General features: G+C 56.4%; 49 protein-coding genes and 1 pseudogene. 21 read left to right on the forward strand and 29 right to left on the reverse strand.

The window, feature by feature from the left end; translation table 11 throughout:
- Positions 1–55: 55 nt before the first annotated feature.
- Complete coding sequence (locus ACR0K5_RS05450) at positions 56–343, reverse strand: co-chaperone GroES (RefSeq protein ID WP_117872530.1); 288 nt, start codon at positions 341–343, stop codon at positions 56–58.
- Between the two features lie 154 nt (positions 344–497).
- Positions 498–1,172 carry a DUF2161 domain-containing phosphodiesterase gene (locus tag ACR0K5_RS05455; protein WP_480628686.1) on the reverse strand — a complete coding sequence of 225 codons (675 nt, stop codon included), beginning with the start codon at positions 1,170–1,172 and terminating at the stop codon, positions 498–500.
- 110 nt (positions 1,173–1,282) lie between these two features.
- Between ACR0K5_RS05455 and ACR0K5_RS05460 the strand changes: the two genes are divergently transcribed.
- The 4 genes from ACR0K5_RS05460 to ACR0K5_RS05475 all read left to right on the forward strand — a co-directional run bounded on the left by ACR0K5_RS05460 (position 1,283) and on the right by ACR0K5_RS05475 (position 5,026).
- A complete protein-coding gene (locus tag ACR0K5_RS05460; protein ID WP_480628687.1) occupies positions 1,283–2,263 on the forward strand; it encodes a TraB/GumN family protein in 981 nt (326 codons plus the stop codon).
- A gap of 109 nt (positions 2,264–2,372) precedes the next feature.
- The gene (locus ACR0K5_RS05465; RefSeq protein ID WP_480628688.1) at positions 2,373–3,293 is read left to right on the forward strand and encodes a manganese-dependent inorganic pyrophosphatase; all 921 of its coding nucleotides are present in this window, start codon (positions 2,373–2,375) and stop codon (positions 3,291–3,293) included.
- A 312-nt stretch (positions 3,294–3,605) separates the two neighbouring features.
- Positions 3,606–4,481 carry a TIGR01459 family HAD-type hydrolase gene (locus ACR0K5_RS05470; protein ID WP_480628689.1) on the forward strand — a complete coding sequence of 292 codons (876 nt, stop codon included), beginning with the start codon at positions 3,606–3,608 and terminating at the stop codon, positions 4,479–4,481.
- Positions 4,482–4,582: 101 nt separating this feature from the next.
- Entirely contained in the window at positions 4,583–5,026 is a 444-nt protein-coding gene (locus tag ACR0K5_RS05475; protein WP_170452686.1) for a MaoC family dehydratase, read from the forward strand.
- Between the two features lie 75 nt (positions 5,027–5,101).
- Here ACR0K5_RS05475 and ACR0K5_RS05480 read toward each other — a convergent pair whose 3' ends face one another.
- Both ACR0K5_RS05480 and ACR0K5_RS05485 read right to left on the reverse strand, forming a co-directional pair.
- Positions 5,102–6,091 (reverse strand): methylenetetrahydrofolate reductase, encoded by a 990-nt coding sequence (locus ACR0K5_RS05480; RefSeq protein WP_480628690.1) that lies wholly within the window; start codon positions 6,089–6,091, stop codon positions 5,102–5,104.
- Positions 6,088–6,669, reverse strand: coding sequence for a methylenetetrahydrofolate reductase C-terminal domain-containing protein (locus ACR0K5_RS05485; protein ID WP_480628691.1), 582 nt, complete (start codon positions 6,667–6,669; stop codon positions 6,088–6,090). The genes ACR0K5_RS05480 and ACR0K5_RS05485 overlap by 4 nt, the downstream gene beginning before the upstream one ends.
- Positions 6,670–6,930: 261 nt before the next feature.
- Here ACR0K5_RS05485 and ACR0K5_RS05490 point away from each other — a divergent pair, with 261 nt between their 5' ends.
- The 3 genes from ACR0K5_RS05490 to ACR0K5_RS05500 are packed head-to-tail and all read left to right on the forward strand — an operon-like array spanning position 6,931 to position 9,367.
- Complete coding sequence (locus tag ACR0K5_RS05490; RefSeq protein WP_480628762.1) at positions 6,931–7,863, forward strand: bifunctional riboflavin kinase/FAD synthetase; 933 nt, start codon at positions 6,931–6,933, stop codon at positions 7,861–7,863.
- Positions 7,860–8,333, forward strand: a complete 474-nt coding sequence (locus ACR0K5_RS05495; protein ID WP_480628692.1) for a YcgN family cysteine cluster protein — start codon at positions 7,860–7,862, stop codon at positions 8,331–8,333. The genes ACR0K5_RS05490 and ACR0K5_RS05495 overlap by 4 nt, the downstream gene beginning before the upstream one ends.
- Positions 8,333–9,367 (forward strand): threonine aldolase family protein, encoded by a 1,035-nt coding sequence (locus tag ACR0K5_RS05500; RefSeq protein ID WP_480628693.1) that lies wholly within the window; start codon positions 8,333–8,335, stop codon positions 9,365–9,367. Before ACR0K5_RS05495 ends, ACR0K5_RS05500 begins: the two co-directional genes overlap by 1 nt.
- Here the strand turns inward: ACR0K5_RS05500 and ACR0K5_RS05505 are convergent.
- Positions 9,354–10,172 carry an alpha/beta fold hydrolase gene (locus ACR0K5_RS05505; protein WP_480628694.1) on the reverse strand — a complete coding sequence of 273 codons (819 nt, stop codon included), beginning with the start codon at positions 10,170–10,172 and terminating at the stop codon, positions 9,354–9,356. The two genes, ACR0K5_RS05500 and ACR0K5_RS05505, sit on opposite strands and share 14 nt — an antisense overlap.
- 14 nt (positions 10,173–10,186) lie before the next feature.
- The gene (locus tag ACR0K5_RS05510) at positions 10,187–10,789 is read right to left on the reverse strand and encodes a DsbA family protein (RefSeq protein ID WP_480628695.1); all 603 of its coding nucleotides are present in this window, start codon (positions 10,787–10,789) and stop codon (positions 10,187–10,189) included.
- A 107-nt stretch (positions 10,790–10,896) separates the two neighbouring features.
- On the opposite strand from ACR0K5_RS05510, the gene ACR0K5_RS05515 reads away from it, so the two are divergent.
- Together ACR0K5_RS05515 and rpiB are read left to right on the forward strand one after the other, a co-directional pair.
- Positions 10,897–11,916 carry a ribose-phosphate pyrophosphokinase gene (locus tag ACR0K5_RS05515; RefSeq protein WP_480628696.1) on the forward strand — a complete coding sequence of 340 codons (1,020 nt, stop codon included), beginning with the start codon at positions 10,897–10,899 and terminating at the stop codon, positions 11,914–11,916.
- Between the two features lie 119 nt (positions 11,917–12,035).
- Positions 12,036–12,476, forward strand: a complete 441-nt coding sequence (rpiB, locus tag ACR0K5_RS05520) for a ribose 5-phosphate isomerase B (RefSeq protein ID WP_480628697.1) — start codon at positions 12,036–12,038, stop codon at positions 12,474–12,476.
- 41 nt (positions 12,477–12,517) lie between these two features.
- Here rpiB and ACR0K5_RS05525 read toward each other — a convergent pair whose 3' ends face one another.
- The 8 genes from ACR0K5_RS05525 to ACR0K5_RS05560 all read right to left on the reverse strand — a co-directional run bounded on the left by ACR0K5_RS05525 (position 12,518) and on the right by ACR0K5_RS05560 (position 19,280).
- A complete protein-coding gene (locus ACR0K5_RS05525) occupies positions 12,518–12,940 on the reverse strand; it encodes a hypothetical protein (RefSeq protein ID WP_480628698.1) in 423 nt (140 codons plus the stop codon).
- The gene (locus ACR0K5_RS05530; RefSeq protein WP_480628699.1) at positions 12,921–13,271 is read right to left on the reverse strand and encodes an H-type lectin domain-containing protein; all 351 of its coding nucleotides are present in this window, start codon (positions 13,269–13,271) and stop codon (positions 12,921–12,923) included. The genes ACR0K5_RS05525 and ACR0K5_RS05530 overlap by 20 nt, the downstream gene beginning before the upstream one ends.
- 115 nt (positions 13,272–13,386) lie before the next feature.
- Positions 13,387–13,797 (reverse strand): F0F1 ATP synthase subunit epsilon, encoded by a 411-nt coding sequence (locus tag ACR0K5_RS05535; protein WP_480628700.1) that lies wholly within the window; start codon positions 13,795–13,797, stop codon positions 13,387–13,389.
- Between the two features lie 12 nt (positions 13,798–13,809).
- On the reverse strand, positions 13,810–15,234 hold the full coding sequence (gene atpD / locus ACR0K5_RS05540; protein WP_480628701.1) for a F0F1 ATP synthase subunit beta: 1,425 nt from the start codon (positions 15,232–15,234) through the stop codon (positions 13,810–13,812).
- Positions 15,235–15,252: 18 nt separating this feature from the next.
- Positions 15,253–16,128, reverse strand: coding sequence for a F0F1 ATP synthase subunit gamma (locus tag ACR0K5_RS05545; protein ID WP_480628702.1), 876 nt, complete (start codon positions 16,126–16,128; stop codon positions 15,253–15,255).
- A gap of 15 nt (positions 16,129–16,143) precedes the next feature.
- On the reverse strand, positions 16,144–17,682 hold the full coding sequence (atpA, locus tag ACR0K5_RS05550; protein ID WP_480628703.1) for a F0F1 ATP synthase subunit alpha: 1,539 nt from the start codon (positions 17,680–17,682) through the stop codon (positions 16,144–16,146).
- Entirely contained in the window at positions 17,683–18,243 is a 561-nt protein-coding gene (locus ACR0K5_RS05555) for a F0F1 ATP synthase subunit delta (RefSeq protein ID WP_480628704.1), read from the reverse strand.
- A gap of 302 nt (positions 18,244–18,545) precedes the next feature.
- Positions 18,546–19,280: a class I SAM-dependent methyltransferase gene (locus ACR0K5_RS05560; protein WP_480628763.1), complete on the reverse strand. Its 735-nt coding sequence runs from the start codon at positions 19,278–19,280 to the stop codon at positions 18,546–18,548.
- A gap of 61 nt (positions 19,281–19,341) precedes the next feature.
- On the opposite strand from ACR0K5_RS05560, the gene gloB reads away from it, so the two are divergent.
- Together gloB and clpA are read left to right on the forward strand one after the other, a co-directional pair.
- Positions 19,342–20,109: a hydroxyacylglutathione hydrolase gene (gene gloB / locus ACR0K5_RS05565; RefSeq protein WP_480628705.1), complete on the forward strand. Its 768-nt coding sequence runs from the start codon at positions 19,342–19,344 to the stop codon at positions 20,107–20,109.
- A 174-nt stretch (positions 20,110–20,283) separates the two neighbouring features.
- On the forward strand, positions 20,284–22,608 hold the full coding sequence (gene clpA, locus ACR0K5_RS05570; protein WP_480628706.1) for an ATP-dependent Clp protease ATP-binding subunit ClpA: 2,325 nt from the start codon (positions 20,284–20,286) through the stop codon (positions 22,606–22,608).
- A 366-nt stretch (positions 22,609–22,974) separates the two neighbouring features.
- Here the strand turns inward: clpA and ACR0K5_RS05575 are convergent, their stop codons facing one another.
- The 3 genes from ACR0K5_RS05575 to ACR0K5_RS05585 all read right to left on the reverse strand — a co-directional run bounded on the left by ACR0K5_RS05575 (position 22,975) and on the right by ACR0K5_RS05585 (position 26,499).
- Positions 22,975–24,717, reverse strand: coding sequence for a peptidoglycan -binding protein (locus tag ACR0K5_RS05575; RefSeq protein WP_480628707.1), 1,743 nt, complete (start codon positions 24,715–24,717; stop codon positions 22,975–22,977).
- Positions 24,718–24,720: 3 nt separating this feature from the next.
- Positions 24,721–25,899, reverse strand: a complete 1,179-nt coding sequence (locus tag ACR0K5_RS05580; protein WP_480628708.1) for a biopolymer transporter ExbB — start codon at positions 25,897–25,899, stop codon at positions 24,721–24,723.
- A 69-nt stretch (positions 25,900–25,968) separates the two neighbouring features.
- Positions 25,969–26,499: a gamma-glutamylcyclotransferase gene (locus ACR0K5_RS05585; protein WP_480628709.1), complete on the reverse strand. Its 531-nt coding sequence runs from the start codon at positions 26,497–26,499 to the stop codon at positions 25,969–25,971.
- A 67-nt stretch (positions 26,500–26,566) separates the two neighbouring features.
- Here ACR0K5_RS05585 and ACR0K5_RS05590 point away from each other — a divergent pair, with 67 nt between their 5' ends.
- Complete coding sequence (locus ACR0K5_RS05590) at positions 26,567–27,565, forward strand: DUF2125 domain-containing protein (RefSeq protein WP_480628710.1); 999 nt, start codon at positions 26,567–26,569, stop codon at positions 27,563–27,565.
- On the opposite strand, the gene ACR0K5_RS05595 is transcribed toward ACR0K5_RS05590, so the two are convergent.
- From ACR0K5_RS05595 to ACR0K5_RS05610, 4 genes are all read right to left on the reverse strand, one after another.
- Complete coding sequence (locus ACR0K5_RS05595) at positions 27,562–28,395, reverse strand: extensin-like domain-containing protein (protein WP_480628711.1); 834 nt, start codon at positions 28,393–28,395, stop codon at positions 27,562–27,564. The genes ACR0K5_RS05590 and ACR0K5_RS05595 overlap by 4 nt on opposite strands.
- A complete protein-coding gene (locus ACR0K5_RS05600; protein ID WP_480628712.1) occupies positions 28,392–29,312 on the reverse strand; it encodes a prephenate/arogenate dehydrogenase family protein in 921 nt (306 codons plus the stop codon). The genes ACR0K5_RS05595 and ACR0K5_RS05600 overlap by 4 nt, the downstream gene beginning before the upstream one ends.
- Positions 29,309–30,394 (reverse strand): histidinol-phosphate transaminase, encoded by a 1,086-nt coding sequence (gene hisC, locus ACR0K5_RS05605; RefSeq protein ID WP_480628713.1) that lies wholly within the window; start codon positions 30,392–30,394, stop codon positions 29,309–29,311. Before hisC ends, ACR0K5_RS05600 begins: the two co-directional genes overlap by 4 nt.
- A 64-nt stretch (positions 30,395–30,458) precedes the next feature.
- Positions 30,459–31,874, reverse strand: a complete 1,416-nt coding sequence (locus tag ACR0K5_RS05610; protein WP_480628714.1) for an aminotransferase class V-fold PLP-dependent enzyme — start codon at positions 31,872–31,874, stop codon at positions 30,459–30,461.
- A 102-nt stretch (positions 31,875–31,976) separates the two neighbouring features.
- On the opposite strand from ACR0K5_RS05610, the gene ACR0K5_RS05615 reads away from it, so the two are divergent.
- The gene (locus tag ACR0K5_RS05615; protein ID WP_480628715.1) at positions 31,977–32,438 is read left to right on the forward strand and encodes an Lrp/AsnC family transcriptional regulator; all 462 of its coding nucleotides are present in this window, start codon (positions 31,977–31,979) and stop codon (positions 32,436–32,438) included.
- A gap of 130 nt (positions 32,439–32,568) precedes the next feature.
- Here ACR0K5_RS05615 and rpsD read toward each other — a convergent pair whose 3' ends face one another.
- Together rpsD and ACR0K5_RS05625 are read right to left on the reverse strand one after the other, a co-directional pair.
- The gene (gene rpsD, locus ACR0K5_RS05620; protein WP_480628716.1) at positions 32,569–33,189 is read right to left on the reverse strand and encodes a 30S ribosomal protein S4; all 621 of its coding nucleotides are present in this window, start codon (positions 33,187–33,189) and stop codon (positions 32,569–32,571) included.
- Between the two features lie 245 nt (positions 33,190–33,434).
- Complete coding sequence (locus tag ACR0K5_RS05625) at positions 33,435–33,878, reverse strand: hypothetical protein (protein WP_480628764.1); 444 nt, start codon at positions 33,876–33,878, stop codon at positions 33,435–33,437.
- Positions 33,879–34,262: 384 nt separating this feature from the next.
- Between ACR0K5_RS05625 and ACR0K5_RS05630 the strand changes: the two genes are divergently transcribed.
- The gene (locus tag ACR0K5_RS05630) at positions 34,263–38,864 is read left to right on the forward strand and encodes an immune inhibitor A domain-containing protein (protein ID WP_480628717.1); all 4,602 of its coding nucleotides are present in this window, start codon (positions 34,263–34,265) and stop codon (positions 38,862–38,864) included.
- Positions 38,865–39,070: 206 nt separating this feature from the next.
- Here ACR0K5_RS05630 and ACR0K5_RS05635 read toward each other — a convergent pair whose 3' ends face one another.
- From ACR0K5_RS05635 to ACR0K5_RS05650, 4 genes are all read right to left on the reverse strand, one after another.
- Complete coding sequence (locus tag ACR0K5_RS05635) at positions 39,071–39,949, reverse strand: DMT family transporter (protein ID WP_480628718.1); 879 nt, start codon at positions 39,947–39,949, stop codon at positions 39,071–39,073.
- The gene (locus ACR0K5_RS05640) at positions 39,946–40,665 is read right to left on the reverse strand and encodes a TfuA-related McrA-glycine thioamidation protein (protein WP_480628719.1); all 720 of its coding nucleotides are present in this window, start codon (positions 40,663–40,665) and stop codon (positions 39,946–39,948) included. The genes ACR0K5_RS05635 and ACR0K5_RS05640 overlap by 4 nt, the downstream gene beginning before the upstream one ends.
- A complete protein-coding gene (locus ACR0K5_RS05645; protein WP_480628720.1) occupies positions 40,662–41,855 on the reverse strand; it encodes a YcaO-like family protein in 1,194 nt (397 codons plus the stop codon). The genes ACR0K5_RS05640 and ACR0K5_RS05645 overlap by 4 nt, the downstream gene beginning before the upstream one ends.
- 119 nt (positions 41,856–41,974) lie before the next feature.
- Positions 41,975–42,478, reverse strand: a complete 504-nt coding sequence (locus ACR0K5_RS05650) for a hypothetical protein (RefSeq protein WP_480628721.1) — start codon at positions 42,476–42,478, stop codon at positions 41,975–41,977.
- A 715-nt stretch (positions 42,479–43,193) separates the two neighbouring features.
- Here ACR0K5_RS05650 and ACR0K5_RS05655 point away from each other — a divergent pair.
- From ACR0K5_RS05655 to ACR0K5_RS05665, 3 genes are all read left to right on the forward strand, one after another.
- Positions 43,194–44,426 (forward strand): hypothetical protein, encoded by a 1,233-nt coding sequence (locus ACR0K5_RS05655; RefSeq protein WP_480628722.1) that lies wholly within the window; start codon positions 43,194–43,196, stop codon positions 44,424–44,426.
- Between the two features lie 6 nt (positions 44,427–44,432).
- Positions 44,433–44,732 carry a hypothetical protein gene (locus ACR0K5_RS05660; RefSeq protein ID WP_480628723.1) on the forward strand — a complete coding sequence of 100 codons (300 nt, stop codon included), beginning with the start codon at positions 44,433–44,435 and terminating at the stop codon, positions 44,730–44,732.
- Positions 44,733–44,936: 204 nt separating this feature from the next.
- Entirely contained in the window at positions 44,937–45,986 is a 1,050-nt protein-coding gene (locus tag ACR0K5_RS05665; protein WP_480628724.1) for a tetratricopeptide repeat protein, read from the forward strand.
- A gap of 69 nt (positions 45,987–46,055) precedes the next feature.
- Here ACR0K5_RS05665 and ACR0K5_RS05670 read toward each other — a convergent pair.
- Positions 46,056–46,332: pseudogene (locus tag ACR0K5_RS05670) on the reverse strand (IS5/IS1182 family transposase); the annotation flags it as partial.
- A 269-nt stretch (positions 46,333–46,601) separates the two neighbouring features.
- On the reverse strand, positions 46,602–47,555 hold the full coding sequence (locus ACR0K5_RS05675; protein WP_480628725.1) for a winged helix-turn-helix domain-containing protein: 954 nt from the start codon (positions 47,553–47,555) through the stop codon (positions 46,602–46,604).
- Positions 47,556–47,895: 340 nt separating this feature from the next.
- On the opposite strand from ACR0K5_RS05675, the gene ACR0K5_RS05680 reads away from it, so the two are divergent.
- The 4 genes from ACR0K5_RS05680 (at position 47,896) to ACR0K5_RS05695 (ending at position 57,173) form a co-directional block, all read left to right on the forward strand.
- A complete protein-coding gene (locus ACR0K5_RS05680) occupies positions 47,896–54,558 on the forward strand; it encodes a hypothetical protein (protein WP_480628726.1) in 6,663 nt (2,220 codons plus the stop codon).
- 125 nt (positions 54,559–54,683) lie between these two features.
- Positions 54,684–54,962 carry an AzlD domain-containing protein gene (locus ACR0K5_RS05685; RefSeq protein ID WP_480628727.1) on the forward strand — a complete coding sequence of 93 codons (279 nt, stop codon included), beginning with the start codon at positions 54,684–54,686 and terminating at the stop codon, positions 54,960–54,962.
- A gap of 329 nt (positions 54,963–55,291) precedes the next feature.
- Positions 55,292–56,413 carry a linear amide C-N hydrolase gene (locus tag ACR0K5_RS05690; protein ID WP_480628728.1) on the forward strand — a complete coding sequence of 374 codons (1,122 nt, stop codon included), beginning with the start codon at positions 55,292–55,294 and terminating at the stop codon, positions 56,411–56,413.
- Positions 56,414–56,612: 199 nt separating this feature from the next.
- Entirely contained in the window at positions 56,613–57,173 is a 561-nt protein-coding gene (locus ACR0K5_RS05695; RefSeq protein ID WP_480628729.1) for an adenylate/guanylate cyclase domain-containing protein, read from the forward strand.
- Positions 57,174–57,671 lie beyond the last annotated feature (498 nt).

The raw sequence follows: 57,671 nt of genomic DNA on the forward strand, positions 1-57,671 counted from the left end.
GTCGTTTCTCCTTGAGAAATAAGTTGGGAATGAAGATCAGAGGAAGCGGGATCGCTTACTCGATGATCCCCATGATGTCGCTTTCTTTCATCATCAGCAGCTCTTCGCCGTCGACCTGAACCTCGGTGCCCGACCATTTGCCGAACAGGATCTTGTCGCCAGCTTTAACAGCCATTGCGATCAGCTCGCCGCTGTCCTTGCGCGCGCCTTCGCCGGTCGAGACGACTTCGCCTTCGCTGGGCTTTTCTTTTGCGCTGTCAGGAATGATCAGGCCGCCTGCGGTTTTCTCTTCGCTTTCGGTACGGCGAACCAGCACACGGTCATGAAGCGGTTTCAATGCCATCTTTGTAGCTCCTTGGGCTCAAAGTTTATCTATCCTCCCCTCGCCTTCCGACGAGGCGTTAGCACTCGGGGTGTGTGAGTGATAACGACGCATAGCTAGGGAGTCTAAAACTCCGAGTCAACAAGTTGTGAGGGATTTTTTTTCGACGTTTGGATCAGTCAGCCTGTTCCCAGCTGTAGGCCCAATGTTCCAGGCCTTCCGCCCCTTGAGATGTAAGCCCGTAGACGCCTTTTTCAACCTTCTCAAACCACCCATAGTGATTTTCCCGCATAAGCCGGGTGGCAACCGGGACACCAACCGATTTGGCGACCTCCGCCCCCTTGGCCGGGCCGTTCTCGGCCAAAAAGGCCGCACATTTCAGTGCATCCTGCCGATAGGCCGTCACGATACCATGGCGCGTTGCGCCCCCTGCGTTGGGGTCTCCCTCCAGCCGGTCGAATTCGCGCAGCAACCGTACGGCCCTGGCCTTGTTCTTACGGGGTGCATAAGGGCCAGGATCGCAATGCACCTCAACCGTGCCATCAGCGCGCACGGTGATCAGACCCAGACCGAGCCTTCGACACAGCGCCAGATTGTCCTTGAGCGCGCGCCGTGCCGTTCGGCCCGTGGGTTTGCCGACCGCAATATAGACCTGATCCGTGAGTTTCAGCCTTGTGATCGCCTGATGGAAAAGGGCGAGAGTGAACCTGAGTTTCAGTTCGACAATCACGGGCGCATTCCCATCGCGCACCGCAACGACATCGGCCGCACCGACCTCGCCCTTGACGATATACCCCTGACGCTCCAGCAGCGCCTTGATCGGGGGATAGAGATCCTGTTCGCGGTTCATACGCCTATGCTACGCGGATTGTTGGGGAATACCAGACGAGCCGCTTGAACATCGGCATGTGGCATGGCTATGTCTGAGTTCAACTCTTTGACACCTCTCAGGCTGGTTCCATGCGTTTGCTGACATTTCTTGCGTTCCTTCTGTTTCCGATCTCGGCTCAGGCCGCGTGCGAAGGGGTGGACCTGCGACCACAACTGTCGGCCGAGTCCCGGGCCGAGTTGCAGAGCGCTGTGGCGGAAATCCCTTATCCAGAGGGCAATCACTGGATTGCGCGACAGGGCGACACGGTTCTGCATATCGTTGGTACGATGCACTCTTTCGATCCGCGTATGGACGATATTATAGATCGCCTGTGGCCTGAACTGAGCAAGGCGGATGCATTCTATTTCGAAGTTACCCAGGACGATATGAACGCGTTCGAAAAGAACATGGCCAACGACCTGAGTGCGGTAATGATCACCTCGGGGCCTACATTGATCGACTTGATGGCGGAAGAGGACTGGGACGCGCTGTCCGCCGCATTGGCCCAGCGTGGCATCCCCGGCTGGATGGCTGCGAAAATGCGCCCATGGTTCCTGACCATGATGCTGAGCATCCCGCCCTGCATGATGGAAGACCCGAACGCGACCTATGGAATGGACGCCCGCCTGAACGATCTGGCCGTCGAAAAAGGTATCCCGCTGTACTCGCTGGAACGGGTCGAAGACCTGATGGCGATGTTCGACAGCCACCCGCTGGAAGAACAGGTCGAGTCGCTGGTGCGCTTGTCCGGCGCAATGCAAAGCAATGACGACCAGCTGGCCACGATGGCCAATGCCTATCTGGAAGAGAAACACGCCGAGATCATGCAGTTTGCCCGCCTACAGGGACTTGAGCAATCGGGCCTGCTCCCTGAGGTTTTTGATGCAGAATGGCAAGGGTTCGAACAACAGTTGCTGGTGCAACGGAATGCCAACTGGATGGCGCAGATTCTGGGAATCAGGGATCAGACGGCTGTCATTGCGGTCGGCGCAGGACATTTGAGTGATGACCACGGCCTGCTGAACCAGTTGGAGCAAGCCGGATACACGTTGACACGCGCCGCGTTCTGAGCCGCCCCCCCGTTTTCAGACCAAGCGTCGCAGACAGGCTGCTGCGGCGTGACAAGAGCGTTTACCCGCCTTATAAGGCGCGCAAATTTTCAATCCTCAGGACGCTGACATGACCACGCTCGTATTTGGCCACAAATCCCCCGACACCGATTCCACAGGCTCTCCGATCCTGTGGTCCTGGTACCTGAACGAAGTCAAAGGTGAGCAGGCCGAGCCCGTTCTGCTGGGCGAGCCCAACACCGAAGCGGCTTTCATGCTGGAAAACTGGGACCTGCCCAAGCCGCGCATCATTGAAGACCTGGCCGCTGGCACCCCGGTGGTTATCGTTGATTCCAACAACCCAGCCGAACTGCCGGCCAACGTCAACGACGCTGATATCCGCGCCATCATCGACCACCACAAGCTGGTGGGTGGTCTGGAAACCAAAGGCCCTATCGATATCACCGTGCGCCCGCTGGCCTGCACAGCAACCATCATGGTCGACCTGATGGGCGAGGATGCCGCCAAAATGCCCGACGCCATCAAAGGCGCGGCCCTGACCTGCATTCTGTCGGACACGCTGGAGTTCCGCTCGCCCACCACGACGGCACATGACCGTGCGGTGGCGGAAAAGCTGGCCGCTGAGCTGGAGCTGGATATTTCGGAATACGCGGCCGACATGTTCGCGGCGAAATCGGATGTCTCGTCCTTCTCGGACGCTGAGTTGATCCGCATGGACAGCAAGGAATATGAGGTCGACGGCACCAAATTCCGCGTCTCGGTTCTGGAAACCACCGCTCCCGGCGTAGTGTTGGACCGCAAGGCAAGCCTGACGGGTTCGATGGTCGATGTCGCCAAGGAAGACGGCGTCGATCAGGTTCTGCTGTTCGTGGTCGATATTCTGAACGAAGAAGCCACGCTGCTGGTCCCGAACGATCTGGTCAAAGGCGTTGCAGAAAAGAGCTTTGGCGCGTCAGTTAATGGTGACGCCGTCGTGTTGCCTGGTATCATGAGCCGGAAAAAGCAGATCATTCCGAACCTCAAGGTCTGAAGAACGTAAGCGAGGCTCGCCGATGCAAATCGACCGGGCCTCGCCGCACGTTTTTAGTTAGTCGTCGTTCACGGCTGCGCCTGAGGTTGAATTTAACAAGGTTGCCGTCGCATACCAAAATGGACAACGGAGACTAACTCTTGATCCATAGACTAACGCCATTCGGTTTTGTGGCGCTTGAACAGGATCCGGGATTTTCGTGAGACACAGATAAAACCATCCTATGAAAAACAGGTTGGCCGCCTATCGATCAGTGGCCAATCTTTCGCCAATCGGTCATAAGGCTCGTGCAGTTTCAGCTTGAGGCCACCTATGACCCAGATCGTTCCTTCCCTTGCCAGTATCTCTGACCGCTACAAAGCGCTGTTTGTCGATCTGTGGGGTTGTGTTCACAACGGGATCACGGCTTACCCCGAAGCCGTCGCCGCCTTACAGGCCTATCGCGCGAACGGAGGACTGGTCGTGCTGGTCACGAACTCTCCCAAACCTCGCGCAGGCGTGGCAGAGCAATTGGGGCAGTTCAACGTGCCCGCAGACGCCTATGACACCATTGCAACCAGCGGGGATTCCGCGCGGTCGGCGATGTTTCGTGGGGCCGTGGGGCAAAAGGTGTATTTCATGGGCGAATGGCAGCGTGATGCCGGCTTTTTTGAACCGTTGAAGCTACTGCACCATCCGATCCACATTGAGCGCGTTCCGCTGAAAGAGGCCGAAGGTATCGTCTGCTGTGGTCCCTTCGACCCGATGGCAGACCCTGATGTGAACCGGCCCGATTTCCTCTATGCCAAGCAGATGGGTATGAAACTGCTCTGTGCGAACCCCGATATTGTTGTTGATCGCGGGGAGGTGCGCGAATGGTGCGCTGGCGCTTTGGCCAAGCTTTATACCGAAATGGGCGGTGAGAGCCTGTACTTCGGCAAACCACATCCGCCGATCTACGATCTGGCCCGCCGCAGGCTGCAGGAACTGGGTCACGATATCCCCGATGCCGACATTCTGGTGATTGGCGACGGCCCCCATACGGACATTTTGGGAGGCATGGGCGAGGGCATTGATTCTCTGTTTATCTCGGGCGGACTGGCGGCAGCCGAGACAAAAACGTCGCATCATCCGCACGAAGAATCCCTAACCACCTATATTGAAAGGGAAAAGATTAATCCAACATATACTATCGGTCGTTTGAGGTAGTCAGAAAAGACTTGATTTTCTGCAGTTGCGAAGTAATAAAGTTGCCAACCTTGGCCTAATGATGGTTTTTTCTTTCACGGCCGATTTCGAGTGAGGGCAACATGTTGGATAATCTTCCACGCGGAACGATCTGTATCGAAGACATCGAAATGGGCATGTCCCGCCACCTGCGCAAAGTGGTGACGGATGAAGACATCGAAATGTTCGCGCAGGTTTCAACCGACCGGAATCCGGTGCATTTGGATGACGATTATGCCCGCGATACGATCTTCGAGGGCCGCATCGCCCATGGGATGCTGACGGCGGGCCTGATCTCGGCCGTGATTGGCGAGCAACTGCCGGGCCATGGCACGGTTTACATGGGCCAGTCGCTGAAATTCCTGGCCCCGGTGCGCCCCGGAGACATGGTCTATGCCGAGGTCAAAGTCATCGACATCGACTTTGCCAAACGCCGCGTCAAGCTGGACTGTCATTGTTCGGTCGATGGCAAAAAGGTTCTGATCGGCGAAGCCATGGTGCTGGCCCCGTCACGCAAGTTCGACTGATTGGCAAACACATCCACGCAAAAGGCGCCCGACCGGCGCCTTTTTTGTTTAGACTTTGGTATATTCCAATTGCCGTCAGGAAGGTCGGGCGCGTTTGCGACCTTTCAGGGCACCAGATTCAAGAATGATCTCGGACACCACGTGTTCCCGCCGGTAGGCCATCACGTGCACCCCTGAGACACCGGCGATTTCGCGGATCTGCTGGATCAGTTCGATACAGATCTTTTTGCCCTCTTCGGCAGGTTTTTCGGCTTTCTCCATCCGCTCAATCACCTGATCGGGGATGTGAATTCCGGGAACATTGCTGCGCATCCAACGCGCAGCGCGCGCGGATGCGATAGGACCAACGCCGGCAATAAGGAACACTTTCTTATCCAAACCGGCATCCCGCACTCGATTCATGAATTTCTCAAACAGCGGAATGTCGTAGATATAATTGGTCTGAATATACTCCGCCCCGGCCTCAACCTTCTTTGCCAGACGATCCGGGCGCCAGTCGTAAGGAGGGATACAGGGGTTTTCTGCCGCCCCCAAAAACAGCTGAGGCGGGCGCGTGATCTTACGGCCAGAAAGGAACTTCCCCTGATCGCGCATCGTTCGGATTGTACGCAGCAAGGTCAGGGAATCGAAGTCGAACACCGGTTTTGCCCCCGGCTGATCCCCTACACCGACGCCATCGCCAGTCAGGCACAACACATTGCTTACGCCCAGCGCTGCGGCCCCCAGAACATCGCCCTGAATGGCGATCCGGTTCCGATCTCGGCAAGATATCTGATAAACGGGCGAATATCCCGCGCGGGTCAACAGGGCACAAATTCCGATCGAGGACATATGGCAATTCGCACCAGACGCATCGGTTGCGTTGATCGCATCCGCCACTTCACCCAGCGGCTGCGCAGCTTGGAAAACATCCTCGGGGTCGGCGCTGTCTGGCGGATTCAATTCAGCGGTCACCGCAAAACGGCCCGAGCGCAGCACTCTCTCCAAGCGACTGTGCGACACATACCCTTCGGGAACGGGAACATAGCCGATCGGCTCGACCTCGCTGCGATGGGCATCGTTCATTTCTTCAGCTCCCGATTCACCGCGTTGGGTGGTTCAACGGCAAGCGGTGCCGCCGAGGGTTCATTCTCGCGCGCCTCGGGGAAGGCTTCTGCCAATGTTGCGCGTGCAGCGTCGCGGGCCTCGCGTTCCAGTGCGGCAATTTCGCGGCTGACCCGCAACCATGACGAGGATCCTTTCAAGGTGTGTTCCACGGGCGGAAGAACTTCTTTGATCTTGTCCCCTCCGTGCCGCATACGGCTGGCCCCATCCCAAGCCAAAGCCCAGACGCATTTCATATCGGGCTTCACTTCGCAGAACTCGCCGGGGCGCACACCGCCACACGGGCCGTTGCGTAGCTGTTTCGGGCAGTTCATCGGGCAGGACATGCCGGTCGATGACAACACGCACTGCCCACACATCTTGCAGTCGAACAACAGGGTTTTGACGCCTTTTTCGACCAGCGCAATGGGGCGTTCGACACGGTTGTAGCCGATCTTTGCAAAGACAGGGTCCATCGCGACCATACCGCGTTCGACACATTTGTAGATCCACTCGAACGTGCGGGCATGGCGAATCGCAAACAATCGCAATCGATACATGGTCTGCCTCCTGTGCTGGGTTCGTTTGAACCTGGCCGGGCCAATATCCGGCTCGCAGATTGTTCTGAGAGCCGGATGTCCAGTCTACACTCAGGATTTTTTTTGAATCAAGCAGTTGGGTGAACGTTCCGCGACCCGCTGAGGCGGGTCTTGAGGGTTTCCGGGGTTTAATTGTTGTTACTAAGCTGTTTCGCGGCAACGCGTTCCTTCATTGCAAACTGCGGCTTGAACAAATGGGCACGCGACGCTACGCAATCGCTTATGCACATCATCCGGGATTTCCAGTTTGTCGAGCCAGAAGATCGCGGCGCCAGCGTGGCGATCGGGAATTTTGATGGCGTTCATGTGGGGCATCAGTCGGTGATTGAACTGGCCCGTAACGCGGCCCCGGACGCGCCACTGGGTGTAATGACTTTTGAACCGCATCCGCGTGAGTATTTTGCACCGGACTCGCCCCCGTTTCGCCTGATGCGGGGCAATGCACGGGCACACCGGCTGGAAAAGCTGGGCGTAAAGAAACTGTATGAGCTGCCGTTCAACGCGGCGCTGGCGGGGCTTTCCCCGGAAGAGTTCGCACGCAATGTGATCTGTGGCGGGCTGGGTCTGTCGCATGTCGTCGTGGGGGCCGATTTCTGCTTTGGCAAAGGCCGCAGTGGCACCGCCGACGATCTGCTGGGATTTGGGAAAGAGATGGGATTTGGCGTGACGATAGCTCCTTTGATGGAACGGTCCGAGAATGTGGTCTCTTCCACCGCCATCAGAACCGCGTTGAGCGAAGGCCGCCCGCGGGACGCTGCCGCGATGCTGGGCCATTGGCACCGGATCGAAGGTGAAGTGGTCGGCGGTGAGCAGCGCGGGCGGGAACTGGGTTTTCCAACCGCGAACATGTCCATCGAGGGGCTACACCCACCCAAATTCGGGGTCTACGCCGTTCTGGTCGACGTGCTGGATGGCCCGCATCGGGGCAGCTATCACGGTGCGGCGTCGGTCGGGGTGCGCCCGATGTTTCAGGGCGAGGTACCAAATATCGAAACCTTCCTGTTTGACTTTTCCGGCGATCTTTACGGTGCAACCCTTTCGGTGGGCCTGATCGACTTCCTGCGCCCGGAACTGACATTTGACGGGCTGGATAGCCTGATCGCGCAAATGGATGCCGATTGCGAAAAGGCCCGGAACATTCTGGCCGCCCTATGAGCGCTGATCCGATTGAACGCACAGGCCTGCACGCCCGGTTCTGGGAACGCAAACCGCTGCGCAAGATGAACCAGCGCGAGTGGGAAGCGCTGTGCGACGGCTGCGGCAAGTGCTGCCTGAACAAGCTGGAAGACGAAGACTCGGGCGAGGTTGCCCTGACCTGCGTCGCCTGCCGTCTGCTGGATGATGAAAGCTGCCGTTGCACTCAATACGACATCCGGCACCAGTTCGTACCAGAATGTATTGTCATGACGCCCGAAAATATCGACGAGCACGCCTATTGGCTGCCGCAAACCTGCGCGTATCGTCTGTTGTGGGAAGGCAAACCTCTTTACGACTGGCACCCGTTGATATCTGGTACGCCGGACAGCGTACATGCGGCAGGTGTGTCGGTTCAGGGGCGCACGGTGTCAGAGTTCGATACCCCCCTGGAAGAATGGGAAGATCACATTATCGAGGAGCCAACCTGATGTATTTCGCGTCTGACAATTCGGGTCCTGTTCACCCTCAGGTCATGGCCAAACTGGCCGAGGCCAATCAGGGCTATCAGATGGCTTATGGCGCGGACACGATGATGAACGAAGTGCGTGATCGCATTCGCAGCATCTTCGAGGCACCGGGTGCTGCTGTCTATCTCGTGGCAACGGGAACGGCGGCAAATTCACTGGCTCTGGCAACGTTGTCCAACCCTTGGGAAACTATCTTCTGCTCTCCGGTCGCTCATATCCATGAAGACGAGTGCAACGCGCCCGAGTTTTACACTGGCGCCAAGCTGACTCTGGTTCCCGGCGGAGACAAGATGACGCCGGATGCGCTGCGCGGGACTATTTTGGGCGAAGAAACCCGCGGAGTTCACGGGCCACAGCGCGGGCCAGTATCGATCACTCAAGTCACCGAGCGCGGATCGGTTTATTCTCTGGAGGAATTGCAGGCGCTGTGTGGCGTCGCAAAGGAATACGCCTTGCCCGTCCATCTGGATGGTGCGCGATTCACCAACGCCCTCGTCGCCCTGGATTGTTCCCCGGCTGACATGACGTGGAAAGCGGGCGTAGACGCGGTCAGCTTTGGCGGCACCAAGAACGGGCTGATGGGCGTCGAAGCGGTGGTGTTCTTTGACGAAAGCAAGGCCTGGGAGTTCGAACTGCGGCGCAAACGCGGGGCGCATCTGTTTTCCAAGCATCGATACCTGTCCGCTCAGATGGCAGCCTATCTTGAGGATGATCTGTGGCTGACGATGGCCCGACAAGCCAACGACAACTGCGCCCGGCTGGCTGCCGGGCTGCGCACCAAGGGGGCTACGTTCCTGCATGAACCGCAGGCCAATATGATCTTCGCCTCATTCCCGCGCGCCACGCATAAGCAATTGCACGAGATCGGTGCGGTGTACCACCTCTGGGGCGCCGAGCTTGAGGGGGAGGATGACGACGAAAGCCTCGCCTGCAGGCTGGTCTGCGACTGGTCCATCGGCGCGGCTGAGATCGATCAGTTTCTCAATCTGCTGTGACAGATGCCGAGGCGTTGTTGCGCCAGAATTCCTGAAGCAATGCGCTTGTCTCCTGCGGGTGCGAAATGGGCAGCATATGCCCCGCACCATTCACAACCTCATGGCGCGCGTTTGGGAGGCGTCGCGACAGGCTTTTACAGATCGCGGGCATTACCGGGTGTGTTTCCGACCCGCTCAACAACAGAATCGGCATTGATGCACGCTTGAGCTTGGCAGGGGCAAGCAGTCCTTTCTGATCGTCGTAAATCGCCGGGTGCAAAGCAGGAACAACATGTATCCCGCGCACCATGTTGGTCCGCGTACGTTCGGGCAATTCCGACCAGCGGGGGCTGATCTGCGTGCTCCACATCCGGTTGAACAGTCGCGCAGCCAAGGTTTTGTCGCCAGCCGCAAACGCATCATTGACCGGCTGTGAATCGCGTTCGTGCTGCTCGAACTGATCGGGTGCCTCCTGACACGCGACAGCAAAGAACACAGGTTCGACCAGCACCACACTGCGTACATGGCCCGGATACTCGGCTGCCAGCCTGAGCGCGATCATCGCCCCAAAGGAATGGCCGATCACATCCATGGGCACAGTCAATTCTGCCAAGGCCGCTTGGGTCACTGCGTCGAAGAAATCGCTCTGCTCGTCCCAGAGCGGGCTGCGCCCGTGAGACAGCATATCCGGCGCGATGAATGACGCATGACCATCCAAGACCTTGGCCAGACCCGACCAAGCACCGGAATGCGTAATGGTGCAATGGAGGGCAAGCAGCTCGCGTTCACCCTCTCCCAGCCGCCTGACGAAGACGGATTGCTCCATGGCAGCCACAGAAGTCACCCTTTCGTTTCCGACAGATGTCGGTCCAGATCATCCAGCCTGTCCTGTCCCCAGAACCGCTGGCCGTCCAACGTGATGTAGAACGGCGCGCCGAACACGCCGCGATCGACGGCCTCTTCCAGATTGGCGGCATAGGTTTCAGCCCCGACCAGCAAGCCACTATTGGCCAGATCCGGGTCAAATCCCGCCTTTGCCAGACAGTCGCGGATCACATCATCCTGCGCGACGTCTTTCTCTTCGGCCCAGCAGGCGCGCAGGATCGATTGGCACAGTTTGCCCACGTCACCCGAACCATCCTTGATCGCGGCGATGACCGCATAAGAAGAAGGCGCCATGTTGGTTGGCCAATGGGCTGGCTGGAGGTTGAACTCCATTCCCAAATTCTTGGATTGGCGCAGCAATTCCTGAGCGCGATATTCAATGCGAGAGATATGCCGGTCTTTTGGCGGCGTACCTCCGGTGCGCCCGAACAGGGCCATGATATCCAGCGGTTTGTAGTTGATGGTCGCGCCATGTTTCGCCGCGATCTCTTCCAACCGGTTTCCGGCCAGATAGGTATAGGGCGAAATTGTCGCAAAATAGTAGTCAATCTGGGTCATGTTCACTTTCTCCGCTGCGTTACCTTTGCGGGACGGTAAGGCCATGCTAAGCGGTGTCAACATCACGAATCTGTCACATTGCCATTGCTGCCCGGGGACCTCAGCCGATGCCGACACTTCACGAACCCAAGCTTATCGCTGGGAACGCCAACCTTCCTCTTGCCAAAACAATCGCACGCCGCATGAGCCTGTATCGCGGCGTTGACCAGGGATTGGTCGATGCGCGCGTCGAACGCTTCAATGACGGTGAGATCTTCGTCGAAGTTTTCGAGAATGTACGCGGCGAAGATATGTTCATTATCCAGCCGACCTCGAACCCGGCCAATGACAACTTGATGGAGCTGTTGATCATCGCCGACGCGCTGCGCCGCTCGTCAGCGCAGCGGATCACCGCCGTGATCCCCTATTTCGGTTACGCCCGTCAGGACCGCCGCACCAAGGCACGCACACCGATCAGCGCCAAGCTGGTGGCCAACATGCTGACTGGTGCCGGGATCGAACGCGTCCTGACCATGGACCTGCACGCCGCTCAGATTCAGGGGTTCTTTGATATTCCGGTGGACAACCTCTATGCGTCACCGATCTTTGCGCTGGATGTGAAGCATCAATTCAAAGACAATCTGGACGAGCTCATGGTGGTTTCGCCCGACGTCGGCGGCGTGGCCCGCGCCCGTGAACTGGCCAAGCGCATCAATGCCCCCTTGTCGATCGTGGACAAGCGCCGTGAAAAAGCGGGCGAAGTGGCCGAGATGACCGTAATTGGCAACGTCAAAGACAAGATCTGCCTGATCGTGGACGACATGTGCGACACGGCAGGAACGCTGTGCAAGGCGGCGCAGGTGCTGCTGGATAACGGAGCGAAAGAGGTCCATTCCTACATTACCCACGGGGTGATGAGCGGCCCCGCAGTTGAGCGGGTGACCAATTCGGTCATGAAGTCTCTGGTATTGACGGATACGATCCAGCCGACCAAAGAGATTCTGAATGCCCAGAACATCCGCACTGTGCCAACCGCGCCGATCTTCACCCAGGCAATCCTGAACATCTGGAACGGCACCAGCGTGTCTTCGTTGTTCGAAGACAAGACACTGACGCCGATCTACGAATCCATGTATCAAATGGATTAAGCTTGGAAGGGCGGCCCGAAGCGCCGCCCTTTTGCTTTTTCAATTTATGGTCGGTGCATATTCTACAAGCGTAGAGCAAAGGTTGCGAGCCGATCAGCGAAACAGTTGGAATGATCTCCATGACCGCAAACAAACGCATTGTCCTTTCCAGCGACCACGCAGCGATCGAGCTGCGTCAGGCCGTGGCCAACCACATCGCCCAGCAAGGCTGGGAGGTGGTCGATATTGGCCCGACAACGCCTGAAAGCACGCATTACCCCAAGCATGGCAAAGCCGCGGCGCAGGCGGTAGCTTCGGGCGAGTGTCAGTTGGGCATCATCCTGTGCGGTACCGGTCAGGGCATCATGATGGCGGCGAACAAAGTGCCGGGTATTCGCTGCGGCGTTTGTTCGGACGCGTTTTCGGCACGCATGATCCGCCAGCACAACGACGCCAACATGCTGTCAATCGGCGCGCGTGTTGTCGGTGAAGGTCAGGCGCTGGACATTGTGGACGCGTTTCTGGGCGCCGAATTCGAAGGCGGCCGCCACGCCACGCGGGTGGACATGATCGAGGAATAAACTGTAGCGCAAAACCTTCGAGGCGTCCTATGTGCGGGCGACTATAAACACGCCGAGCGATAGTACGCTTCAATCTGCTGCACGACATTATTTCGCGCTTTCCAATGGATGTGCCAGTTTAACTGACAAGGAAACTGGCTGCGCGTGAAACTTGCAGATCGATTGGCTCTTTTTGTGTTGAAGCCTTGCTCGGTCAGGCGGCTAACCAATTCGTCTTCCGATATTGGCGGCGCAAATGCGTCAGTAATACGAGCGCGAAATTCTTTCTGCGCTTTCTCAAAATTAGGTGACAGACCCTGCGCCAGTTCCGGAAGCATCGGTTGAGGCCAAAAGAACATAACAGCAAGCCCCGTCAACACCACAGCAATCACACTCAAAACCAATTTTGACAATGTTCTTGTAAAGAACCGCATTGTGAGCCTTCGTACTTCAGTCGCAATAAACTCAGAAAATACTCCAATCATCCGGATGCGCGACCTCTCCTATCGCGGTCCAGCTTGCGCGGATGCGGGCGATCCTTGTGTCGGACCATGTGCGAAACACGGCATCAAACCCAGTAGTGGTGATGTTTTCAGCCTGCACTTCGGCCCGCAGCGCCGAGGACGTGTCGACATCCCAAAGCGATATTCCGATCTGAACGGCAGGCGGGGTACGAAATGGTTCTTTGAATTGAATGGATGTGCGACGTTCACGGGGCCCTTGCCCAGTCCACATTTCCCCGCCTTCGGCAAATTCCGAAAACAGCACATCTTCGCCCTGATCAATTCCAATGGGATGGGTTAGGAACTTTTTCATTATGTCATCATTATTCTTGAATTCCCGCAACTTATCCCGGCTTTTCGATAAAAGCACGACAAAAAAAACGGCCCCGCAAGTGCGAGGCCGCTCAAATCTTTCACCGATAAGCCGTTTACAGGCTCATATGCGTTCCAAGCGCTTCCATGTCGGCCAGAAGCTTGGCGGCATCATCGACGACAGTCTGATCATCGCCACCCTTGGCCGCCTCGTGCGAGGCGCGGGCGTCTTCGATCAGCTCGTCCAGATGCGCGCGGGTCACTTCGGCCACCGGGATGGCCTTTTCGGCCAGAACCGACAGACTGTCGCCGTTGATCTGGGCAAACCCGCCGGTGACCAGGTATTCGCTGGACCCTTCGGGTGCCTCAACCTTCAGCAGACCGGGGCGCAGCGTGGTGATGGTAGGGGCATGATCGGGCATAGCCGTCATGTCCCCGTCCGCGCCCGGAATCTGGACCGCGGTGGCCGCGAGCGAAGCTAGGCTCCGCTCGGGGCTGACGAGGTCGAATTGCATCGTGTTTGCCATCAGGTGTGCTCCTTAGGCGGCTTCTGCGGCCATCTTCTCGGCTTTGGCGATCACTTCGTCGATGCCGCCGACCATCAGGAAGGCTGCCTCGGGCAGGTGATCGTATTCGCCAGCCACAACGGCCTTGAACGACGAGATGGTGACATCCAGAGGAACCTGAACGCCCGGCGAACCGGTGAAGACCTGAGCCACGTCGAACGGCTGCGACATGAAGCGTTCGATCTTACGGGCACGGGCCACGGTCAGTTTGTCCTCTTCCGACAGTTCGTCCATGCCGAGGATGGCGATGATGTCCTGCAGCGACTTGTAGCGCTGGAGGATCTGCTGAACGTCGGTCGCAACCTTGTAGTGCTCTTCACCAACGATGGCCGGGTCGAGCAGGCGCGAGGTCGAGTCGAGCGGGTCAACCGCAGGGTAGATACCCTTTTCCGAGATCGCACGGTTAAGAACGGTGGTCGCGTCAAGGTGCGCAAACGAGGTTGCCGGCGCAGGGTCGGTAAGGTCGTCCGCAGGAACATAGATGGCCTGCACCGAGGTGATCGAGCCCGACTTGGTCGAGGTGATGCGTTCCTGCAGGGCGCCCATGTCGGTGGCCAGCGTCGGCTGGTAGCCCACAGCGGAAGGAATACGACCCAGCAGAGCCGAAACCTCGGAACCCGCTTGCGTGAAGCGGAAGATGTTGTCGACGAAGAACAGAACGTCGGTACCAGACTGGTCGCGGAACTGCTCGGCCAGGGTCAGACCGGTCAGAGCAACACGTGCACGCGCCCCGGGAGGCTCGTTCATCTGACCGTAAACCAGGGCCACTTGGCTTTCCGACAGGTTGTCCGGCTTAATAACGTTCGATTCGATCATCTCGTGGTACAGGTCGTTCCCTTCACGGGTCCGTTCACCAACACCCGCGAACACCGAGAAGCCCGAGTGCACTTTTGCGATGTTGTTGATCAGTTCCATGATCAGAACGGTTTTACCAACGCCGGCGCCGCCGAACAGACCGATCTTACCGCCTTTGGCGTAGGGGGCCAGCAGGTCAACAACCTTGATGCCTGTAACCAGAACTTCCGACTCGGTCGACTGTTCTGCGAAGGTCGGTGCAGGCTGGTGGATGGCACGGGATTCGGTTGCCTCAACCGGGCCCTTTTCGTCGATGGGATCGCCAACAACGTTCAGGATGCGGCCCAGGGTGGCGTTACCAACGGGAACCGAGATCGGTGCGCCCATGTCGGTGACTTCCGCACCGCGGACCAGACCTTCGGTCGCGTCCATCGCGATGGTGCGGACGGTGTTTTCACCCAAGTGCTGGGCAACTTCCAGTACCAGGCGCTTGCCGTTGTTTTCGGTTTCCAGCGCGTTCAGAATTTCAGGCAGCTGATCGTCGAAGTGCACGTCGACGACGGCCCCGATGATCTGTGTGACTTTGCCTTTTGCATTCGCCATGTTTCGTCTCCGGTTATCTTACAGCGCTTCGGCGCCGGAAATAATTTCAATCAGCTCGTTGGTGATCACGGCCTGACGCGAGCGGTTGAACTGGATCGTCAGTTTGTCGATCATTTCACCCGCGTTGCGTGTCGCGTTGTCCATCGCGGACATCCGTGCACCTTGTTCAGACGCTCCGTTTTCGAGCAGAGCCGAGAAGATCGCGGTGGCAACCCCCTTGGGCAGCAGGTCGGCCAGAATGGCCTCTTCGCTGGGCTCGTAATCGAAGACCGCACCGCTGTCGTCACCCTCGGTTTCCTCGAACGAGGCGGGGATGATCTGCTGTGCCGTCGGGATCTGAGTCACAACGTTGACGAACTTCGAATAGAAGATCGTGGCAACGTCGAATTCACCCCCGTCGAAGCGGGACAGGATGTCCTTCGCGATGTCCTGCGCATTGGAGTAGCCCAGACGCTTGACCTCGCTCAGGTCCACATGCCCAACGAACAGATCGCCAAAATCACGCTTGAGCGCGTCGCGGCCTTTTTTGCCGACGGTCAGAACCTTGACCGTCTTGCCTTTGCCACGCAGCTCGTCCGCTTTGACACGGGCCAGCTTGGCGATGTTCGAGTTGAAGCCGCCGCACAGGCCGCGTTCAGCTGTCATGACAACCAGCAGATGGACATCATCACTGCCCGTACCACGGAGCAGCTTGGGGGCGCTGTCGCTGCCCCCGACCGATGCCGCCAGCCCCGCCATCACGGCATTGAACCGCTCGGCATAGGGACGCGAGGCTTCGGCAGATTCCTGGGCGCGGCGCAGTTTTGCAGCCGCGACCATCTGCATGGCCTTGGTGATCTTGCGGGTCGATTTGACCGACTCGATCCTGTTTTTAAGGTCCTTAAGATTTGGCATATGCCCGCCTCTCCCTTAAGCGAAGGTTGCGGCGTATTCGTCCAGCGCAGCCTTGATCTTGTCGGAAGCGTCACCCTTGATCTTGGGATCTTCGTCCGTGATCCACTGAAGCAGATCCGCGTGCTTGCCACGCAGGTGCGCCAGCAGGCCAGCTTCGTAACGGCCAACGTCCGCAACGTCGATCTTGTCGAGGTAACCGTTGGTGCCCGCGAAGATGACGCAAACAATCTCAGCGTTGGTCAGCGGCGAGTACTGGGGCTGTTTCATCAACTCGGTCAGACGCGCACCACGATTCAGCAGCTGCTGGGTTGCGGCGTCAAGGTCGGAACCGAACTGCGCAAACGCAGCCATTTCGCGGTACTGAGCCAGTTCCAGCTTAACCGGACCCGCAACCGACTTCATCGAGTTGGTCTGAGCCGAAGAGCCCACACGCGAAACCGACAGACCGGTGTTCACAGCAGGACGGATACCTTGGTAGAAGAGTTCGGTTTCAAGGAAGATCTGACCGTCGGTGATCGAGATCACGTTGGTCGGAATAAACGCAGAAACGTCACCACCCTGAGTTTCGATAACCGGCAGAGCGGTCAGCGAGCCTGCACCGAAGTCCTCGTTCAGCTTCGCCGAACGTTCAAGCAGGCGGGAGTGGAGGTAGAAAACGTCACCAGGATAGGCTTCACGTCCGGGCGGACGGCGCAGCAGCAGCGACATCTGACGATAGGACACAGCCTGTTTCGACAGGTCATCATAGATGATCAGCGCGTGACGGCCATTGTCGCGGAAGAACTCGGCCATCGCGGTTGCGGCGTAAGGTGCCAGGAACTGCATCGGCGCCGGGTCGGACGCGGTTGCGGCTACAACGATCGAATAGTCAATCGCACCGGATTCTTCCAGCTTCTTCACCAGCTGCGCAACGGTCGAACGCTTTTGACCGATGGCAACGTAAACGCAGTACAGTTTCTTCGACTCGTCGTCGCCTGCTGCGTCGTTGTAGGTTTTCTGGTTCAGGATCGCGTCCAGAGCAACGGCGGTTTTGCCGGTCTGACGGTCACCAATGATCAGTTCCCGCTGGCCACGGCCAATCGGGATCATCGCGTCAACCGATTTCAGACCGGTCGCCATCGGCTCGTGCACCGATTTACGCGGGATGATGCCAGGGGCTTTAACGTCTGCAACGCCACGCTTGGACGCGTTGATCGGGCCTTTGCCGTCAAGCGGGTTGCCCAGACCGTCAACAACACGGCCCAGCAGCTCGTCACCGATCGGAACGTCCACGATCGAGTTGGTGCGCTTGACGGTGTCACCTTCTTTGATGTCACGGTCGGAACCGAAGATAACGACACCGACGTTGTCGCTTTCCAGGTTCAGCGCCATCCCCATGATGCCGCCGGGAAATTCGACCATCTCACCGGCTTGCACGTTGTCCAGGCCGTATACACGGGCAATCCCGTCACCGACGCTCAGCACGCGACCGATTTCGGCCACTTCGGCTTCCTGACCAAAATTCTTGATCTGGTCCTTCAGGATTGCAGAAATCTCTGCAGCTTGGATTCCCATTTATCCGACCTCTTTCATTGCATTCTGTAGGGAGTTGAGCTTCGAGCGGATCGAGCTATCGATCATCTTCGAGCCCACTTTAACGACAAGACCGCCGATGAGGCTTTCATCAACGGTCGCATTGATTGTCACGGTCTTGCCCACACGCTCGGACAGCGTCTTGGACAGTTTTTCCAATTGTGTCTTGGTCAGCGCCTTGGCCGAGGCGACATCGGCGGTCACTTCGCCCCGCTCGTCTGCTAGCATGTCGCGCAGAACCTGCACCAGTTGCGGCACGACGAACAGGCGGCGCTTCTGCGCCATCAGACCCAGCGTGTTGCGCAGGATGGCGTTCAGGGCCATCTTGTCAGCGATTGCGGTGATCGCGCCTTCCTGTTCGGCGCGGGAAACCAGCGGCGAGGCGATCAGGTCGCGCAGTTCGGCACTGTCGCCCAGTGCTGCTGCCAGATCATTGATGCCGGATTCCAGACCTGTGAGGTCATTATTCTCTTTGGCGATCTCAAAGATCGCGGTGGCATAGCGCTCGGCAATGCCAGTGGAAATCGAAGCTGGTTCGGACACGTCCACCCTTCCGATATTTGAGGCCCCGAAAGTGTGTAGCGGCCGCTACCCGGGGGCGTGAGGAAACCCCGGCCAGACGGTCGGGGATCAAAATCACCGGGGATGTAGCAGAGCCGAACCAACCAAGCAATACGCTATAGCGGTAACAGAATTATCCACAAATTGTTAATTTTCATGCACTTACGCCAAGTGCGACGGTTTGAACACATTGGTCCAGTTGAAAAATGTTACGAATATGCAGGTTTTTGCGATTCCTGTGACTTTTTTCCCGCAAATTTATCGCATTGAAATGCCCGTGATTGTCACGCAGGCTTCAACAAACCATCCAGCGCCTTGATCGGTTTTTTGACCCTGTCCTTGGTTACGCTGCCGCTGGGCGGGCGGATATGTTTACTGACCTCGACCATCAACACGCCACCTGCCATCACGGTTGGAATCCGCTGACCGGTTTTTTCGATCAGGCTGCCGGATTTCAACCAAAACCGCCGGAAGGACGGCGGCATGTACAAAGCCGAGCAATGTGCCTCGGGCAGGAAGTGATGCGCCTTAAGCTGGTTTTCCAACTGAGTGGCGGAGTACGGTCGCCCAAACCCAAACGGGGTTTTGTCCGACCGCGACCAAAGACCCGCGCGGTGGGGAACAATAAAGACGGCCCTGCCACCGGGACCCAGCACGCGCCAGCATTCGTCAAGCAATTGGTTCGGTCGTTCAGACGTTTCCAGCCCATGCATCACCACAAGCTTGTCCACGTGCCCGGTCTCAATTGGCCAGAGGGTTTCTTCGGTCAGGACCGAGACATTTGGCATTCCGGCAGGCCAGGGCATCACGCCCTGAGGGCCCGGCATCAACCCGATGACCCGACGCGCATCTGACAGGTAAGGACGCAGCAGAGGTACGGCAAAACCGAACCCCGCAACAGTCTGACCCTTTGCTTCGGGCCACAGCTCGGTTAGACGCCCGCGAATAGCCGCCTGCGCCGCACGCCCCAGGGTGCTGCGATAGTAGAAATTCCTCAGATCCTGCACATCAAGATGCATTGCGGACATCCGGTCAATCGGCTTAGCTGGGCGCAGTCTAGCAATGAAAGGGCAAAAGGCCATGCCTCTTGAAATCATTACAATCCCGTGCCTCAGCGACAATTACGCCTTTCTGGCTCATGACGGCGTCAATGGCCAGACCGCACTGATCGACGCGCCCGAGGCCGCACCGATTCTCAAGGCGCTGGATGATCGGGGGTGGACGCTTTCGCATGTTTTGTTGACCCACCACCACTGGGATCACGTGGACGGGCTGGCGGAAATACTGATTAAACACCCGGCAAAGGTTATCGGAGCCGCAGCTGATGCAAGTCGCCTGCCACCGCTGGACCAGCAGGTTTCCGAGGGCGACAGTTTTAACATCGGCGGCGAACCGGTTCAGGTGCTCGATGTCTCGGGGCATACGGACGGCCATATCGCCTTCTATATGCCGCAGAGCGCCGCCGTCTTCACGGCAGACAGCCTGATGGCGCTTGGCTGTGGGCGTCTGTTTGAGGGCACACCGGCGCAAATGTGGGCGTCATTGAACAAACTGGCCGCTCTGCCCGATGACACTCTGGTCTGTTCAGGGCACGAGTATACACAATCCAATGCCAAATTCGCTATTACCGTCGATCCTGACAACCTGGCCTTGAAAGATCGTGTGGCTGATATCGACCGCGCACGCGCCGCAGGTGAGGCGACTGTTCCCTCCACTCTGGCCCTGGAAAAGGCCACAAACCCGTTTCTGAGGGCTGCTGATCCGGCGGTTCAGGCGCAGCTGGATATGGTTGGAGACGATCCTGAAGCCGTTTTTGCAGAAATACGGGGTAGAAAAGACCGGTTTTGATGCCTATTTGCCCCTCTTCACGGCCACGGTCACAACAAATGTGACTGTCAAGAGCAAGAAAACCCTTGAAGCCGGGGCACGATCAACCAAACTCTAATAGTATGAGGACATGGTTGGGATGGGGTTCCGGCCGCAAGCCCGCCCCCTTCTGACCCAAGACAGAGGAGCACCCGCGTGCCTTCATTCTCGAGCACATTGGAACAAGCCATCCACGCGGCCTTGGCGGCTGCGAATGAACGGCGCCACGAATTCGCAACGCTGGAGCATCTGCTGCTGGCGCTTTTGGAAGAACCCGATGCGGTGCGCGTCATGAAAGCGTGTAGCGTCGATCTGGATGAATTGCGCAGTACTCTGGTGGAATTCATCGACGAGGATCTTTCGAACCTGGTCACGGATATCGACGGGTCCGAAGCCGTACCAACAGCAGCATTCCAGCGCGTCATTCAGCGCGCCGCGATCCACGTACAAAGCTCGGGCCGGACCGAAGTGACCGGCGCGAACGTATTGGTCGCCATTTTCGCCGAACGCGAAAGCAATGCTGCCTATTTCCTGCAGGAACAGGACATGACCCGGTACGACGCGGTCAATTTCATCGCCCATGGCGTGGCCAAAGACCCTGCCTATGGCGAAAGCCGCTCGGTATCCGGCGCGGATCAGGTGGAAGAAGACGCCCCGACGACATCTGGCGAAACCGAGCAGAAAGAAAGCGCGCTAGGGAAATACTGCATCGATTTGAATGCAAAATCGCGCGCAGGCGATGTTGATCCGTTGATCGGACGCTCGGATGAGGTGGAACGCTGCATCCAGGTGCTGTGTCGCCGCCGCAAGAACAACCCGCTGCTGGTGGGCGATCCGGGCGTGGGCAAAACCGCCATCGCAGAAGGTCTGGCGCATAAGATCGTCGGCGGCGAAGCCCCCGACGTGCTGGCCAACACCACGATCTATTCGCTGGACATGGGCGCACTTCTGGCCGGAACCCGTTATCGCGGTGATTTCGAAGAGCGCCTGAAAGCGGTTGTGACCGAGCTGGAAGATCACCCCGACGCGGTGCTGTTCATCGATGAGATCCACACCGTGATCGGTGCCGGTGCGACCTCGGGCGGGGCGATGGATGCCTCGAATCTGCTGAAGCCGGCTCTGCAGGGCGGCAAGCTGCGCACAATGGGCTCGACCACATACAAGGAATTCCGCCAGCACTTCGAGAAGGACCGCGCGCTGAGCCGCCGGTTCCAGAAGATTGACGTGAATGAGCCGTCGGTCGAGGACAGCGTTAAGATATTGCGTGGTCTGAAGCCGTACTTCGAAGAGCATCACGACATCAAATACACCGCCGATGCGATCAAGACCGCCGTTGAACTTTCAGCGCGCTATATCAACGACCGCAAACTGCCCGACAAGGCCATCGACGTGATAGATGAGGCCGGCGCGGCGCAGCATCTGGTTGCGGAAAGCAAGCGGCGTAAGACCATCGGGGTCAAAGAGATTGAGGCCGTTGTCGCAAAAATCGCGCGCATCCCGCCCAAGAACGTCACCAAGGACGATGCCGAGGTGCTGAAAGACCTCGAAGCTTCGCTGAAACGGGTGGTGTTTGGCCAGGATCTGGCCATCGAAGCACTGTCTAGCGCGATCAAACTGGCGCGCGCCGGTCTGCGTGAGCCTGAAAAGCCCATCGGGAATTACCTGTTCGCCGGTCCGACCGGTGTAGGTAAGACCGAGGTCGCGAAACAACTGGCGGATACACTAGGTGTGGAACTGCTGCGCTTTGACATGTCGGAATACATGGAGAAACACGCAGTTTCCCGTCTCATCGGCGCACCTCCGGGCTATGTCGGATTTGATCAGGGTGGTTTGCTGACCGACGGTGTCGACCAGCATCCGCACTGCGTGTTGCTGCTGGACGAGATCGAAAAGGCACACCCGGATGTGTTCAACATCCTGCTGCAGGTGATGGACCATGGGGAGTTGACCGATCACAATGGTCGTACGGTGAACTTCCGCAACGTGGTTCTGATCATGACCTCCAACGCTGGTGCACAGGAACAGGCCAAGGCGGCCATTGGCTTCGGCCGCGACCGCCGCGAAGGTGAAGACACCGCCGCGATCGAGCGCATGTTTACGCCGGAATTCCGCAACCGCCTGGATGCCGTGATCTCATTCGCACCGCTGCCGAAAGAGGTTATCCTGCAAGTGGTCGAAAAGTTCGTTCTGCAGCTTGAGGCCCAGCTGCTGGATCGCGGCGTGACCATCGATCTGACACCCAAAGCCGCTGAGTGGCTGGCCGATAAAGGTTACGACGACAAAATGGGGGCCCGTCCGCTGGGTCGAGTCATTCAGGAACACATCAAGAAACCACTGGCCGAGGAACTTCTGTTCGGCAAACTGGCCAAGGGCGGTGTGGTTCGTGTCTCGATCAAGAAGGGCGATCTGGATCTAGAAATCCTTGGTCCTGATCAGCGGCGCATACCGGGCGACAAGCCCCCGCTGTTGACTGCGGACTGACCTGAAGAAGATCTTTTTTTCAAGCCCGGCGATCCTGATCGTCGGGCTTTTTCGTTGTCAGATCGTAAACCTGCGACGGAAATTGGCTGCTGCTGCGTGTCATCTTTGATCGGCAGCACAGAACAGGATTTAGCACGTGGCAAAAATCTCAATCATTTGGGGTGCCGCATTTGCCCTTTCCGCCGTGGCTGCGGTCACCACCGCACAGCACAGGTTCCGCTATCACGACGAAACGACCGCAGAGCCTCTCAGGTTACCCCGTCGTTCCATGCTGTTTCGTCGGCACACCGGATCAGGGTTTTCGTTTTAGCCGGCGGTAATCGCATCTTTCCTCAAAACGCAGCCGACAGCGTAACGATAGCTGTCTTATCTTTCAGTAAGTTTCAGCTCGATCCGACGGTTTTGTGCCCGGGCCTCAGGGGTATCTGCCGGATTGACGGGCTGGAACTCACCAAACCCGTTCGCCGCCAGGCGATTGGGTGGAATGCCCAGCGCATCGACCATGTAACGCACAACAGACAACGCGCGGCCCTGACTGAGCTCCCAGTTGTCACGATACCGGCCTGATCCGGCCAATGGGACATTATCGGTGTGGCCATCAACCCGGATCACCCAGTTCAGACCGGTCGGAATCTCAGCCGCGACACTGCGCAGGATGTCAGCGACCTTGGCAACCTCCTGTCGTCCTTCGACGGACAGCACGGCTGATCCTGTCGGGAAAAGAACTTCGGAGGAGAACACAAAGCGATCACCTTCGATCCGCACGCCTTCCTGATCACCCAGAACATCCCGCAGGCGTCCAAAGAACTCTGAACGATAGCGTTGCAGGTCTTCCGCCTGCGCCGCCAGTTCCTCATTCTGACCGGCCAGCTCTTCGGCCTCGGCCTCAAGCCGCAGGCGTTCGGCCTCTTCCAGCAGACGACGCCTACGTTCTTCGGATGCTGCACGGGCCAGCGCGGCGTTCAGGTCCTGTCCTAACGTTTGTATCTGCACCTCGGCAGTGGCGTTGCGTTCTTCGAAATCGTCAAGCAGTGCCTGTAACGATCCCAACTGTCCCCGCAGGGCGGCAATCTGTTGGTTCAATAAGGCCGCTTCTCGTTGAGCCTCAACCGAGATTTCTTTCTCATCCGACAGCGTCGATTCAGCGAGGGTCAGCAAGGCTTGCCTTTGTTCGGCCAGAGTACGTTGCTCATCAGCGTCTGCCTGCGCTTGTGTTTGTGCCTGCAAGGCGGCTTCAAGCTGAGCCCGCAACTCGTCGGGGTTCACATCGCCAAACTGTTGCTCAAGCTCGGCCCGCGCGGCTTGTGCGGCGGCCAAAAGGGTCAATGTGTCCTCGGCCTCTTTGCGTTGTGCCTCTAGCGCCAGTGTCATGGCCGTCAACTCGGCATCGGCATCTTGCAGACGGTTGCGCAACGCCTCGGCAGCAGCAGCTTCGGCCAGACGAGCGGCCTCTTCGTCACCAAGTTGTTGTTCAAGGGCCGTGATTTCCGCTGCCCGATCCTCACCGCTTTGTTCCAGATCGGCAACGAGCGCTTCCAATGCTTCGCGGCGGGCGGCCGCCAATCTGGCAGCTTCAGTCTGCGCGTCGATTTCGTCACGACTTTGCGCAAGGGCGAGGTTCAGCGCTTCTTGCTCTGTCAGCAGCTGCTCACGTTGCGCCTCCAGCGCTGTAATATCGCCCAAAGCCTGTTCCTGTTCGGCCAGCAGAGCCGCGACCTGCGCTTCGAAATTGGTAATGCGGGTCTGTGCCTGATCAAGAGCGGCAGCTTGACGGTCGCGTTCGCTGCTCAGCGAGGCGATCAGCGATTGTGCTTGCGCCAGATCATCTTCGGCCTGCGACAGGGTCGTGTTCAACGCCCCAAGACGCGCCTGCAACCGGCTGTTTTCACGCTCTTCCAAACCCAGCGCGCCCGCAAGTGCTGCGACTTCGTCCGCAAGTGTCGTCAGTTCGTCTTCCTGCCCCGAGATGGTTTCGCGCAGCACGAACTGGATCACCATGAAGATGGTCAGAACGAAGGTCAGCACCATTAACAGCCCCGTCATCGCATCCACGAATCCGGGCCAGACCGAGCCCTGAAATCGTTGACCGGTGCGGCGGGACAGCGCCATGGGTTACTCTCCTTCCGGCGTGGTGCGCACCGCGCCGCGCGGCAGGGTCAGAGCCTTGACCAGCAGTTCGATATCCTTACGAAATTCGTTCATACTTTCCTGGCGACCCGCCGAAATCTCTTCGAGAATGCGGAGCAGTTGCACATCCATCGAGCGCAGGCGCATCCGGCTTTCGGCGTCGATGCCATCGCCTGCGCCATGTTCGCGCATGTGATCCAGTAGCGCGTCCTGCCCAAGCGCAACACGCTCTAAAGCCGATGTGACATTTTCGGTGTTGGCCTGACGATTGTTCATCTCACCAATCACATCGACCAGTTGTCCAAGTTTGGTCGAAACCTCTGCCCGCTCACTTTCCTGAGCTGAAAACAGATCCTGCAACGCATCCATCTGTTCGGACATGGCGTCCAGCACAGGGGTCAGTACGGCGATTTCGGCGCCACCTTCTTCGCCACCCGCAAAGCCCACGCGGGTGATCGAGGACAGCCATTCCTCAAGCTCGCGATAGAAGCGGTTCTGCCCGTGCCCTGCAAAAACTTCCAGCAGGCCGACGATCAGCGATCCTGCCAGACCAAGCAGAGACGATCCGAACGCAACGCCCATCCCCTGCAACTGCGCCTCGAGCCCGGTCATCAGGCGGTTGAAGACGGCGAGCCCTTCTTCGCCTTCCTGCGGGTTCAGGCTACGGATGGTATCAACAATGGCAGGCACGGTTGTTGCCAGGCCGAAGAACGTGCCCAGAAGACCCAGATAGATCAGCACGTTTGTGATATAGCGGGTTATCTCCCTCTCTTCCTCGACCCGCTCGGCCACGGAATCAAGAATGGAACGAGTTGACGTGGAGCTGATCTGCGACCGTGCCCCTCGTTCACGCAGCAATGAAGCCAAAGGCGCAAGCAATTGCGGGGTTCGGGCATCTTCACGGACGACGCCACCAACGAACGCTTCGATCCAGCGCACAGACCCGATCAGCTGCGTCACCTGATAGAAACAGGCCAATACGCCAATCACAAACACCAGTAAGATGAACCCATTCAGATACGGGTTGGCGAAGAAAACTGGCATTACATATGGCAGCGCCAGAAACACCCCCAGCCCGGACAGGCCGATCGCCATCAACATCAACAAGATCTGTCGAGTTGGATGCGAGAATTGGGGTCTCGCGCCCTGATGTGCCTGCGCCATGCGCGTGGTTCCCGGTATTTGCCTGCTCTGCGTCGAAACTAGCGAAATTACGCTCGTGACGCCAAGAGTTTATGCGGTGATACTGCGGACCCGTTGCGCCAACCACTCAAGATCGTGATCACGAAGCCCGATCTCGGCCAGGTGTTCGGCAGTGTTATAGAGGTATTCGTCATTCGGACCGCGCCCGCCAACCGCATGGGCGATGATCTGGGCCTGATCCTCCAACGGCATCCCGCCGCAATACTGGACATGATCAGCATCGATCACATAGGTCACAGCGTTGATAATGTCGCCGTTTTCCAGATGTACATCCAGCATACGTTCCACATAGGCCGAAGAAATCAGCTCGCGCTCGCGCAACTCGTGTAAGGTGCGGTCCTCGTGCCCCGCCTCGACTGCCAGTGCCAGCCCTGTGCAGTTGGCTTCGGATTGTTCATCAAGCGCCAGGACCAGACCGGGCTTTTCCTCGGTGCCGCGGTGATGAATCGAGCTCATGCAGAAGGACCGGGCAAACCCGTGCAACGTTGCGCGTTCGCTGCGCGCCACCGGAAAGCCCGGATTCCACAGCAGCGATCCATATCCGAAAACCCACATCGTCATTGCACTGGTCCTTGCCTGTTTGGGCCTATAAACATCAATTCCGAGGCAGGAAAAAGGGCCATTTCGAATGCGTCTGATACGAGTGTTGATTTTTGTCACCCTTGCGTGGAGCGCATATTGGTTCATTGCGGGCTATGGCCTGCGCACCGCGATCACCCATTGGTTCGACCAACAGGAGGCACGAGGCTGGCAAGCGGATTTCTCGGACGTTACAATGGCAGGTTATCCAACCCACCATATGACCCGTCTCAACAATCCGGCGCTGGCCGATCCGGTGAACGGCACAGCGTGGAGTGCGGACTGGATCGAATTCAAAAGCCCTGCCATCTGGCCCGGTCGGCAAGTGCTGCGGTTCGCCGATACGCCTCAACGCCTGTCTTACTTCGACCAGACATCGACAATTGTGGCTGACGAGTTGCTTGCAGAATTGCAAATGCAGCCTGGTGTCTCGCTGGTGCTGGAAAAATTGGCTTTGACAGCCGGTGCATGGTCGGTGACTGAAAACACCTTTGCTCTGGCTTCCGGAGACACGCTGAGCGTGATCATGGAACAGACGCCGCAGCCCGAAGCCTATGCTATCACCGCCCGCGCGGATGGGTTCACGCCAGGGGAAAAACTGCGGGCCTTGACGCATTCTGCCGTGTCATTGCCGCAAAGCTTTGAAACGCTGGAACTGGATATGATCACCATATTCGACAAGGTCTGGGACCGGTCGGCGCTGGAAGACAAACGACCGCAGCCTGTAGCCATCGATCTGCGTCTGGTCGAAATCAAATGGGGTGAGTTGCGTCTGTTTGCGACCGGTGATCTGGATGTGGACGCGCAGGGTGTTCCAACCGGAGAGATAGCCGTCAAAGCCGAAAACTGGCGCGACATGATCGCCATGGCGAACGCGGCGGGCGCCCTGCCCGATCAGGCGGTGGATCCCGTCACCCGGGCACTGAACTTCCTTGCGGGGCTGGGCGGCAACCCCAACGCGCTGGACTTGCAGCTGAACTTTCGGGATGGAATTGTGGCACTCGGACCGTTGCGATTAGGCCCTGCCCCGCGCCTGATCCTGCGTTAACGGCAGTAGGGTCCGCTGCGATAGCGGGCTGTGTCCAGGTGAAAATGGTCCTTGTGATAACGATCTGAATTTGGCCCCAGCACGGTGCCAAATGGGCCGCACGCCCCGCGCCAGATCTTCTTCAGCTGTTTCTGAGACGGGTTCTTGCGCCATCCGCTCAGAACGGTCACAACCTCGTCATCGGCCATTTTGAACCCCGAGATATCGATTGCACGACCCTTGCCATGCTCGGATATCCGCGCGCCCTTGCGGTTGTTACGGGTCCGGCAGGCATAATGGGCCGCCACCTGTAACTCGACCACTGGACCGCGGCGTTTGAAGGTGGGTTTGACCGTCTTGTCCACCCATTTGTTCAGCGCAATGGCGGTGCCACAATCCATCGTTGATGGACGGCTGAGCACCACGCCCGAAACCGAGGTGATCTGCACCGCATCTTTGACACCACAAGCTGAGTTCTTGCTGCCCACTTTGCCAACAGGTTTGCCTTGAATGGCGATATCTCCGCAGACGGATCCTTTGCGCAGCTTGCGCCTTTTGAACAACACCTGCTGTTCAACCGACTCGGGCCGCAAATAGGGCATCAGAGATGTGTCAGGCCCAAGTAGAGGCAGTTCCGACGGTCGCGCAGCAGCGGCCGTGACCTGCGGCGAAACCGGGCGCGAGACCGGGCGCATTTTGGCAACGTCAGAGATGATGGGCGTGCTTGCGGCCTGCTGAGAAAGAGAGGGACGTGTGAGCGGCACAAGAGACTGGTCAAGAGGGGCGGCCTGAACTGTCACAGCGCCAAGACCTATGACCCCGATCAGAATATTCCCCCAGCGCAATCTCATGAGTTTGCCTTTCCCCGCCCGAAATCCGGTGCGTCCGTGTCCTGCCCGGCATCGATAATGCCGCGACGAATAGCACGGGTCCGGGTGAAGTAGTCAAACAAATGCTCACCGTCCCCGGTGCGGATGGCGCGTTGCAGCGCAAACAGCTCTTCGGTGAAGCGGCCCAGAATTTCCAGCGTTGCGTCCTTGTTCGACAGAAACACATCGCGCCACATGGTTGGGTCGGACGCGGCAATTCGGGTAAAATCCCGGAAACCTGCTGCCGAGTATTTGATTACCTCGCTATCGGTCACCCGTCGCAGATCGTCGGCCACACCAACCATCGTATAGGCGATCAGGTGCGGCGCATGAGAGGTCACGGCCAGAACCAGATCATGGTGGTCCGCGTCCATCTCATCAACATTCGAGCCCATGCCTTCCCACAATGCGCGCAGACGGGCAATGGCCTCTGTATTCGAACCCTCAACCGGGACCAACAGACACCAGCGATTGTCAAACAACTCGGCAAACCCGGATTCAGGGCCGGAATGCTCGGTCCCTGCCAGAGGGTGCGCTGGAATGAAATGCACGCCGTCGGGGATGTGCGGTTCAACCGCCTGAATGACGTGTCGCTTGACCGAACCCACATCCGAAACGGTAGCACCGGGCTTCAACACCGGGGCAATCTCTTCTGCGACTGACCCCATAGCCCCCACAGGGACACAAAGGACGACCAGATCAGCGCCTTCTACCGCTTCGCGCGCCGTATCGCAAACACGGTCGCACAGTCCGATCTTGCGCGCAGTGTCTCGAGTCGCTTCGGACCGGGCATAGCCTGTCACTTCACCGGCCAGACCTGCACGTTTGATCGCCCAGAACATGGATGAAGCGATCAGACCCAGCCCGATCAACGCAACGCGGTCGTAAATCTGGCTCATGCTGCGTCCTCTTTGAATGCAGTTATTGCCGCAACCACACGGCGGCAGGCTTCTTCGTCGCCCACGGTAATCCGCAGGGCGTTCGGCAGGTTGTAGCCCGCAACCCGGCGGACAATCAAACCCTGCGTTTTCAGGTAATCATCACAAGCCTCGGCCTCGGCCTGATCGGCAAACCGCGCAAGGATGAAATTGGTGCAGGACGGGTCCGAGGGCACACCGATCTTGGCGAGTTCCTCGGCCAACCACACACGCAACCGTGCATTCTCAGACTGGCAGAACGACAGGAAATCGACATCGTTCACTGCGGATTCAGCCGCTGCCAAAGCGGTGAGTGACAGGTTGAATGGTTGGCGTACGCGATTCAGTACGTCGATGATCGGTTGATGCGCATAGCCCCAGCCAACCCGCATTCCGCCCAGCCCGTACACTTTCGAAAAGGTCCGGGTCATGATCACGTTCTCATGGGCATCGACCAACGATGCACCGCCATCGAACCCGTCGACAAACTCGGCATATGCGCCATCCAGGACCATCAGGCAGGTGTCGGGCAGACCCTGGGCCAAGCGTTCCAGTTCGCCGTTCGAGATCATGGTCGAGGTCGGGTTGCCCGGGTTGGTGACAAACACGATCCGAGTCCGCGCTGTCAGAGCGGCCAGAATGGCATTCACATCCACCTTACGGTCACGCTCGGCTACCATGACCGGCGTCGCACCCGCCATGCGGGCAATGATCGGATACATGGAGAACCCGTGCTCGGTATAGATCACCTCATCCCCCGGCCCCGCATAGGCCTGAGCGATGAATTGCAGCACTTCGTCGCTGCCGACACCGCAAATGATCCGCGCTGGGTCCAGGCTGTGACGCGCGCCGATGGCCGCACGCAGGCTCGCGTGGTCCGTGCTGGGATAACGGTGCAGGGTGGCAGCGCTGTCGCGAATTGCTTCAATCGCTTTGGGGCTTGGCCCGAACGGGTTCTCGTTCGAGCTCAGTTTGATCACATGCTCCACACCGGCAACATGCGACTGGCCGCCCTGATAGAGCGCGATGTCCATAATGCCGGGTTGTGGGGTGATTTTGGTCATGAGAGGCTCCGTTGAATGGGCCTCTCATACCTGTCTCAACGGGTTGAGAAAAGCAGCAATTCCCTCATGCGGCTTTGAAGCGCGCGGTTGCCGGGTCGGCGTTATAGTACGGCACGAACTCCTCGGTCCGGTGGGACAAGTCATTGACGCTGTCGATGATGAACTGAACCGTTTCCTCGCTCATCAAATACGAGAAATTCAGCCGCACCCAACCGGGCTTTTTCATCTCTTCCCCTGCAGCCAAGGCGGCGTGCAATTCTTCTGACGTTGCTTGATCGATCCCCAGCAAGCGATGCGCATAGGGTCCGGCACAGGCACAACCGCCCCGCGCCTGAATGCCATATATGTCGCTGAGCATCCGGGTGAACAACTGCTGATGTACGGGCTGACCAGAGTTGTTGCGGACGAGGAAAGAGAAGATTGGCAGGCGATGCGGGTTCTCGATCCCAAGCAAGGTCAGGTTCGGGTTGTTCGTCCAGCCGTCCAGCGCCATTTGATTGTACTGCGCCTCACGCCGTGCGATTTCGTCCGTGCCAACGACATCCTTGACGATGAAGGCCAACGCCGCGCGTATGTCTCCGATGACGTTGGGCGTTCCGGCCTCTTCCCGTGTGGACAGATCAGTGCTGTAGTCGTGGCGCCAGGGTGAAACGAAACTGACGGTGCCGCCGCCGGGCCAGCTGGGACAGGTTCGTTTCACGGCAGATTGGTTCACAACCAAAACACCTGACGCGCCCGGACCACCGGGGAACTTGTGCGGGGACACCACGATGGCATCCTTGCGCGCATCCACAGGGCCCATATCCGTCGGCAAGTACGGCCCGCCCCCGGCATAGTCCCAAACGGCCAGCGCACCATGCGCCTTGAGCAATCGTGTCACCGGATCAGGGTCAGTGATAATGCCGGTCACGTTGGACGCCGCCGAGAATGAACCGATCAGCAAATCGGCATCCGCATGTGCCTCCAGCGCGATTTCCAGCGCTTGCAGGTCGACGCCTCCGCCCTCGGCTTCGGGGATTTCGATCACCTGCGCCTTGCTTTCCCGCCATGGCAGAATGTTGGAGTGATGCTCGTAAGGTCCGATCAAGATAACCGGTTGGTCTGCCTCCTCCACTCCCAGCAGACTGACCAACCGGTTAAGCCCCGCCGTGGCACCGGACCCGGTGAAGATCACCGCGTCTTCTCCCCTCGCACCAACAAGGCGGGCTATCTCCGCACGCGCCTCTCGGCGCAGACGCGTCATGTAAGACCCACAGTAAGAGGCTTCGGTGTGGCTGTTGGCGTAGAACGGCAACACATGCTGCGCCACAAAGTCCTCGACTTGCCGCAAGGCACGGCCCGAAGCGACGTAGTCCGCATAGACAAGCGGCACGTCCCCGTGCAGACCCGGGATCATAACCTTCTCTCCGATCAGCCCATCGCGCAGGTTTGAATTGTGAGTGGTGGAACAGAGTTCCGCACGAAATTTGGACAGGGTCATGGCATTGGCTCCTAACTGCCCTATCAATCTGATATATTCTCTGCGCGGAAACTTCCCCTATCTTTGCGTGGATTTCGAATATTTTGTGTCATATGGTCAGATATGGCATCAAAACTAGATCAAATTGACACACGCATTCTGAAAGAGCTGCAAAAGGACGCCACCCTGTCGCAACGGGAACTGGCGGATCGTGTGGGTCTTTCTCAAAACGCCTGCTGGCGGCGCTTGAAGGCTCTGAACGAAAATGGCGTCCTGATTGGATCCACTGCCCGCATCGCACGCGAGAAACTTGGGTTGAGCCTTGTCGTTTTCGTTATGCTGCGCACAAGACATCATTCCGCCGAATGGCTTCAGGCGTTTCGAAGCCATGTTCTCACGATCCCAGAAGTCGTGGATTTTCATCGAATCGGCGGAGATTACGACTATCAGTTGAAAGTCGTAACGCAGGATATGGCGTCATATGATAGGGTTTATCAGCGGCTGATCGAGAAGGTCGAACTGGACAGCGTGACCTCGTATTTCGCGATGGAAGCGATCGCCGAGGGTAGACCGCTGCCAATCTGATCCGCACTTCATCTGGCCAAAAATACCTCGGGGAAATCGCCACCGGCCGCGGTGGGAGCAGAGCCTCAACCAACAAAAAAAAAAAGACCGCGCAAATGCGCGGCCTTTCGGAATTCGATTTCGGCGAAGATTAGTTCTTCGCGTAGAATTCGACGACCAGGTTCGGTTCCATGACGACCGGGTAAGGCACATCGCTCAGGCCAGGGGCGCGCACGAACGTCGCGGTCATTTTCGAGTGGTCGGTGTCGATGTAGTCAGGAACATCACGCTCGGCCAATGCAGCGGCTTCCAGAACAACAGCCAGTTGCTTGGATTTGTCACGCACTTCGATCACGTCGCCTTCTTTGACGCGGTAGGACGGGATGTTAACACGCTTGCCGTTCACTTTGACGTGGCCGTGGTTCACAAACTGACGCGCAGCAAAAACGGTTGCGACGAACTTGGCGCGGTAAACAACAGCGTCCAGACGGCGTTCCAGCAGACCGATCAGGTTTTCACCGGTGTCGCCTTTGACACGCTCGGCTTCGGCATAGATGCGGCGGAACTGTTTTTCGGTCAGGTCGCCGTAGTAGCCTTTCAGCTTCTGCTTGGCGCGGAGCTGCAGACCGAAGTCCGACAGTTTGCCCTTGCGGCGCTGACCGTGCTGGCCGGGGCCGTATTCACGACGGTTGACCGGGGATTTCGGGCGACCCCAGATGTTTTCGCCCATCCGGCGGTCAATTTTGTACTTGGCAGACGTGCGTTTGGTCACGGCTGATCTCCTTCGTTTTGTCGAAGCCCTGTCGGGCCACTATGAAGGGCGTTGTCCTCTTGAGGTTTCCCCCATGACAGGCATCCCCTTGCAGGGGCCACCAACACCAATGAAGCCGCGCTTATATCCACAACGCTGGCGGAGTCAACACGGCATACGGCACAGTTCAGAAAATCGATCAGGATATGCAGACAGCGGACCGGCGCGGACCCAAACCCGCCTGACGGCGCCTTGAAACTCTGAATTCAAGTCGGGAAAGAAACTACGGTCGCGCCGCTTTTCGATGCCGGGTTCTGGATCATCGCGAGCTCAGTTACTTCGACAACCCAGAATTCCTCTTCCCGTGGCGGGCAAGCGCCACAGAACACGAGAGTTCGCGAGGCATCATTGCCATCAGCAACAAGATTGGCGGAGAACTTTTGCGCACCGTTGGTAAGAGTAAGAGCGCCAGTCACTTGGCCGGAAATCTCACGGACAATCGGAAAGTGGCTGTTTACGTGGGTCGCAACACCACGGGCATTTCCTATTTTACCAACGCTTTGCTCGGCAACCTCACTCAGGACAATCGCTTGCCCACGCCATGACCATGCTGCCCCAATCGTCAAAAAGGAAAGAGGTGCATCCTCAAGCCCGTCAATTTCCGTTTGTCCCCAGGAAATCGCTATTTGACCGTTTGCTCCGGTTCTCATCTGCCCACTCGCACTTGTTACCACCCCAACACTAATCCCTCACTTATCAGCACAAATTTCGGCGGAAAAGAGACAGAACTGCAGCAATCGCAAGATTGTTGCAGTTGTGAATCAACATTTCGTGTGTTTACCCGCGTCTGTGCAACGCGGATCGTCCGCTGTGGCGCACCCTCTGGCAACTTTACGAATCGTGAAAAAAACGCTAAAATTGCGTCCAGTTTTTTAGATTATTTTACTCAATTCATACTGAACGAAATTCTGGTTTTTCTCGACAATTGCACGTCAACTGCAATCCAGACGGATGCCTCTATTCAATCCCTGAAACCCCTCGGCACCGTTGGGGAGTTCAAGTTCCAGAATTTTTTTCCTCTGGAGGAAGCTCTCATGTCCAAATCCAATGAAGCATCACGTACCGTAACTCAGGTCGGGTATCGCGCAGTGCGGGATAATGGCCGCGCCGAAGTCACCGGATGGTGCCGGCCGGGCGAAACACATGGAAAATCCGTTCCCCCCAAGGATGGCAGCACCAGGCCAGTAGGAGATGGCCCGACAATACTGTTCGGCTCGGATGATCAGTATGTCGCGAGCTTCAACAGAACCACCGTTTCAGTATACGCTTTCGATATGCTCGATGACGGGAAAGACCCGCTGTTTTCGTCCGACATCGGTACAGCCGTTACCAAAGCACAGGCGGCACCCGGGGCGACTTCTTTGCTTTTGTATGCAGTCGATGAAAAAGGCCGGCCGCTGTCAATCGACTTCCGCCCCAGATCCGATTGCCCCGTTATCGAAGGAGTTTCTGCCGCACCTCGCATCACGCCCCTCGCCCAGAAGATCGACGGGCGCGCTTCGGATCTGGTTGTTCTGCGACGGAAACTGGTGCTGACGTTCACCGAGCCCAAAGGTAACCGTGGCATTGTCGAACTGGACCGTCGAACCGGTGCGGCAGTACGGGTGGGCGAATACACTTTAGACGGTGAATTGACTGCGCTGGAGGCTGGCCGACACAATATTCTGCTGGGCCGGGACAAGGGCGAACTTCGCCTGGTCATGACCGGAACGGATAGCTTGCAGAGCGACGTCGAAATACATCAATTCGAAATCGACCGCGTCACAGCGGCGACGGTCGCAGGGGGCACGCATCTGGTGTTGGCCCGCAAAGGTGGTTTCGTTCAGAAAGTCGATATGCGCGCGGCCCTGCCCGCAACAACCGCACAATCAGCAGATCCTCTGGCGCGGATTTGCTATGTTCTGCAGACTCTGCTCAAGCGGTGCGGATGTGATTGCACCTGCGGGCCGAAAGGCCCCGACGATGACCGTCCTTCGGATGACGGCGGCCCCAGTGATCCAAACGATCCGGGCGATGATGAACCTTGTGACGACCGCCACTCGGCCAAGGTAGGTTTCACGATCTACCGAATTCACAAATCCGGACGGCACTTCGCCGCGTTCGGTGCTGACGCTACCCGTATGGCAATCATGGATCGCAATCTGAACGTCATGCTTGAACGCAAACTGGACAGGGCTGGGGCTGATATCTCGACCGGCCAGACACAGACGCAGAACATGCTGATACAGATGCGCCGAAAAGGTCAGCTCGAAGCGTGGCGGATTGCCGATTATGTCACCGAACTGAAACCCCGGCTGCCCGACGATTTCACCATCTTTGTTCCGCCACCCGCTAAGACGGTCACCTATTGGGGTCGCAAGAACCAGATTGCCCAGTTGAATCCAACTTTGCAGATCTGCATTTTCCCGGTCGTCGATGGCGGCCAGACCTATGGCGATGCTGACATGACTCAGCTGATCGATCAGGCCTCAGCCAGGATCTTCTCGACCGTGGACGATTACTACGACGAATGCAGCTTCGGCGATCTGGCTATTAATTTCACGGTTTTCGGGCATGACATCGGAGGGATGCGCAGACCCTTGGTGCTGCCCCAATCACAAGCCAGCTATTGGTGGGACAGTTTCCGGGCAGGCGGTCTGCGCACCGTGATGCCCGCAGATTTCTCGGCCCCTGTGATTTTAGACGGCACCGAAGCATTCCAGATGCAGGCCAATCCGAGGGCGGGAGCGGTAAAGACATACGATCTGCCATTCGCCGCAATGTGGAGCAACGGCAATCTGGGAAGCTTCCCGGTCACACTAACCTTCGATGGCACTGAAACGCTGGAACTGACGGTCGAAACCCAAACCGGTGACCCTCATGTTCTGACGTTGAACTTCCCGGCAACGACACTGAGCGTGGATCAGGGCGGTGATATTGCCGGGTTCCTAAGCAGTTTGGAAACGTTGGTAACAGATGCGATCCGCGCAGCTGAAGCAGGTATCCCAGGCAGCCCGGTTCTGGTTCAGGATGTCGAGTTCCGCCGTACGCGCACTTCGTCCAGCGACACACAGTTCGGGCGGGCGCAGGGGCGTTTCCGTATTGCCTCGGCAGGCGGGGCCACGACACAAAAAGGGCGGGTCGCAGTCACTGGCCCTGCCTCACCCGCAGCTCCCCTGTCTCAGTTGGGGTTGTCCTCTGCGGATATTCCGGGTGTGATGGATTCCAGCGCCGCCGTTAGCAGCTACTTCCGTGAATGTCTGCGCGCCGCGCAGACCGATGCCGGCGAAGGCATCGGTGGAGGCGCGGCTTACTTCAGCACAATTGCGTCGACAAACTTGGACACAACTGCCCAGGAAATAACGGTGGACATCAACCTGACCCGAGATTTCGGCGGTGTCGAAGCGACGATCGAAAGGCTCTCCAGCTCGGGCCTGAGCGGCACGGGTTGGGACACCTCGCAACCCAATCCCGGCAGCGAAAGCGGGCCGAACAATTCGAACGCGCTGCGCCATTCGGTCGATCTGGCCGATGACACCTTTACCGCAGCAATGGAACACATACGCGATACCTCAGTTTGGGACCGCAACACGGTCGAAGCGATGTTCGACAGTTTCGACGTCATGATGATCGCGCATGTCGGTGCCCCCAGTGCCAGCATCCCTGCCGCCGACCAATGGAGTTGTGACGATCCGGCCGGTTTCGGCGGCAAACGCATGTATGCACGCGGACATTTTGCGACCGACCAGAACCCCCCGGGTGGAGAAGATCCTGTGCAGATGGGCACCTCTCGGATCATCGGGCAAAGGTTCTTCGGATCCCTTTCGAGCCATGCAGGTGTGATGGCGCACGAGATCGGTCATGCGATTGGCTTACCGGATCTGTATTCGGCGAACGGATATCGCGATGATGTCGATTATGTCGATCCCTGGGCCATGATGGCCGGTGGAAACGCGAACTTCCATCATTTCTGCGGATGGTCGAAGTGGAAGCTTGGCTGGGTTCCAGATACCAATGACGTCAACACCAACCGCACCATATTCGTCGATCTGCCGTCTCCTGCGGGGACGGATGTGACCGAAGCCTGGCTGGTTCCCATTGAGTATTGGGATAGCACCATGCGACAGGATGTGCGCGACGAAGTTGGCGGCTCGGTACCGATTGGACAGCTCATGAAGCTTAATCTGGGCAGTGACGGCGGCGTGACCGCCTTTCTGGAACTGCGCGCAGAAGGTTCGAATTTTTCGCAGAACCTCAGCCCGGAGCCGACCGTGATCGCAACAAACGGGCTGGATCCGAACTCGGACAGGTCCTGGGCGGTGAACGGTCTTTATCGCAGGTCAGTGCATTTATTGAACCAGGGCACCGAGCTGCGCGCGGTGAACGATACGTGGGACTTTGCCACCGCGCCGGAATTTCCGATCAAGGGGTGTATCGCCGAAGTGGCGGATATTCGATCCATCCGAGGCGGTGCGATCCCTGTCTATCGTGTCAGGGTCGAGCGTGAACAGGCCGAATATATCGATCTGCATTTCCAGGACCATGTCCCCAGTTGGAAAAGCCCCGATATCTGGGTCGACTGGCCGGGCGACAACCCGGATCCTGCCGTGCCCCGGGTGTATCCGGTCGGAACACCAACAGATCAGGGCGAAACGGTGCGCTTCCCCGCCAGCGGAACCGAGCCACACTACGTGGTGGCAAGGGTCCACAACGCAGGCAATGTCGAAGCGCTGGACGTAAAGGTCCGCTGGTTCGTATGCGACCCGCCCGGTGCTGGTGACGATGGCAGATGGGTCAATCGTGGGACTGAAACGATTGCCTCGGTCGGAGCCGGTGCAAACGAAATTGCAGTATTCGACTGGCAAGTCGATAACACGACCAATGTGCATCAATGTATGCGGATGGAGATTATCGACTGGACCATCCCCGACGAAGTAGATCCGGCCACAGGTGACACGGTTGCCCTGGCTTCCGACGACGTGAAACTGCAAAACAACAACGCGCAGCAAAACGTCTTCGATTTTGAGGCTCTGACTTCATCGCCGTATGATCCGATCACGTTCCCCATGCAGGTCCACAACGACCGGGTCGATACCGAGATTGCGGCGCTTGTTCCAAGCGGCCTGCCTTATGGGTCGAAACTGACGATCTCGCCGCGCGAGCACCACATCCCGTCCGGCGAGTCACGCGTATTCAATTGTACGCTGGAGCTTAACGATCAAGTGATCCGCCCGGGTTGTGACAATGACAGCGGCTTTCTCCTGACAGCCTGGCGCCGGACGAACGAAGCGGATGAAATCTGGGGAAGCTGCTTCTATCACGTTCGCCCGCGTTTCCGCACATCTGTCGAGCTGGTCCGGGGTACATGGTTCCATGGCAGGGTCGTGGTGCATGGGCTTCTTCGTGTGCAAACAGAAACATCCATAAATCTTGCGGATGACCTGCCCCTGGCCGTTCGTATCAGGATGGCATTGGACGGCCCGTCGGCCACCCCGATCTGGCGCACTGTGCCGGTTCAGTCCGACGGCAGTTTTGTGATGGACACCGTGATCTCTGACGCAAAAACGATGGAAGTGGAATGTTGGTTCGACCGAACTGACCGGCTGGGGTCGTCAGTTTCGAACATCCTGAAACTGAAGCAGAGCTTCCTGGAATAACAAAGAACGGCATTTCATCTTGCCAGCCGTCAGGGGTTCGGAACAGGTCGCCAAACTTCTCTTCTGTCAAATCGACCGAAACTGTCTCTTTGGTGCTGTCGTCAGGCAGGCCAAAAGGGCGGGCCAGAGCTCTAAGTGCGTGATGCTCTTCTTTGCGCAATTTGCTGGGGCTTGTGACGCGTGCAAAATTGCAGGGGCGAACACCTCTAGTCCGGCGTAGGCTTAACAGAGGATCTGTCGGCCAATAAGCCACCCATGGCTATCAACCCAGCGCCGACCCACCCCCAGAGATCGGGTAAGCTGTTCCAGATCAGGAAACCAAAAAGAACTGCCCAGAGCATTCCGGTGTATTCAATCGGCGCCAGCACACTGATCGGTGTCATTGAGCACGCCGAAGTGCGAAAAAACACGCATAAGGCTCCAAAGACACCTAACATACCAACAAGCCACAGATCGGGCAAATCGGGAAGATAACCTTCACTTGGAACCAGAACTAAGGCTGCAGCAAAGACCATGAGATACTCATATCCGGTTATTGCTTCTGGTGTATCTCGGTCTGAAAGGGCGCGCGCTGTGATCAAGCCCAAGGCGCTGCAAAGCGCGGCCGCTAACGGGAACAGGGCGGCCGCATTGAAGCCCAAACCAGGTGGACGTATCAAAAGCGAGGCACCCACTACCCCCAAGACGAGCGAGAGGAGTTGTGTGACGCCCGGGTGTTCACGGAACACAAGAGAGGACAAACACATCGAAACGATTGGGGCGACCATGAAAATCATCGTCACCTCAGCCAGTGGAAGTCTTCTGAGACCGGAAATGAAAAAGTACATTGTTCCCAGTGTCAGCAAACCCCTCGCGAGCATGAGCGGCCATCTTTGTGAGGCCAGCGAACGCCAGTTCCGAGGCGCAATAAAAGTAACAAAGAACAAGAGGCCAAAAGTGCTTTCAAACAGAATAATCTGAAGTTCGGAATATGACTGGGCCAATACCTTGGCAACGGCATCCATCCCGGACATGAAAAATACACCAAGTGCGAAGTAAGTGGGTCCGTTAGCGTAGAATAGCGATGGCTTTGAATGTGCGCTCATCGGTCAAATTGGTCAAAAATTGACGTGTGCTCCAGATAGAAGCGCGCTGAAAACCGGCCAGGTTTTGTTCTTAGAAAGCTGTCCATTGCCTTCAGCATTTCGATAGCGTCGTTCTTTTTTAAATTGACAATGTTCTGTTCGAGCCATTGCTGAAGCTGCAGGAGTTCATCGGATTGCAGGTCATGCTCAGCGCCGATTTGAAGCATGCGTTTGTAAGAGCGATTTGAGAAATACTCCTGCTTCATGAGGTCCAGGAGCGTCTCGGCCGTTTCTTGGGAAATGATCGCATTGTGCGCAGCGGCCTCAAGTGTCGCTCTGATGTTTACAAGCGGCTCTGATAGCGATGGATAATTCAGTTCGGCGGGACCATGGTTCAAGGCCACTTCGTCGTCTCGTATCAATCGGCCATCGCGGTAATCTTCAAAGATACGACCCACGCCTTTCATACCGAAACTATGTAGCTCTGCCGCCCGCAAGGCGCCCATGCTCGAACTGCCGAACACATGTATCCCCTGATCAAGCGCCCATAGTATTTCTTTGTGCAGGACAGAGGGTGTGAATTGGAAGTAGCCGTCTATGATTCCAATGGCGCGTGGTTTGCGATCGACCACTTTCAACACGTCACCCTGAGCGGCTGGAGGCAGGTATTCGGCAGCGAGAATCTGTTCAGCTTCGCTTTGCCGAATGGTAGGGCCGCAGAACACAAATACGGTCATTGCATCAGCTCATGCACGTTTTGCGCTCGCAAGCCCGGTTTGTAGCGCGGGTCGTCATGCGGCCCTTCCAGCCCGGGTACAAGCACCCGAACAACGGCAATATGGTCAGAAACATAATCGGCGGTAATGTCGGTGAAGCAAGCGTCCTCGAATCCGGCCGCAATCAGTCGTGATTGAATCCAGTCCAGATCACTTTCGGGTGTGGCGGAATCAAATGACTGCCTTGACGCAAATCTCCGGCTTCCGGGTTGTGCGATGGTTTCGCGAAACTGCATTTCGGAATAGAAATCCTGATGCAAATCATCACGCGCGCCTGCGATTAACGTCAGCCTTTCCTGCGCAGCTTCGGTCAGAGCGCGTGACAATGCAATTTCGCGACAAACGTGACATCCTGCACCTACGGTTGGACGCGAAAGAAGAACTGGCACATTTCCTTTTTCGCATGACCAGACCAAATAGGCTGGCACACCGATTTCCGTCGTCACATCCCAAATGGCCAGATCTATGTCAGCGTCTTCAAATTTACGAAGGGTCTGATGCAATCCCTGATCGTCAATAGTCCGTTGATCGATGCGCCGTGCGTCGCGCAGATTCCAAGGCAAATGTGACCAGAGCGCAACCGCATCCCTCTCAATCACCTCACAAAGAGCATGTATTTTGGCCTCGGTAAGTGAATTGCCAGAGGCCAGGCCATTCGAAGTGGAAAGGAAAAATCCGCTTCCGGGCGGCAGAGGACGTGTATAATTCGTATGAACCAATTCGTAGGGAACCCATGTGCCTCCCTCATCCGCCATCAGCTGCATCTGGATCCAGAGATTTGGTGCGAAGGGATCAAAATCCATTCTGTTGCTTAGCGGCAATTGGTCTATCTGCACCACGTTGTGCGTGTATCTGATATCTTCAAAACAGGCGTGAATGACCGGCGACACGATACGTTCGGCGTGAAATATTTCGATGGATTCCATTACAGCAGACGCAACAGCGGCTTCATGGGTAACCCCTTTTCCTTGGGACACGGCCATCGATCGCGAATTTGGTCTGCAGACGACCGTTGTCGGAAGTCCGACACGATCCAGGCCGGTAACGTCTGCGATTCGAGTTATGCCGAAAACCGGAAAATAGGCTCTCATAAGATCGACTGTCTGCGCAGGTGGGCGGATGCGATGCGTGCCGTCAAAATACTGTTTCAAGGTCAGCTTCCCCCCATCCAATACGGGCGCGATCCACGGCTCAGGAACTGTTTATGCGCGCGTTTCCGTGTCGGCCCAAAAGTCTCGGGCCAACACTCAGTCGTGTTTGTTATCCAACGTCAAATGGTAGGTTGGATCTTCCCGCCGCATTGGGTCGGATCGATTCTGGCCCCATACTGTGCAGGATCGATCCTTGCACCACGCTGGCTCGGGTCAATCTTGGCGCCGCATTGAGACGGATCAATTTTTGCCCCAAGCTGCGTTGGATCAATTCTGGCTCCGTACTGTGCAGGGTCGATCCTTGCACCACGCTGGCTTGGGTCAATCTTCGCGCCGCATTGGGCCGGATCAATCTTCGCTCCAAGCTGCGTTGGATCAATTCTGGCTCCGCGCTGAGCAGGGTCGATCTTTGCACCACGCTGGCTTGGGTCAATCTTCGCGCCGCATTGGGCCGGATCAATCTTCGCTCCAAGCTGAGAGGGGTTGTCGCGATGGGTTCCATAGGTGGTCTTCTTACGTCCACAGGAAGTTGATTCCATCTCCGGCTTGGTTTGTGATCCCACCTGCCCGATTACGATCAGGCTGCCATCTGGTGCACGAACAGTTCTTTTGATATCAGACATTTATTTCCTCCCTTGATTTCTAATTAGTGCACTTCTTGCAGTTTCACCTCAAAACGAGGTGGCACTGTCAATTACCATAAATTCGGGTTCAAATCACCAATTTGCCCAACCCGCGCCACTCGGAAAAGTCGTGGTCAAATCAAATTCAATAATCCAAAAGCAGTTTTTCGAAGTTTTTCGCCGAATAAATGGATGCTGAACCGAAGTTCATTATTTGCCAGTTGTCGAACGGCCGGGTCTTCCTATCACCAATCATCGCGATACGATGCTGTTCTTAGATTTTCAATCGGCAGCACTCGCCAGCATATTTATTGGGTTGACCAATTACATGGGGACTGCTGATTAATTCTGCCCGGTTTGATCCCGGGTATCAGATGCTCTCCACTTTGAAAAAGCATCAGGGATTGGCATGATCGAACACTTTTTAGCTTAACGGAGGAAGAATACGCTCACCCGTACATTGTAGGTGTAGTGGATGTATGTTTCCGGATTTGGAGGTTCAGAAAACGTATTTGAATACTTTGCAGTCAGTGCCTGTTGAGTTCGCAAAATCGACCAATCATTGAAAAAATGGTAAAATTGCGCTATCATACGGTGAATTTCATAAAGCAAATTACAACCTATTTTCAGTTTGATTTTTGAGAATCCTGTTAACACACTGATTTAATGGTATCTAATGAGGAAAACTCGCTTAAAAATATCGATTGAACTTCCAGTGCTGCGCCTGTTTTTTCTTGCAGCGACAATTGCTGCGTTATTTGGAGCGGCAGTTGCGCACGCTAAGGATCGCAAAACAGTCATTTCCGGGGCGATCTATTTCTATGACAACAACGGCAACATTGTCAGGCCCTACCCATGGGAAGCCCATGCTGTTCAAGCAGGTTTGAAAGCTCGGGCCGTGAATAGCTTTCAGCAGAGCGAAATTCAAAAGCCACTGAAACTCCAAAGTCAAAAGCGCTCGGACGAGTTACTCGATATGGAGGTGGCCGAGTATTCTGTGGACACTTCGGACACGCTGGAATTGCCTACGGTGGTGCGTGTCACTTTCGCTGCCGACGTCTGGAGAGGAACGCTGGAATACCCTTTGGTTGAGCACCTTGGACGCGTAGATAAGGAACACCTATCGGTATTCAGGATTTTCGAATCCAACACCGCGCAAGTTCAACGGATCAAGGCGGTGGTCGATGGTCCGTCTAGATCCTTGGACGCATACAGAGAGGCGTATGATTGGGCCATCGCGTTGACCAATTCACCCGATGGAGACGCAGGAAGTCACAATGCCGAAGACTTTATGTTGATGGTCGAACTGGTCGAGCGGATGATCAAAGAACCCGGTGCCATGGACCAACGCATTGCCGAGGATATCGCAAGTATCGACCTCGACCGTGATTTTGAAGCGCTTGGAGCGCTTGACCGTTACCGAGTACTTTCGGAACTAGGGTTTGTGTTGGCCAGAGCACCAAACCTCGATCAGCCGATCTATACTGATTACACCTACTACGATCTTGCGCGATCCTCGTTTGATCGGGCCATTGATATCGCAAAGGCAGAAGAACTTTTAACTGCCGGACGGATCGCTGGTATTCACCAGGAGCGGTACAAAATGTCGTGTGAATATGGGCTGATCGATCAATCGAAGTTTCTCGATTGCATCAGTGATATCGACGCATTTATGGCATCTGAAGAAAATCTCTCGTTACTTTCACGGCGGGCCGGACTTTCGGACTTTGAAAAGTACTTATATCAGGTGTCAGGTGCTCCTGCAGGGCAAGGTTTGAGTTCCGACACCCGAAAACGGATCGTATGCGACCCGGATCTCAGATTTTTTTGGGTAATGTTTGCAGAGACAGCTAAGGCGAGCGGATCAATTCCGCTTGTCCAAGCCAGTCACCTACGCAGCGCCTATGACTTTTCAATTTCAATGAATGATTGCGAAACGGAAGAGTAGGAAATCATGAACGATCCCTGGTTACGCAGATTTGTCGTTGTCGTCGTTATAACGGTGTCATCCATGATTGCGCTCTTTACCATTGGGGCAGCAATTTTGCATCCCTATGTCAGCACAGATCAAACGCCGACAATCCTGGAGAATTGGGGGGGGCTCATCATTGGTTTCTACTTCGGCACATTTGTCGGTTTACTGAAAGACTGGATAGGAACGCGGAAATCAGAAGAAGAACCTCCCGCAGTGCAAGGCCCCGTCGTGCAACCCGCAGCTGTTAATCCAGTACCCGCCCACACCGCAAAAAACTAGGAGGACAATTTGGTATGACGTATTCTCGAACAACCGGACGCCAAGTCGTTGCAATAGCAGTGACACTTGTACTGTTTGGCCTGGTGGTGTCGTTGCACTCAGGGCAAGCAAGCGCCAAACCTCCGCCTGCACCCTGCCCGCCAGGTGTTTTGGACTGTTAAAACGATGGTGGGCGCGTGCTTCACGGCGACGATCGGAGCTGTTATGGCTTCAGTTTTTCTGACCATAACAGCCAGTAGCCTCAACGCAGCAGACGCAGATGTGGAAACCCAGCTTGACGAGGTGGTGCTTCTACTGCGTGAGCAGAATTTTGAGGATGCGCTCAAAAACGTCGGCAAGGTGTTACACGATTTCAGCTTGTCGGACGAAGAACTCGCACGTGCCCTTCGCTATCAGGGTACGGCCTACCTGCTTTCCGGTCAGCACGGAGAAGCGTTGGCCATATTTTCGTCCGCGCTTGATATCCGCCCGAATGATCCCTGGTTATTGTGGCGACGTTGCGAAGTAAATGGAATTATTGGGTATTTTGCCTCTGCGCGCCGCGATTGCAGCGATGCGCGCCGCTTTCTCTACAGCCCCTGGAACAGCTCAATGGACCCAGTTCGGGCCGACTATCTCTCATTTTCAATCGCTTTGTCCGAAGCGGAAGTGCACCGTAAGTTGGGGTCTCAAGAAAAAGCGATCGCAAATCTGGAGAAGATTGAAGTCAGCCAAACACTTGCTTCAGTGGATTGGCGGCGTCACGAAAAACTCGCGACACTCTATTTTGATGTTGAGAACTTCGAGATGGCCGTAAAAAACCTGGATGCCGCAATGGATGGCAGTCAAGAGGCACCAACAGAAAATCGCGCCTTTTTGCACTTTGTTCGTGCTGCAAGCTATAATCGGTTGCAGCAGCAAGACGAGGCGGCACTGGATTTTGCAGAAGCGATCGAATTGGCGCCGACCAATGAGTTGTATCTTTTTCGAGGATGCAATTTTGCCCTTACCAGCCAAAATCGCAACCTGGCCGACAAAGCTTGCACCCGCCTGGAAACGCTCTATCCGGACAAGACGCTTTATCAGCGAACAGCCGCAATCAATGAGGCGCTATCAGGCCGGTTCGCAGAAGCGCTGTCGCGTTTCGGCGGCTTCGTGATCTCGGGACAGGCGGATTTGGACTTGCTGGGCGCGATTTTCGAAGCGACAGCTTATGCGGCGTCCTGCAACCACAAGGGCGCGACGTCACCGTGTTCTGTCTCTGAATCGAAATAGAAAGTTCATAGCGATTGGATACGAGACAGTTTTAACCGCGAGGTTTTGTCGTTTTTTTGTCAAGCTAAGTCATGTTGAAACATGGCCCGGCCAGAGGCGGGTCGATGTGATGTCGAAGAAGCCGAGGTAGCTTTGGGCAGTCTTGTCATATCGGGTGGCGAAGCGGCGGGCATTCGTCAGCTTATTTAAGCAACGCCCCGCTAAATCGCGATGGCGATAAAGCGACCATTTTTTCACCAACATGCTTCTTGTGCAATTTCCGCCAAGGAATGACCGACAGCACGTTGCGGTTGTCCATGATCTTGCAAATGCGGTCACCATCGTACCAACAATCTGCCGGAAGAACGCGGTTACCAAGCCTGACCTTCCCTCAGGTTGAACCAGGCAGCTTCAAAAAGCTCGCAACCAACATCTCACTTACCCAGGCGAGTTCCATCGGCGGATGGCACCATTGAGGTTCTTTGACAGGGTGGTCCTGATCGTGATCGTGTCCTCTGTTTCCTAAACACAATTGTGGGCCAGTTCAGTTGGAAAGGCTCGGACCCGCTGACTTTTGACCTCCCGGGATGGGTTCGTCCGTACGCGCGGCGACAGCCCGATTGTTCGCCGGTATCCTTAGAGCATAGTATTCTGCTCACGAAATGTCAGACAGTCGGTTCCGACGCTCTTGAGGATGGCGGGCTCGATTAGATCAGTGTCGTCTGGATAGGGTCCCGACATTGCAAGCGCTGCCCTCAGGTCGGTTTCGGGTGATACACGGCGCCAAACCACTCTGGTGGCGTATGGGGCGCCTCCCAACCGCCATGAACTGCCGTGCATCAATCCCGTCATGATATCGGGTCTGTACGCATGAGGCGCATCCAGAGTTGACAGGCACACGGAATGTGGTGGTTCGGAATTTTGTTCCGTCACATACACACGCCCGTTTACAAATACTGCAGAGCCAAGATAGCGCGCCCTTTGCCTTGTACGGACTTTGCGGTCTTCGCCACGTTCCGACGTCCAAACAGTGACCTGGCCGCCAACTTCCCTCAGGACAGTCACACCTACTTTGATTGCATTGGGCCACGATGGAGTTCGGTAAAACGTGTTGTAAATTCCAAGAATATGCCGCCAGTCCTTGAGCGGGCTGGTGCCGATAAAGCGCTCTGCTGGTTCGTGGCATTCATTTGCCTCCGCAGAGGCCGTTGGCATGTTGTGCGTCAAAGCCGGCGTGGTCTCTGGCCTGGCAACATAGCTTCTCATTTGACTGTCTTTGGAACGAACAAAACGAAGTCCCCGGCCATATTCCCACTGAATACAACGCTCGGGGCCTTCGTCATCAGCCAGCGCTTTTCTCAATGCGCTGACCCGATTGTATATCGCGGCATCGGAAACCTCCCGGCCATCCCAGACGGCTTCGATGAGTTCATCTTTCGTCACCACGTCGCCCTCACGGTGAACTAGGTATTGAAGCAGCTTCAATACCCCCCGCTGTAATCGCGCCTCTTTGCCGTCGACATAAAGTAAATTTCGTGCAGCGTCGAAACTCCAGTGCCCATAGCTGATCAATTGGGGATTGACGTTCATACTGCTCAACCTCTCGCCGGTTTTCTCTGCGTTTAAGTGTAATTCTTGTGTGATTCCATATCGGAACTCAACTTCAAGTAAGAAAAATGGGAATTGAGAGTGCAGATTCCCAAGCTGAGTGGCGTGTAGAAAGCACAGACCACCTCGCGTCTAACGGGCACCGGAAAAAGCTTCTGCGGCGCAGGCAAAGGTGGTCGCAGGAATACTGGACATTTCAACGTATGACTTCGACCACACCGGCTTACGGGGGCAAGCCGGTTTTTACGGGTGGCACTGGTCGGGGTCAAAAGGCCCAGCGGCCGGGCAAACGATATAAAAAGAACTCCGAGGGGATCGGTCGGTGATTAGTAGCAAACTTGGGAAGCACGTGAATAACCACGTGGTCCGTGGCGGTCGGGTAGTGAAATGGAAAGGGCGTGTCGCAAGCATTGCGCCGTCTGTCTTCCTGGCTTCGGTGTCAGCGGTCGCACTGCCCGGCGGGCTGGCAGTGGCCGAGACTATCTCAACGCCGATAACCACTCCGTTTACGTTCTCAATTGACGAGGACAATTTGATTACGTCAACGGGGGCAGTCGATGTGGGGCTGACAGGCGCTCCTGCGGTTACTGCTGCGCCTGTGTACTCGAGCACATTCACCAATGACGGGTTGATCAATCTCAGTGTTTCCGGCGCAACCCAGGCAACGGCCCTGCATTTCTCGTCCGAGGTGACATCGACCGGACAGGTCATCAACAATGGCACAATTTCCCTGAAGGTTGAGGATTGGATCGTCAGGGAGGCGTATGGCATCTTCTTTAACGATGAGTTGGCGGGATACCTTTCCAACACCGGAACCATTTCGGCTGCCGCAACAGGTACGTCCACTCTCGCCAACGCCTATGGGATTTACGCCGATCAAAGTGTGACGGGCAAAATTGAAAACAGCGGTACAATCGATGCCTCGGCCAAAGGGATTACAGACGCCCACGCTTATGGCATCTTCGTTGATGGCGGCTATACCGGTGATTTTTCGAACTTCAATACGATCACGGTGAGCGCTTCGAATACAAGTGCTTTTAGGGCGATTGCCACCGGGTTCAGTGTCAGCGACGGCATGACCGGGAATATCACGAATACGGGAACGCTGGACGCATTGGCCTCTGGCAATACCACTGCGGATGCGGACGGGTTCGCCATCAACGACGGGCTCAACGGAAGTTTCGAGAATTCCGGCACGATCACCATTGGCGCCGAGAACAATTTATTTGCCGAAGCAGACGCATTCAATGTCAGCGGCGGTATGAACGGGGACATTACGAATTCGGGCACAGTAACGGTTACAGCTGATGGCAAGCGTTCGGCAGACGCTGATGCGTTTTACGTCAGCGGCGGGCTGACCGGCAGTTTCTCGAGTACCAGCACCAGCTCCGTTACCGTTTCGGCCACGGCCCGGGATCGGTCGGCAGACGCAGACGCATTCAATGTCGACGGCGATTTGGATGGGAACATTGCGAATGCTGGCGCCGTGACGGTTACGGCTGATGGCGGGTTTTCAGCAGGCGCGGATGCGTTTGATATCAACGGTCAGCTGACCGGTAATTTCTCGAATACCGGCTCCGTTACCGCTTCGGCCACAGCTCGGGGCCGGTCGGCAGACGCGGGCGCATTCAATGTCGGCGGCGATTTGGATGGGAATATTGCGAATGCTGGTGCCGTGGCGGTTACGGCTGATGGAAGGCTTTCAGCAGACGCGGACGCGTTTCATATCAACGGCCAGTTGACCGGCGATTTTTCGAACTCCGGCACCGGGTCCGTTTCCGTCTCGGCCACAGCCCAGAACCAGTCAGCAGAAGCCGCCGCGCTTTATGTCGGCGGTGGAATGACGGGGAACATCGGCAACAGCGGTACCGTAGGTGTTTTTGGTTCAGGAGACTCGAAGGCGAGCGCCTACGGTTTCTATGTGTCCAACGGGCTCGACGGGAACTTTGATAACTCCGGTACAGTCACCGTAGACAGCGTCAGCAATTCATCCAGCGCAGAGGCTGCTGGCCTTTTCGTTTCCGGCAGGATGCAAGGCGACATCACCAACAGCGGCAGTCTGGATGTGACGGCCACTGGCGACTTAAACGTTGATGCCTATGGATTCGACATTTCCGGCGGGCTGATCGGTGATTTCACGAATGCCGGGTCAGGTTCCATTACCGTATCGGCACTTCACGCCGGAGATTCGGCATTCGCGACCGCATTCTCTCTCAGTGGGAATATGACTGGCACGCTGCAAAACAGCGGTGTTGTACGCGTCGAGGCACTTGGCGCAACGAATGGTTCCGACGCCAACGCTCTTGGTTTTGAGATCACAGGTGCGTTGGACGGAGGTTTTTCGAACTCAGGAACGATCACAATTCACTCGGATTCGAACCGCAGCGGGAATGCGACAGCGGGGGCACTTACTGTCAATGGTTTAGTGACCGGTCACCTTACAAACTCAGGTTCCGTCAGCGTGACAGCGGACGGAGCTTCCAGCGCAGATGCGGGCGGGTTTTCGCTGAAGGGTGGGTTGACCGGTAACTTCGATAATTCCGGAACGATTACCATATTGGCCGACACTCGTGGCCAAGCAGATGCAAGCGCGTTTCATGTCCGCAATGGCATGACCGGGGACATCACAAATTCAAGCGCGGTGGACGTGACGGCTATTGGTCCTAGCGGAGCAGATGCGAACGCCTTTTACGTCAGCGGGGGATTGACCGGCGACTTTTCGAACGCCGGATCTGTCACCGTCTCTTCGGTCGCAGGCAACCGGGGGGCCGAAGCAATTGCCCTTTACGTCTCAGGCGGCATGACCGGGAACATCAAAAATACTGGCACCGTGGATGTATCGGGTTCGGGAGCTTCACAAGCGTCGGCCTATGGGATTTATGTGTCCGGCGCACTTGACGGAAACGTAACCAACTCCGGATCGCTGACAGTCGAATCTGTCAGCAACAGTTCAGATGCGGAAGTCTATGGTGTTTATGTGTCCGACGCGGTGGGTGGGGATATCTTCAACACTGCTACCGTGGTTGTGACGGCCTCGGCCGCAGGAGACGCAAGTGCGATCGCCTTCGGTGCCCCTCGTGGTCTGAACGGAAGTTTCACGAATTCCGGGTCGATTACTGTTGAAGCCATAAGTGTGTCGGAAGACGCCGAAGCGTATATGCTCGATGTTTTGAGCGGTATGACCGGGAGTATTACGAATACCGGCACAATTGATATTCGTGCGAATGCCCTGTCCTCGGCAACCATAACTGCGTTTGATATCAGCGGCGGACTGTCCGGGGATTTTAGCAACTCGGGGACAATCAACGTTGTTGCCAACGGCCAGACCGGAGATGCCGAGGCATACGTACTGGCTGTTTCCTCCGGAATGACGGGCAATATCACCAACAGTGGTATTATGAATGTCGAAGCCTACGGTTCGACATCGGCGACGGCCTATGCGCTTGATATTTCTGGCGACCTGATTGGGGACTTTTCCAATACGGGGACAATCACGGCGACGGCAGATGCAAGTGGAGCTGCCGGAAAAGCCACCGGGATTCGGGTAGATGGTGTGGCTGATGGCGACATCACCAACAGCGGTACGATCTCGGCAAGTGCCGACGCGTTTTCGTCAGCAACGGCCTATGCGGTCCACCTTGACAGCTCTGTGATCGGCAACGTCAAAAATACCGGCAGCCTAACGGCCATTTCGCTTTCTCAAAACATCGGCTTTACCCCGCCGCCATCCCGAAACCCGGCTGCCGCCGCACTTATCATTGACGGCGCCGTTCAGGGAAACATCGAAAACCAGGGCTCAGTCGCAGTCAGCGCCACGGTAACCAACAGCGGCAGTGTTACTGCCTCTGCCTTTTACCTCAAGGATGACCTGAATGGTAGTTTCCAGAACTCAGGCTCAATCTCGGTGTCAGCAAGTGCTGCGAGCCGTGATGCCATGGCTTATGGCCTTTACGTTGGCAACGAGTTGAACGGAGACTTTTCCAACTCCGGTTCGATAAAGGTAACCGCAATGGCGCCGGACGGTGATGCCGAGGCCACTGGTGTGTTCATTAATGACGATGTGAACGGAAACATCTCCAACAGCGGTAGCGTCTCCGCGATGGCTGCAAATGGGACCACCGTACGCGCAACGGGATACCACATCGCTGACACCCTTAAAGGTAGCTTCACCAATTCCGGCTCCATTTCCACCATTGGCACCAATGTAGCCAGTGATGAGGCCGATGTTTTTGGCCTGTATGTCCGTCGCGACGTGATTGGCGATGTTGTCAATTCCGGAACGGTTTTTGCGCGTGCCGACGGATCTTCCGATGCGAACGCGGGCGCATTCTACTTGCGCGAAGACCTGAACGGCAACTTCACCAATTCCGGCTCAATCACTGCTATTGCCAACGATCGAACAGAAGATGCCAAGGCGTATGGCCTGTATGTTGGCGACGATATAACCGGCGATGTTTCGAATTCGGGCTCGATTACGTCCAGCGCTGTCGCCGAAAATCTGGGACTGGCTGCCGGTAGACACGAGGCGTTAGCAGGAGCTGCCGGGTTTTACGTCGACGAGTACTTCAACGGGAATTTCTCGAACTCAGGCTCGATTATCACAACATCACTTTCCGATGACGGTACATCCAATGCCAAAGGATTGGCCTATGCCGATGGTCTTGTCGTCAACGGAAATATGGATGGAAATATCTCCAACAGCGGCACGATCAGTGCCTCGGCCAACGGAGAGTCCACGGTTGGGGCGTCAGGTTTTCACATCAGCGGGCCGTTGGATGGCAGTTTTTCGAATTCAGGCTCGATTTCGGTTAGCGCGGTTTCTCGGTCTGGCGAGGTTGAAGCCTATGGCTTGTATGTCGGCGACGACATGACCGGTGACATTGTCAACAGTGGATCGGTGCATGTGCAAGGCGATGCGGCGACGGACGCAACAGTCGGGGGCTTTTACCTTGACGGTGATCTGAACGGCATGTTCGAAAACTCCGGGACAATTGTGACGGCTATCACCGGCGGCGCAGATTCCGCTGTTGCAACAGGGTTAGTGATACGCGGGAGTCTGGGTGCAGACAGTGGCATTCTCAACACTGGATCAATCATGAGCCGCGTCGAGAACACGAGTGGATTCTACGCCGATGCGACAGGAATCTTTGTTCGCCGCGGCGTTAACTCTGACATTGGCAACACCGGCACCATCGGCGCAGTCGTCACCGGCAGTCGGATCGGTACCGCAGTTGCAACTGGTATCAACATCAATGGCGGCTTAAATGGCACCCTATCCAACAGCGGCGCAATCTCGGCTTCTGTTGATGGGGGATCTTCTGCCTTCGCCAATGGATTGTACTTGAACACAGATTTGGTCGGCGACCTGATCAATTCAGGGTCAATTAACGCAACTGCACAAAGCACTGACAGGGGCATTGGGGCAATTGCCGAAGCTGTAACGATCGAAGGTGCGCTAACTGGCAATGTCGAAAACTCTGGCGCACTCATCGCAATCGCCAATGGCGACGGTACCTTCATGAGCGCGGCGGGTATTCACATTGCTGACGCGCTTGGCGGGGATTTCACCAACAGTGGTACGATCCATACAGTTGCGACGAATGCGCGTTCCAGCGCTGCATCCACCGTCGCAACGGGGGTCTTCATCAGCGAAACATCCGGCGCAATCACCAACAGCGGGACGATCAGCGCGACGGCGTCCGGAGCGGGGGCTGACGCCTTTGGTATCTATATCGAGGATTTCGATGGTGTGATCACGGATGCAGGCACGATCTCGGCCGCGTCCGACAGTGGCGACGCGTATGCCGTCTATCTGGAAGGCGGCAGCGGTACGCTGAATGTTGACACAGAGGATCAGGTGATCGGCACCATGCGGGTCGCAGGGCACGATGTGAATCTGGATGCTCAGGGCGGAAGCAACGTGTTCTTTTTTGAGGACGCAGACACCGACGCTGGCACCTTCACGACGACAGTTTCAGATGATGGCTCTGCCTGGTTTGTCGAGGACGAAGGCGGCTCCAACCCAATCTATGCCAGCGTTGACTCTGCCGATATGTTTATTCCGGGAGACGTTATCGCGACCTACGGCGGCGTCGTCGGTAGCATTGGTCAAACGCTGAGTTACAATACGCCTGCTGAGGTGTCCCGAGGCCTGCTGTCCTTCGGCGACACCGGCTCGGGCTTTGCGCACGCGTTCCGGCCCTTCGTGATGGTGGATGCCGAAGCCAAGCGGTTCGAGCAGGTCCCGGGCGACCACACAGATGTCACCATACTCAACGGCAGCTTCGGTTATTCCGGTCAGCTGGAAAATGGCCTTGCGTTGGCCTTTGGTCTGGGCGTTTTCAATGCGGATGGCGACAGCGACACCACGACGTTCGACACCAATGCTGTCTATTTGGATGTCGCCGTCGGCCGCCAGTTCGGCGCCTACATCGTCGAGGCGGATCTTGGATTCGGCTTCCTGTCCACCGACAAAACGCGCGAGATCACCGGCAGCCCGGATGCGAAAGGGGATTACGACAGCACACTCCTGACCGCACATATCGGTATCGAACGAGCATTCAATGTGGAAGGCAATTATGGGCTGCTGGGCTTTGGCGACCTGCGTTATACCCGTCAGGAGGACGACAGCTATACCGAAACCGGGTCCCTGGCCAACGCGACGGTGGGCAAGGCGACCACCGAAGTGATTGAAGCTCGTCTGGGTATCGAGGCAGAGAAATCGTTAGGCAGAGGCGGCGCGCTGATCGGCCAGTTGAGCGGCGTCATGCGGCGTGACCTCGGCGATGGTTCCACAGATGTGACAATTTTCTCGGACACCAACGCGCTGACATTCCCGGCGACCGATTTCACCGGTGCGAGTGTTTTGGTGGGGTACGAGAAGGACTTTGACACCGGCATAAAGCTGGAGCTGACAGCGGAACAGGAAATCGGCGACGACGCCCAGGGCCCATTCGTGAAAGCAGGCCTGAAGTGGAGGTTCTGATCCGGTAATGCCGGGCGACTGAAGCACCGCAGCCATCGTGCCCGTAATTCAAGGCTCCTGCACAGCTGATTCAACACAGGATCGGCTATCGGCGGGATGAAACATCATCTTCGCCGCTTTGACCGGTGGCTTGTGGGGAGTGTTCGCGGTTGCCAACTGAACTTGCACCTTGGTTAGTTATACTGGTGATTGCAGGTGATACAGTTTTTAACCGTGTCGCCGGGCCCATTTTGGTGAGCCACACAGATACGTCCGGTAAGGTCGAACGGTTTCTAGATGCGATGTCCGTACCCGTCGTTGCGGTGCTTGTCGCATCTATTCTGGCGCAGGCTGAGTGGCGGGAGGGCGGTTCTTTACCGATTTCCGTGGCGGCGCCGGTGATGACAACGGTCTTGCTTTCGTAATCCCACATGATCTTCCCTTTTGATAGATCAGCACCGTCGCTTCTGGAATAGATGACGGGATCAGGTTTTGAAGGATTGGGCGGTCAGCTCTTCGGACGGGTCCCATAGCCGGGTAGAAATCTCGATAGCCCGAAGCAGACTCAAAGTTTCAATTGATAATCGACACTGCGGAAAAAACTCGGATATTTGGTTACGAAAGTCGTAAGAAACCACCGATTTCCAACCCGTGACCAAACGGCAAGTTGCCAATCGCGCGCTGACACCTCAACTTTGTCTCATCACGTGTGAATTTGATTATCCGCACATTAAATTCCGGCAGGAGACGAGACATGATTATTAATGAAATAGTGAAGACTACAGTTCGAGCCAGTATCGTTCTGGTTACTTCTGTTTCGATGGCTTGGGCGTGCACTGGCATCATGCTTACGGGAGACGACGGCAGCATCATACGTGCAAGGACTGCGGAGTGGGGGCCGTTTGATCTTGAGACCAAGATAAACGTCATTCCACGAGGTTACACCTATAATGCCGGTGCGATGCCGGATGGAAAGGAAGGAGCCTCCTGGACCGGTCGCTTTGGCATGGTGGGTATCAGTATGCTGGATCATGGCGCCCCCGCTGATGGGATCAACGAAGCAGGATTGACGGCGGGTTTGTTTTACCTGCCGGGCTTCACAGAATATCAGAAATACCTGCCTGAACTGGCTGACAACACAATCCCTGGAGACTTGCTCGCCAGCTATGTTCTGTCGAAATTCGAAACAGTAGAGGAAGCGCAGGCAGGGCTTGAAAACATTCGTGTCGTTGGAGTTGTAGATGAAACCCTAGGGTTTCCGTTCCCTTTCCACATGCTGGTTGCGGATCGATTTGGCGGGCGGATCGTTGTCGAATACATCGACGGTGAACTAACTGTTTTTGAAGCCCCGCTGGGCGTCATCACCAACTCTCCGAATTATGATTGGCACATGACGAACCTGAACAACTATGTGAACCTGTCGGCTATTAGTCTTCCATCAGTTGAAGCGAGCGGAGTCACGTTTGCCCCACTGGGAGCAGGTAGCGGCATGATAGGCCTGCCCGGCGACTTCACTCCGCCATCGCGCTTTGTCCGTGCGGTTGCGTTCTCACAAACTGCACGCCCAAGCGAAGGAGGTTACGATACAGTGCGTGAAGCATTCCGGATTTTGGATAACTTCAACATTCCGGCGGACGCTGCCGAAGGGGCGCAGAACGATGTCCAATCGGATGATCTACTTTACAGTGCAACACAGATAACGACGGCCAGCGACTCCCAAAACCTTACTTACTACTATCACACGATGTATGACCGAACGGTCCACATGATCGACATGAAACAGATCGATTTCGGTGCAATGGGCGGCGAGATGATCGTTTTTGAAACAAGTGGCAACCGCGAACCTACAATCGTCGATATAACACCAGCAAACTGAAACGGCGATTGCTCGGACGTTCTTGCAACGTATTCCAAAACGTCCGAGCGTCTCTGGGGTATCAGTCAAGATCGCAATACTCACATTAGACGGAAACTCGATCTTCTGGGACAAGCCAAATGGTCAAATTTGACGTCCTGACAAATGGAGTGAATTATTGAGTATTTAGTGAATAGTATTCTGGTTTCATAAATAGGGTTTGGAACGCAGATTAACCGCCATTCTTGCTGCTGATGTAGTAGGCTACTCACGCCTTATGGGGGCTGACGAGAAGCGAATGCTCGCGTCCTTGCGCAGCCTTCGTGCCGAGCTATTCGGGCCAACCGTCGCACGGCAAAGTGGCAAGGTCATCAAAAGCATGGGCGACGGCTGGCTGGTGGTGTTCGAGAGCGCCGTTGACTCGGTCGGCTGTGCTATACAATTGCAGGGCCGCCTAACCGATCACGAATTGATCAAACTTAGAACAGGGGTCCACATTGGTGACGTCACTTTCGAGGACGAAGACATTTTCGGCGATGCCGTGAATGTTGCCGCACGTTTGGAGGAGTTTGCCGAGCCGGGTGGCGTGGCGATTTCCGAGGCGGCTTATGGTAGTCTCGATGGGACGCTGGCACCTTCCTTCGATGACGCAGGCGCCCAGGATTCTAAAAAAATCGAACGAACCGTTCGAGTTTGGAGGCGTACATCGCGCAGTACGAAACCAATCGACAACAGCCGAGTACACCCAGTGAAGCCCGTGAATTCAGTTGTTCAAGCCTGAAAATTGAACCTGTCGCAACCTCGGACAACCGCGGCGAGGTGCGCGAGTTGGCTGATGCCTTGACCGGTGATTTAGGAACCTACCTGTACTCGACTGACCGGCTAGGATCCGCAATAACAGAAAAGAGCGGCCGTCGAGGGTATTCCCTTCGCCTTTTGCTTCGTGCGCGAAATCAACGGTTGAGACTGGAAGCTAGGGCAACCCGTGAGAACGATGAAACGATTTGGACCGAGAAATATGATGGAGATCTATCCAATAGTTTTGAATGGCAAGACATTGTGGGAGAGGATATCGCCAGTCGAGTGCTTGGCCGAATTCGAGATGTAGAAAGACAGCGACTCGCGACCAAGAAAATCGATGAGATGTCATCGGAGGAGTGCCATCTTTGCGGTCTATTGGATTGAAATCTCGCCGATCGGAAAGTAGTCAATCAAGCGCTGGGTTCCTTTCGGGCAATCGTTGAAAAAGATCCGAGTTTTACGTTGGCCCTCAGCATGG

It is taken from the genome of Ruegeria sp. AB9 (assembly GCF_056542585.1).

What these genes read in the sequence shown, in the direction of transcription:
- ACR0K5_RS05450 (WP_117872530.1), bottom strand. Translation starts at nt 343, where the DNA reads ATGGCATTGAAACCGCTTCATGACCGTGTGCTGGTTCGCCGTACCGAA.
- ACR0K5_RS05455 (WP_480628686.1), bottom strand. Translation starts at nt 1,172, where the DNA reads ATGAACCGCGAACAGGATCTCTATCCCCCGATCAAGGCGCTGCTGGAG.
- ACR0K5_RS05460 (WP_480628687.1), top strand. Translation starts at nt 1,283, where the DNA reads ATGCGTTTGCTGACATTTCTTGCGTTCCTTCTGTTTCCGATCTCGGCT.
- ACR0K5_RS05465 (WP_480628688.1), top strand. Translation starts at nt 2,373, where the DNA reads ATGACCACGCTCGTATTTGGCCACAAATCCCCCGACACCGATTCCACA.
- ACR0K5_RS05470 (WP_480628689.1), top strand. Translation starts at nt 3,606, where the DNA reads ATGACCCAGATCGTTCCTTCCCTTGCCAGTATCTCTGACCGCTACAAA.
- ACR0K5_RS05475 (WP_170452686.1), top strand. Translation starts at nt 4,583, where the DNA reads ATGTTGGATAATCTTCCACGCGGAACGATCTGTATCGAAGACATCGAA.
- ACR0K5_RS05480 (WP_480628690.1), bottom strand. Translation starts at nt 6,091, where the DNA reads ATGAACGATGCCCATCGCAGCGAGGTCGAGCCGATCGGCTATGTTCCC.
- ACR0K5_RS05485 (WP_480628691.1), bottom strand. Translation starts at nt 6,669, where the DNA reads ATGTATCGATTGCGATTGTTTGCGATTCGCCATGCCCGCACGTTCGAG.
- ACR0K5_RS05490 (WP_480628762.1), top strand. Translation starts at nt 6,931, where the DNA reads ATGCACATCATCCGGGATTTCCAGTTTGTCGAGCCAGAAGATCGCGGC.
- ACR0K5_RS05495 (WP_480628692.1), top strand. Translation starts at nt 7,860, where the DNA reads ATGAGCGCTGATCCGATTGAACGCACAGGCCTGCACGCCCGGTTCTGG.
- ACR0K5_RS05500 (WP_480628693.1), top strand. Translation starts at nt 8,333, where the DNA reads ATGTATTTCGCGTCTGACAATTCGGGTCCTGTTCACCCTCAGGTCATG.
- ACR0K5_RS05505 (WP_480628694.1), bottom strand. Translation starts at nt 10,172, where the DNA reads ATGGAGCAATCCGTCTTCGTCAGGCGGCTGGGAGAGGGTGAACGCGAG.
- ACR0K5_RS05510 (WP_480628695.1), bottom strand. Translation starts at nt 10,789, where the DNA reads ATGACCCAGATTGACTACTATTTTGCGACAATTTCGCCCTATACCTAT.
- ACR0K5_RS05515 (WP_480628696.1), top strand. Translation starts at nt 10,897, where the DNA reads ATGCCGACACTTCACGAACCCAAGCTTATCGCTGGGAACGCCAACCTT.
- rpiB (WP_480628697.1), top strand. Translation starts at nt 12,036, where the DNA reads ATGACCGCAAACAAACGCATTGTCCTTTCCAGCGACCACGCAGCGATC.
- ACR0K5_RS05525 (WP_480628698.1), bottom strand. Translation starts at nt 12,940, where the DNA reads ATGATTGGAGTATTTTCTGAGTTTATTGCGACTGAAGTACGAAGGCTC.
- ACR0K5_RS05530 (WP_480628699.1), bottom strand. Translation starts at nt 13,271, where the DNA reads ATGAAAAAGTTCCTAACCCATCCCATTGGAATTGATCAGGGCGAAGAT.
- ACR0K5_RS05535 (WP_480628700.1), bottom strand. Translation starts at nt 13,797, where the DNA reads ATGGCAAACACGATGCAATTCGACCTCGTCAGCCCCGAGCGGAGCCTA.
- atpD (WP_480628701.1), bottom strand. Translation starts at nt 15,234, where the DNA reads ATGGCGAATGCAAAAGGCAAAGTCACACAGATCATCGGGGCCGTCGTC.
- ACR0K5_RS05545 (WP_480628702.1), bottom strand. Translation starts at nt 16,128, where the DNA reads ATGCCAAATCTTAAGGACCTTAAAAACAGGATCGAGTCGGTCAAATCG.
- atpA (WP_480628703.1), bottom strand. Translation starts at nt 17,682, where the DNA reads ATGGGAATCCAAGCTGCAGAGATTTCTGCAATCCTGAAGGACCAGATC.
- ACR0K5_RS05560 (WP_480628763.1), bottom strand. Translation starts at nt 19,280, where the DNA reads ATGCATCTTGATGTGCAGGATCTGAGGAATTTCTACTATCGCAGCACC.
- gloB (WP_480628705.1), top strand. Translation starts at nt 19,342, where the DNA reads ATGCCTCTTGAAATCATTACAATCCCGTGCCTCAGCGACAATTACGCC.
- ACR0K5_RS05575 (WP_480628707.1), bottom strand. Translation starts at nt 24,717, where the DNA reads ATGGCGCTGTCCCGCCGCACCGGTCAACGATTTCAGGGCTCGGTCTGG.
- ACR0K5_RS05580 (WP_480628708.1), bottom strand. Translation starts at nt 25,899, where the DNA reads ATGGCGCAGGCACATCAGGGCGCGAGACCCCAATTCTCGCATCCAACT.
- ACR0K5_RS05585 (WP_480628709.1), bottom strand. Translation starts at nt 26,499, where the DNA reads ATGACGATGTGGGTTTTCGGATATGGATCGCTGCTGTGGAATCCGGGC.
- ACR0K5_RS05590 (WP_480628710.1), top strand. Translation starts at nt 26,567, where the DNA reads ATGCGTCTGATACGAGTGTTGATTTTTGTCACCCTTGCGTGGAGCGCA.
- ACR0K5_RS05595 (WP_480628711.1), bottom strand. Translation starts at nt 28,395, where the DNA reads ATGAGATTGCGCTGGGGGAATATTCTGATCGGGGTCATAGGTCTTGGC.
- ACR0K5_RS05600 (WP_480628712.1), bottom strand. Translation starts at nt 29,312, where the DNA reads ATGAGCCAGATTTACGACCGCGTTGCGTTGATCGGGCTGGGTCTGATC.
- hisC (WP_480628713.1), bottom strand. Translation starts at nt 30,394, where the DNA reads ATGACCAAAATCACCCCACAACCCGGCATTATGGACATCGCGCTCTAT.
- ACR0K5_RS05610 (WP_480628714.1), bottom strand. Translation starts at nt 31,874, where the DNA reads ATGACCCTGTCCAAATTTCGTGCGGAACTCTGTTCCACCACTCACAAT.
- ACR0K5_RS05615 (WP_480628715.1), top strand. Translation starts at nt 31,977, where the DNA reads ATGGCATCAAAACTAGATCAAATTGACACACGCATTCTGAAAGAGCTG.
- ACR0K5_RS05625 (WP_480628764.1), bottom strand. Translation starts at nt 33,878, where the DNA reads ATGAGAACCGGAGCAAACGGTCAAATAGCGATTTCCTGGGGACAAACG.
- ACR0K5_RS05630 (WP_480628717.1), top strand. Translation starts at nt 34,263, where the DNA reads ATGTCCAAATCCAATGAAGCATCACGTACCGTAACTCAGGTCGGGTAT.
- ACR0K5_RS05635 (WP_480628718.1), bottom strand. Translation starts at nt 39,949, where the DNA reads ATGAGCGCACATTCAAAGCCATCGCTATTCTACGCTAACGGACCCACT.
- ACR0K5_RS05640 (WP_480628719.1), bottom strand. Translation starts at nt 40,665, where the DNA reads ATGACCGTATTTGTGTTCTGCGGCCCTACCATTCGGCAAAGCGAAGCT.
- ACR0K5_RS05650 (WP_480628721.1), bottom strand. Translation starts at nt 42,478, where the DNA reads ATGTCTGATATCAAAAGAACTGTTCGTGCACCAGATGGCAGCCTGATC.
- ACR0K5_RS05660 (WP_480628723.1), top strand. Translation starts at nt 44,433, where the DNA reads ATGAACGATCCCTGGTTACGCAGATTTGTCGTTGTCGTCGTTATAACG.
- ACR0K5_RS05665 (WP_480628724.1), top strand. Translation starts at nt 44,937, where the DNA reads ATGGCTTCAGTTTTTCTGACCATAACAGCCAGTAGCCTCAACGCAGCA.
- ACR0K5_RS05675 (WP_480628725.1), bottom strand. Translation starts at nt 47,555, where the DNA reads ATGAACGTCAATCCCCAATTGATCAGCTATGGGCACTGGAGTTTCGAC.
- ACR0K5_RS05690 (WP_480628728.1), top strand. Translation starts at nt 55,292, where the DNA reads ATGATTATTAATGAAATAGTGAAGACTACAGTTCGAGCCAGTATCGTT.